This is a genomic window from Inquilinus limosus DSM 16000 (assembly GCF_000423185.1).
Classification (GTDB): Bacteria; Pseudomonadota; Alphaproteobacteria; order DSM-16000; family Inquilinaceae; genus Inquilinus; species Inquilinus limosus.
On record NZ_AUHM01000014.1, the window covers coordinates 110,246 to 164,065 of the forward strand.

The window sequence follows — 53,820 nt, forward strand, 5'->3', positions numbered from 1 at the left end:
CGGCGGCACCGGCAAGCTGCCGATGAGCGACCTGAAGGCCCTGTGCGAGGCGGCGGGGCTCGCCGACATCCGCACCTATATCGCCAGCGGCAATGTCGTCTGCCGCAGCGACCGGACGGAGGCCGAGATCAAGGCCGCGGTGGAGGCCTCGCTCGAGGCCTATGCCGGCAAGCCGGTCGGCGTGCTGGTGCGCAGCGCCGCGGAGATGGCTGAGGTCCTGGCGGCGAACCCGTTCCCCGGGGCCGCGCCGAACCGGACCGTGGCGATCTTCCTCGACGCTCCGCCGCCGGCCGATGCGCTGGAAAAGGCGACCGGCCGGCAGGGCGAGGGGATGCGGCTCGGCAGGCGCGAGATCTATGTCCATTACAGCGACGGCATGGCCCGTTCCAAGCTGTCGATCCCGGCGGCCAAGGCCGGCACCGCCCGCAACATGAACACGGTGGCGAAGCTGGCCGAGATGGCCCGGGGTTAGCGTCCGCCGAGGAAAGCCGCAATCTCGGCGATCAACGCATCCCGGCCGCGCTCGGGGCGGTCGAGATGCACGAAATGGGTGGCGCCGGGCAGGGTGACGCTGCGCACGCCCGCGGACCGCATTGCGTCATGGGCGAAGGCGTCGACGTCCTCCGGCCGGCTCCAGAAATCGTGTTCGGAGCGGACCAGCAGGATCGGCGCGGTGATCGAGCCGGCATCGAACAGCCTGCGGCCACCGGCCTGATGGAAGCTGTCCTCCATCGCTCCGGCCGGGGCGCGGAAGGCGGGGGGATCGCGCGTGTCCGAGGCCGGGTCGCTGGCCAGCGCTTCCCGGGCATAGGCCTCGGCCACCGCCGGGTCGCGCCAGCTCGCCTTGTCCTCGGCCGGGATCGACTCGTCCCAGGCCGGGAACAGCGCCGCGGCCGTGGTCGGCCGATAGCCGCCGAGCTTCGGGCTCGGCCGGTCCGGATGCTCGGGATCAGCCGACTGCGTGCCGGGGCCCAGCGTCGGATGCCGGTCGGCGCCGCCATAGAGCGCGTTCAGAACCACTAGATGGCCGACCCGCTCGGGCCAGAGCGAGGCGTACCAGGCCGACCACATGCCACCGGTGGCCCAGCCGATCAGGGCGACCGTGTCCGATCCGGCGCGCCCCGCCGCCATGCGGGCCACGGCGTCGATGTCGCGCACCACCTCGTGGCCGCGTGACAGCGGCCGGCTCTCGGCCGCCGGCCGGTCCATCGCCGCCGGCCGGTCCGACCCGCCATAGCCGCGGACGTCCATGATGAAGACCCTGCGGCCCAGCCGCTCGGCCAGATCCCCGGCCAGCGATCCGCCCGGCACGTCGAGGTCGAAGGACCCGATCCCCGGCACCCGGGCGCCATGGACCAGGATGATCGGCTCGCCCGTGCCGCCGGCCCGGGGCCGGACTTCGCGGATATGGATGCCGACCTTGTCCGCAGTCGTCACCCGCAGCTCCTCGCGGACGAGATCGGGCCCGGCCGCGGCCGGGCCCGCGGCGAGGGCGGCGGCCAGAAGAGCGGCCCGGGAAGCGCGCAGCACAGGCATCGATCCCTCCGGATTGGTGCTCCGGCTTCTTTGGGGCAGCCCGTCTGATCGATCAAATATCGCTTCTGCTCGCTTTGATATGTCTTCGGTATCAGCGGGTGCTGTCCGGCTGCACCGTCAGCAGGTTGGCGTCACGGGTCAGCAGCCAGCGGCCGTCCGGCTGCTTGCGCAGGATGGTCAGGGTCCAGCCGGCGCGCCGCACCGGCTGGCCGACCGGCGGCGTGACGGTGATGTCGATATGGGCGCGCAGATACGCCCAATCTCCCAGCACCTGCAGCTCGCGGATCTCGCTGCGGCCGTCGATGCTCATCTCCGATTGCCCGGCGGAGGCGGCGGCGAAGGCCTCCTTGCCGAAGGGTTCATGGCCGGGGACCATGAAGACCACGTCGTCCGACATCAGGCTCAGCACCGTCGCCACGTCGCCGGCCTTGCTGGCCTTCATCCAGGTCTCGACCAGGTCGTGGATCGCGCGCTCATCCTCCGTCATCGCAGGCCTCTCCGGTTGCGGGACGGAGTCAGTCTAGCCGGAACCGGCCGTCGGGCCAGACCCGACCCGCCGGGCCCGGAACTCGGCCAGGAGGCGCCAGTCGCCTTCGCCGTCGGGCGACCGATCGGCCCGCCAGACGAAGCTGTCCGGGGTGATCTCGCGGAAGCTCCAGCGAATGACGGCGCCGCTTTCGTCCTTGCCCAGCTGGACGATGTCGCGGCCCTCGGCCCGGCCGATCTGCCGGGTGTAGTACTGCTTCAGCGGGTCGTTCCACAGGATGTGCCACGCATCGAGGCCGGGGTCGTAGATCCTGAGCGTGGTGCCGAAGAAGACGCCGGGCAGGATCCAGACATCCTGGATGGCGCGGCCGTCCAGGGCCCAGCCGAAATGGATCTCGCCGCGGCCGGGCGTCGCGGTGCCGTCCTCGGCGAACAGCCGGGTGTCCATCTCCCAGTCGCCGATCAGCCAGCCATAGAGGCCCATCTTCTCGGCCCGGTCCGGCGCCGGGCCGTCGGCGAACAGGGCGTCTTTCAGGGAAGCGAAGGTGGTCACGAGGGCTCTCCCGATCTGTGGGAAGCCCTGGATAGGACGGGACGGGCGGCCGTCGCTTGGAGAAAATTGCGGTGCCGCCGCTCCCTATTTCAGCCGTACCGTCCGCGGCGATTCCTGCGGTGGGGGCGGGCGGTGCAGCAGGGCCGCGTCGATCCGGGCGCCGAACTCCAGCGCGCCGTCGGCCAGGGCGCCGAGGGCGAACTCGGCATAGGACACCGGAAGCAGCAGGTCGAAGCCGTCGGCGCCGGCGCGCTGCAGATGCACCCGCACATGCTCCAGCCGGGCGGTGGCGACGTCGCCCTCGGCCAGCATGTCCGGATGAAGGTCCACCGCCATCAGCTTGGCCAGGAGGTCGCGCGACCGCGTCCCGTCGAGACGCAGCCCGACATGGCCGCCGGTGCAGGGCACCGCGGCGACGCCGTCCGGCAGGCCGGGCAGCGCCGTGCCGGCCTCGGCGATCAGCAGGCGGCGCCAGGGGGCGACCGGCCACAGCCGCAGCCCGCCCACGACCAGCGCGGCCCCGGCCTCTGCGACGGCGGCACCGAAAACGGCGCGCTCCCAGCCGGCCAGGGCGGCGGCGGAGTCCGTGCTCCAGGCGGCGAGCTGCAGGATCGCCGCCGGACGCCAGGGGCGCAGGGTCAGGCCGTCGGCATCGATGGTCGACAGGGCCTCGAGCGGGTTCTCGGGGACGGAGATGTCAGCCACGGACGCGCTCTCCCTTCGGGTCGTAGAAGCAGGGCTCGGTCACCCGCACCTTGACATGGGTGCCGCGCAGCGGGTCGGTCACGAAGATCGTGCCGCCCATCCGCTCCCGGCTGCGGGCCAGGAGGCCGAGGGCGATCGGCTGCCCGGTCACCGGGCTGGTGCAGGAGGAGGTGATGTGCCCCTGGGTCGGCTCGTTCTCGCGGAACATGCCGCCCTCGACCAGATGCGCCCCGGCCATCAGCGGCTCGCCCGCCTCGGAGACCAGCCCGACCAGCCGCGGCCGGTCCGGATCGGCCAGCCCTTCGCGCTGCGCCAGCGGCTTGCCGACATAGGCGCCGTCGCGCTTGGCGAAGCGCTCATGCGCCAGGTCGGCCAGCGTGGTCTGGCCGTTGATCTCGGCGCCGGTCAGGAAGCCCTTCTCGATCCGCAGCAGGTCCAGCGCCTCCAGGCCGAAGCGCTCCAGCCCCAGCGGTTCACCGGCCGCGACCAGCCTGCGCCAAAGCTCCGGCGCGTGCTGCGCCTCGACATGCAGCTCGTAGCCAAGCTCGCCGGTGAAGCTGACGCGCAGGATGCGGATCGGTAGCCCGTCTGCCGCCACGTTCCGGACCGCCATGAAGGGCAGGGCCTCGTTCGAGACGTCCGCGGCGCCGCCGACCAGGCGCTCCAGCACCGTCCGCGCCTGCGGCCCGGTCAGGGCGACGGCGCCCCAGGCCTCGGTCACCTCGGTCACGGCGACGCGCAGCTCCGGCCAGTCCACCTCGGTCAGCCGCTCCATCGTCCGCACCACGTCATGCGCCTTGGCCGTGGTGGTGGTGACGTAGAAGCGGTCCTCGGCCAGCCGGGTGACGGTGCCGTCGTCCAGCACGATGCCGTCGTCGCGCAGCATGATGCCGTAGCGCGAACGCCCGACCGGCAGCGTCTCGATCCGGTTGACGTAGAGCCGCTCCAGGAAGGCGGCGGCATCGGGGCCCCGGACGTCGACCTTGCCGAGGGTCGATACGTCGAAGATGCCGACCTGCGTCCGGACGTGCCGGGCCTCGCGCAGCGCCGCCTGGCCCAGGCTCTCGCCCGGCCGGGGGTAGTAATGCGGCCGCAACCAGCCGCCGGAGCGCACGAAGACGGCGCCGTCGGCTTGGTGGAATCGATCGAACGGCGTCCGCCGGGTGGGGACGGTGTGCCAGCCGACCGACCGGCCGACGATGGCGCCGAAGGCGACCGGCGTATAAGGCGGCCGGAAGGTCGGGGCGGCCAAGTCGCCGGCGCGCAGATGCCGCGCCTCGGCCAGGACGCCGAGCGCAGGGCCGTTCGCGGTCTTGCCCTGGTCGGTTGCCATGCCGAGGGTGGTGTAGCGCTTCATGTGCTCGGGCGACGAATAGCCCTCGCGCGCGGCCAGCCGGATGTCGGCGGCGGTGACGTCGTTCTGGAAATCGACGAAGGCCTTGCCCGTGACCTGCGGGTCCGCGACGACGGGAGCGGAGGCCGGGGCAGGGGCGGGGCGCTGGAGGAGCGCGGTCTCGCTCGCGTGACCTCTCCCGCGGGGCGGGAGAGGTCGGACATCCGCCAGGATGTCCGGGTGAGGGCTGGCACCGGCGGCGGGAAGGCCCTCACCCGGAGCCGCTGGCGCGGCTCCGGCCTCTCCCGCAAGCGGGAGAGGCAACGCGCCAACACTCTGATGACGACCCCCGGTTAGGCGTGCCGCCCTCTGCCCGACCGCCAAGCCATCGGCGATCGCCGCCTCGGTCGAGGCGCGGCCGGCGCAGGCACCGGCCGCCAGCAGCGGGCCGTCCAACTCCGGCAGCACGAAGCCGCCGAGCCGCGTGTCGAGCCGGGGGCGGACGCCGCGCTGGCTCAGCAGATGGGTGGTCGGCATCCAGCCGCCGGACATGGCGACCGCATCGCAGTCGATCGCGATGGATCTCCCCTCGCCGTCGGCCCGGCCGATCCGGGCGCCCTCGACACCCAGACCGCCCTTGGCGCCGCGCACGGTCGACCCGGCATGGATCGGGATGCCGGCGGCGCGCAGCTCCTCCGTCAGCGGTCCGGCGGGATCGCGGCGCGAATCCACCAGCCCGGCGATCTCGACGCCGTGCCGTTTCAGCGCCAGGGCGGTCCGCGCCGCGCCGTCGTCGATCCCGGCCACCAGCACCCGCCTGCCCGGCGCCACGCCATAGCGATGGGCGTAGCGGCGCGTCGCATTCGCCAGCATCACCCCGGGCCGGTCGTTGTTCGGGAAGACCAACGGCTGCTCGATCGCCCCGGCCGCGACCACCATGGCGGCGGCGCGGATGGTCCAGAAGCGCTGGCGCGGCAGATGCGGCGGCGGTTCGGGCAGGTGATCGGCGACCCGCTCGATCAGCCCGACCGTGCCGTGGTCGTAGATCCCGAAGGCGGTGCCGCGCGGCACCAGGGTGACGCGGTCGCCGAAACCCTGCAGCGCCGCCAGCCGCTCCGCCACCCAGTCCACCGCCGGCCGGCCCTCGACCGGCTGGTCCTCGGCCAGCAGCGCGCCGCCGAAGCGGTCGTTCTCGTCGCACAGGATGACGCGGGCGCCGGCCTCGGCCGCGGCCAGGGCGGCGCTGAGCCCCGCCGGACCGCCGCCCACCACCAGGACGTCGCAGAAGGCATGGCGGCGCTCGTAGCGGTCCGGATCGGGCTCCTGCGGCGCCCGGCCCAGCCCGGCGGCGCGGCGGATGATCCGCTCATAGACCGGCTCCCAGAACGAGGCCGGCCACATGAAGGTCTTGTAGTAGAAGCCGGCCGGGAAGACCGGGGCCAAGAGGCCGTTGACCACGCCCAGCGCGTCGAAGGCCAGCGACGGCCAGCGGTTCTGGCTCTGCGCCATCAGGCCGTCATGGAGCTCGACCATGGTGGCGCGGGTGTTGGGCTCGTGCCGCGCGCCGCCGCGCAGCTCGACCAGCGCGTTCGGCTCCTCCGACCCGGCGGATAGGATGCCGCGCGGCCGGTGGTACTTGAAGCTGCGGCCGACCAGCCGGACGCCGTTGGCGAGAAGGGCGGAAGCCAGCGTGTCGCCCGGATGGCCCTCGTAGCGCTGCCCGTCGAAGATGAAGCCGAGCCGCCGCGACCGGTCGATCAGCCCGCCCTGGGCCAGGCGATGGGAGGTCATCGTCCGGCCTCCATCGCGGGACGGCGAAACGGCTCCGCCGCCGTGATCTCATGGGTCAGCGTGTCGCGCGTGACCAGGATCCAGGACCGGCAGCCGTAATTGTGCTGCCACAGCTCGCGATGCGCGCCACGCGGGTTGTCGTGGCGGTAGACATGGTCGAACCAGGGCCCGACCGCCGTCTCCTCATGGGCCGGTCTTGGGCTTTCGGCATCGCCGCCGTAGAAGAACTCCGACAGGTCGCGCGGGCCGCACCAGGGGCAGGGAATCCGCATTGTGTCCGCTCCTCAGTGCCGGTTCGCGATCGGCCCGACGCCGTTCTCGTCGATGATCCGGCCGCGCTCGAACCGGTCGAGGGCGAAGGGCCGGTTCAGCTCGTGCGGCTCGCCATGGGCGATGGTGTGGGCGCAGACCCAGCCGGAGCCGGGGATGGCTTTGAAGCCGCCGTAGCACCAGCCCATGTTCAGATGGAGCCCGTCGATCGGCGCCAGGCCGATGATCGGGCTGCCGTCCATCGACATGTCCATCACCCCCGCCCAGTGCCGCAGGATGCGCGTGCGCGACAGGCTCGGCATCAGCGCGATGGCGGCGGTGGCGACGTCCTCGACCACCGGCAGGTTGCCGCGCTGGGCGTAGGAGTTGTAGCCGTCCAGGTCGCCGCCGAAGACGAGGCCGCCCTTGTCGGACTGGCTGATGTAGAAATGGCCGCTGCCGGACCAGGAGAAGACCTGGTTCACGACCGGCTTCAGCCCCTCGCCGACGAAGGCCTGCAGCAGATGGCTCTCGATCGGCAGCTTGAGGCCGAGCTTATGCGTGAGGGTGGAGGAGGAGCCGGCGGTGGCGAGGCAGACGTGATCGGCGGAGATCGGGCCCTTGGCCGTCATCACCCCGGTCACCCGCTCGCCCTCGCGCAGGAAGTCCAGCACCTCGCAATCCTCGATGATGTCGACGCCGAGATTGCTGGCGCCCCGGGCGAAGCCCCAGGCCACGGCGTCGTGCCGGGCGGTGCCGGCGCGGCCCTGGCGCATGCCGCCATAGATCGGGAACAGCGCGTTGTCGGAATAGTCGAGATTGGGAGCGATCCGGCGCAGGTCGTCCGGCTCCAGCCATTCGGCGTCGATGCCGGCCAGGCGCATGCCGTTGCCGCGGCGGCGCAGCGCCATCGCCCCGGCCAGCGAGGTGGCCAGGAAGATCGAGCTGCGGGCCGAGAACATGACGTTGTAGTTCAGCTCCTCGCTGAGGCCGTGCCACAGCTTCAGCGACCATTCGTAGAAGTGCTGGTTGTCCGGCAGCAGGTAGTTGGAGCGGACGATGGTGGTGTTGCGGCCGACATTGCCGCCGCCGATCCAGCCGCGCTCGACCAGCGCGACGTTGGTGATGCCGTGGTTGCGGGCCAGGTAGTAAGCCGTGGACAGGCCGTGCCCGCCGCCGCCGACGATGACGACGTCATAGCTCTTCTTCGGCGTCGCCTTGCGCCACGCCGGCTCCCAGCCGCGATGGCCGCCCAGCGCCTGCCGCGCCAGCGAGAAGAAGGAATATCGCTGCATCCGCCCGCCCCGCCTCCGCCGGTTGCCCTGGCGCCTCCCGGTTCCTGCCTGTACAGTACATCACTGTATGTTCTGGGGAAGGGGGGATGTTGGCCGCAATATCGGATCGGCATAGGGAATTATGGCGAGATCGTGGAAGCGGGGCGGCACCAGCCGGCGGCCGACGGCCGCCGGAACGGCTCTGCCCGGCCGTCTCGACGCGGTTGGCCGACATGCGGCGCGGATGGCGGATCAACACAATTTCGCTCTGATTCCGAGTCACCGTCGCCATCGGCCGATCGGGGGGTCGGCAGGAGAGACGAGACGATGACCGGTATCATGGCCGGTGCCCTGAGGCCCGGCCTCTGGCGTGTCGGCGGGATCGGTGCCCTGGCGCTCCTGGTCGCCTGCGGCCCGACGCCGTCGGAGATGCAGCTCAACTACGCGTCGCAGCGCTGCGCCTATGGCGATCCCTACGCCTGCAACTCCCTCGGCCCGCTGTCTTATCAGGCGCAAATCGAACGGCAGCAGCAGGACACCAATACCGCGCTGGCCGTCGGCGCGCTGGCGCTGGGCGGGCTGGCGATCGGCGCGGCCATCGCCGACGACGATGACGACGGCTGGCGCCGCCGCCGGCATTGGCGCCACGACCGCTGGCGCTATCGGCACCGCCGCTGGTGAGCCGGGGCTGATCGCGCGCCGCGATGCCCGCCGTCAGCGCGCTGTGGCTGCGACGGCGTCGAGCGTGCGGTCCAGGGCGCGCTCGAAACCGGCCAGAGTGTCGGCCAGGCAGCTCTCGTCATGTGCCTCGCAGATGAACCAGGGCTCGCGCGAATCCGGCTCGCACAGCACGCCCTCCTCGTGCAACTCGCGGGCCAGCGCGTCGTAGAAGCGGAAGTCCGATCGCCGCCAGTCGCGGAAGTCGCGCGGCGGCGCCGGCGCGAAGAACAGCCCGGCCATCGACGGGTGCCCGGCGAAGCAATGGACCACGCCGCGGGCCTCCAGGATCCGGGTGATCCCGGCCTGCAGCCGGCGGCCATAGGCGGCGATCGTCTCCAGAGCCGGGGTCTCGTCCAGGATCTCCAGCGTCTTCTCGGCCGCGGCCAGCGCCACCGGATGGGCGGTGTAGGTGCCACCATGGGCCACGCCGCGGCCGAACCGGCGCATGACGTCCGCGCGGCCGCCGATGGCGGCGATCGGATAGCCGTTGGCCATCGCCTTGGCCAGGGTGACGATGTCGGCCCGGATGCCCATCAGCTCTTGCGCGCCGCCGCGGGCGACGCGGAAGCCCGACTTCACCTCGTCGACGATCAGCAGCACGCCGTGGCGGTCGCACAGCTCGCGCGCGGCGCGGACATAGTCGGGATCGGCGGTGATGCCGCAGCAATTGCCCATGATCGGCTCGATCAGCATCGCCGCGATCTGGTTCGAGCGGCGACGCAGCAGGTCCTCCAGCCGGTCGGCATCGTTCATCGGCGTCAGGTGCAGGAGCGGCCGCACGGCTTCCGGCACGCCCTCGGAATAGGGCACGACCGGCGGCTCCTCGCCGGGCCGGTCCGGGTCCCACCGGTCCAGCGCCACGCGCCACATCGCGGCGTCGAACAGCCCGTGATAGCTGCCCTCGACCAGCACATACCCTTCCTTGCCGGTCGCGGCGCGGGCCAGGCGCAGCGCCGCCATCACCGCCTCGGTGCCGGAGTTGGAGAAGCGCACCAGCTCCGCCGCCGGCATCATCTTCGCGATGCGCTCGGCGACCGCGAGCTCGCGCTCGGTCGACAGGGCGAAGACGCCGCCGACCGCCATGCCCTGCCGTGCCGCCTCGTCCACCCGCGGATCGGCGTAGCCCAGGATCGCCGGGCCGTAGCCGAGCCGGTAGTCGACATATCCGTTGTCGTCGAGGTCCCAGACCCGGCCGCCGCGGCCCCGCTTCACATAGATGGTCCGGTCGTCGCCCCAGTAGCGGAAGTTCGAGGCGACGCCGAGGGGCAGCCGGGCCGACGCCCGGCGGAAATGCGCGTGGCTGCGCGACAGGTCGCGGGTCATGGCGGAGGCCTCTCGTCGGTCGACGGTACACTGCCGCGGGACGGCCTTCAGCATGAGGCCGCAATGGCGGCGGAGGCAATCGCGGGCTCTACTGCCGCAGAGAGTTGCATAAAGAACACCACAATTTCCATGTGATTGGGCCGAAGGAACGCAGGTCTTCCTGGTCGCGTTGCGTCTCCGTTGCGGCCTCGATTCGGGTCGCTTGATAGATCGGAGGACGTGAGATGCGTTCTTTCTGCGCCGCATTCGCCCTGGCCGGCCTGTCGCTGCTGGCCGCGGGCTGCACGGTGAACAACCCCCCGGCCGAGCGGCCGGCCGCGACCACCGTGGTCACCCAGCCGGCGCCGACGGCCGTCGTCCAGCCGGCGCCGACAGCGGTCGTCACTCAGCCCGGGACGGTCGTCACCACGCCGAACACGACCTATGTCACGCCGCGGCCCAGCACCACGGTGGTGACGCCGGCCTACTGAGGCCGGCTCCGGCACGGCGGCCTGCGGCTGCGGCCGCCGGGGCGTCGACGCCCGCTTCCAGGGCCGCCGTGCCGACCCTCTCCCCACGCTCACCGGGGAACGGGGTGCCGCATCGTCCTGTTGCAGTGTGAGCGTGGCGTGGACACACGCCGTTTCACGGAATGGGAGGATCGGTCATGCGCTCCATGACCCTTATCGTCGCCCTGCTCGGGCTGCCTCTCCTGGCCGCCTGCACGGTGAACAACCCGCCGCCGGAGAGGCCGACCACCGTGGTGACCCAGCCGCAACCGTCGGCAACGGTGGTGACCCCGCCGCCGCGCACCACCGTGGTGACCCCGTCCTACTGACGGTCGCCCGTGGCAAAGGCGCGCCGCCTACAGGTGGCGCGTCTCCGCCGGCGGGGAGTCCCAGCGGTCGGCGCGTCCGTCCTCGTATCGGACCGGCGCCTCGGCCAGCTCCTCATCCGTCGCATCGTCGAGGCAGACGACATTGACGGCGTAAAAAGTGCCGCCCAGTTCCTCCATGAAGCCGCGGCCGAACGGCTTGATGCCGCAGCGGCGGCAGAACAGATGGTGGATGGTGCCGCCGGCGGCGCCGTCGAACTGGTAGTCCGACAGCGCCTCCTCCCCCTGCAGCAGGTGGAAGTCCGGCGCCGGGGCGATCGCCTTCCAGAACCGTCCCTTGCCGCAGATCGAGCAGTTGCAGCGACTGGTGTCGGCGGTCAGATCGAGCTCACATTCGAACCGCACGGCGCCGCAATGGCAGCTGCCGTGATAGGTGCGTTTCATCGCTTCCTCCCCCGATATGTCTAGAGCTGCGCCAGATAGGGCGGCAGCCGGTCGAAGCACTCCTCCCAGCCCTCGCGATGGCTGTCCCGGCTTTCCGTCGAGCGGAAGCCGGCCTGGCGGAAGATCATCTCGGTCCTGCCGCCGCGCTCGGCGAAGGTGAGGGTGATCAGCATCTCCTCGGCCTCGTCCTCCTCCCAGGCGAAGGTGAAGACCAGCCGCTCCGGCGGCGCCACCTCCTGATAGACCCCGGCCATGCCGTAGCTCTTGCCCTCGGGCGAGGTGATGACAGCGCTCCAGGCGCCGCCCGGCCGCACGTCGAGCCGCACCACGGATGCGGTGAAATCCTTCGGCCCCAGCCAGCGCACCAGATGCTCGGGTTCGGTCCAGGCCTTGAAGACGAGGCTGCGCGGCGCGTCGAAAAGACGGGTAATGACCAGCTCCTCCCTCGGGCTGGCGCTGTCACTGGGTCCGGTCATCGTCTTGGGCTTCCTTGCCTTGCAGTTGGCGCAGATAGGCGTCCAGCCGGTCGAAGCCGGCGTCCCAGAAGGGGCGATAGCGCTCGACCCAGTCGGCGATCTCCTTCAGCGGCCCGGCCTGCAGCCGGCAGGGCCGCCACTGCGCCGTGCGGCCGCGCTCCACCAGCCCTGCGCGTTCCAGCACCTTGAGGTGCTTGGAGACGGCGGTGAGGCTCATGGCGAAGGGGGCGCCGAGCTCGGTGACCGAGGCCTCGCCCTCGGCCAGCCGCGCCAGGATGGCCCGGCGGGTCGGGTCGGCGAGGGCCGCGAGGGTCTGGCTGAGAGGATCCGTCGGCACGTTCTGAACCGATTGGTTGATCAACCAATCAGTTCAATACGGCCATCGTGGCGGCGTGTCAAGGCAGGCGCATGGGGCCCGGCGGCGTCAGCCCGCCTGCATCCTGGCGGCCAGGGCCTGATGGCGCCGGATCAGCCCGGGCAGGTCGAGGCCCGGCATCCCGCCGTTCCGCACCCGCCAGGCACCCCCGACCATGACGAAATCGGCTCTGTGGGCGCCGCACAGCACCAGCGCCGCCAGCGGGTCGCCATGGCCGGCGAAGCGCAGCTCGTCCAGCGCGAACAGGGCCAAGTCGGCCTGCCTGCCCGGGCCGATGGTGCCGAGATCCGGCCGGCCGAGGCAGGCGGCGGATCCCGCCGTGGCCCAGCGCAGCGCGTCGCGGTGGCTGATCGTGGTCACACCGTAGTGATGCCGCTGCAGCAGGAAGGCGGCGCGCACCTCCTGCATCAGATTCGAGCCGTCATTGGAGGCGGAGCCGTCGACGCCGAGGCCAACTGCCATCCCGGCCTGCTCCATGCCGTGCACCGGGCAGTGGCCGGACCCCAGCACCTGGTTCGAGCAGGGGCAATGCGTCACCGCCGTGCCGGCCCGGGCCAGGCGGCCGATCTCGGCCGGGTTGAAATGAATGCCGTGCGCCAGCCAGGTGCGGGGCCCGAGCCAGCCGCATTCCTCCAGATAATCCAGCGGCCGGCAGCCGAAGGTCTCCTGGCAAAAGCGGTTCTCGTCCTCGGTCTCGGCCAGATGGGTGTGCAGCCGCACGTCGTGGCGCTCGGCCAGCTCCGCCGTGCGCCGCATCAGCGAGCCGGTGACCGAAAAGGGCGAGCAGGGGGCCAGCGCGATCTGCACCATGGCGCCGTCGCCGGCCTGGTGATGTGACGCGATCAGCCGCTCGCTGTCGGCCAGGATGGTGTCCTCGTCCTGCACCACGCTGTCAGGCGGCAGGCCGCCGTCGCGCACCGACAGGTTCATCGAGCCGCGGGTCAGCACGGCGCGGATGCCGAGCGACCGCGCCACCTCGACCTCGATGTCGATGGCGTGCTCCAGCCCGTCCGGGAAGACGTAGTGGTGGTCGGAGGTGGTGGTGCAGCCGGACAGCAGCAGCTCCGTCATCGCCACGGTGACGGCGCTGCGCAGCGCCTCCGGGTCCAGCCGGGACCAGACGGGATAGAGGGCCTGCAGCCAGGGGAACAGCTCCCGGTCCAGCGCCGCCGGCAGAGCGCGGGTCAGGGTCTGGTAGAAATGATGGTGGGTGTTGATCAGCCCGGGCAGGACGACATGGGCGCCGGCGTCGAACGCGCTGTCGGCCGGAGCCGTCGGCTCCCGCCCCGTCGGCACCAGCTCGGCGATGCGGCCGTCCTCGACCACCACGCCGCGTTCGGCGCCCTCCGCCAGGATCGCCAGCGGGTCCCTGATCCACAGCCGCATCGCAAGTCTCCCATCCCGTCCGAGGGTAACCTAACAGCCGGCGGAAGGGAGGGGAGGGGTAAGCCGGTTTGAAAGAGCTTCAAAGCTGGCCATGCCCCCAGCCGTCATTGCGAGCGTAGCGAAGCAATCCAGGGCGGCTCGCGCTGGCCCTGGATTGCTTCGTCGGCTTCGCCTCCTCGCAATGACGGTTTGGGGTTACGCCGCATCCCTCTGCGCCGCCGGGCGGGCGATCTCGAAATCCGCCTGGCGCTCCAGCACCTTGAGGATGGCGGAATGGTCCCAGGCGGCGCCGCCCTGGGCGATGGCGGCGTGCAGCAGCTGCTGCGTCGCCGCCGTGTTCGGCAGCGGCACGCTCAAGGACCGGGCGCCGTCCAGCGCCAGGGCGAGGTCCTTCTGGTGCAGGGCGATGCGGAAGCCGGGGGCGAAGTTGCGCTGGATCATGCGCTCGCCATGCACCTCGAGGATGCGCGAGGCCGCGAAGCCGCCCATCAGCGCCTGGCGCACCCGGGCCGGGTCGGCCCCGGCCTTGGCGGCGAACAGCAGGGCCTCGGCCACCGCCTCGATGGTCAGGGCGACGATGATCTGGTTGGCGACCTTGGTGGTCTGGCCGTCGCCGTTGCCGCCGACCAGGGTCACGTTCTTGCCCATCGCCTCGAACAGCGGCTTCACGCGATCGAAGGCGGCCTGCGGCCCGCCGACCATGATGGTCAGGCTGGCGGCCTTGGCGCCGACCTCGCCGCCCGAGACCGGGGCGTCGAGATAGTCGCAGCCCAGCGCATTGATCTTCTCGGCGAAGCCCTTGGTTGCGATCGGCGAGATCGAGCTCATGTCGACCACCACCTTGCCGGGCGACAGTCCCTCGGCGACGCCGCCGGGGCCGAACAGCGCCGCCTCCACATGCGGCGTGTCCGGCACCATGGTGATGACGATCTCGGCCCGCCGTGCCGCCTCGGCGGCGGAGGCAACGGCGGTGCCGGCCAGCCCCTCCGGTACGCCGGTGATGTCATGGAGGAAGAGGCTGTGCCCGGCGGCGATCAGGTGGCCGGCCATGGGGCGGCCCATGATGCCGAGGCCGATGAAGGCGACGTTCATGACGAACTCCTGTGAGAAAAACCCCTGCCGTCATTGCGAGGAGGCGAAGCCGACGAAGCAATCCATGCTTCCGCTCGTGCTGCACCATGGATTGCTTCGCTGCGCTCGCAATGACGGTGTTGGGACTTCCGAAAAGGTCTCCCCTGCGGGAGGGCGAGAGGGATGGCTCAGGCGGCGACGGTGGCCTTGGCGCGGTACGGCGCGAACCAGCCGAGGCCGGCTTCGGTGCCGGACTGCGGCACGTATTCGGCGCCGACCCAGCCGGCATAGCCGAGCGCGTCGAGCAGGCGGAACAGGAAGGGGTAGTGGATCTCGCCGGTGCCCGGCTCGTGCCGGCCGGGATTGTCGGCGACCTGGATGTGGCCGATGCGGGACATCAGCGCCTGCAGCGTCGGGCCCAGGTCTCCCTCCATGATCTGCATGTGGTAGATGTCGTATTGCAGCCTGGTGTTCGGCGCCTCGACCGCGTCGAGCAGGTCGAGCGTCTGCTGCGATCCGCTGAGGAAGAAGCCCGGGATGTCGCGGGTGTTGATCGGCTCGACCAGCAGGTCGATTCCGGCCTCGCCCAGCGCCTTGGCGGCGAAGCGGAGGTTGTCGACCAGCGTGTCGCCCAGCACCGTCTCGGCCACACCCTCCGGCCGCTTGCCGGCCAGGCAGTTCAGTTGCCGGCAGCCCAGCGCCCGGGCGTATTCGATGGCCATCCCGACCCCGTCCTGGAACTCGCCCCTGCGGTCGGGCAGGCAGGCGATGCCCCGCTCGCCCTTGGCCCAGTCGCCGGCCGGCAGGTTGTGCAGCACCTGGGTCAGGCCATGGCGCTGCAGTCGCTCGGCCAGCTCCTCCTTCGGATAAGGGTAGGGGAACAGGTACTCGACCCCGGTGAAGCCGGCCTCGGCGGCGCGGGCGAAGCGGTCGAGGAAGGGATGCTCGTTGAAGAGCATGGTGAGGTTGGCGGCGAAGCGCGGCATGGCGGTCTCCCGGCTCAGACGGTTTCCGGCTCGCGGGCCTCGGCGGGGGCGAGGTCGATGACCTCCTCGAACTCGGTGATCCTGTCGATCTCCGGCCCCATGGCGATGTTGGTCACCCGCTCGGTGATGATCTCGACCAGCACCGGCAGGCTGGCCTGGGTGGCGCGGGTCCGCGCCCATTGCAGCGCCGGGGCGATCTCCTCCGGGTCGAACACCCGGCGGGCGATGCAGCCGAAGGCCTCGGCCGCCTTGATGTGGTCGACGCCGTAGTCGCCGATCTCCGGCGCGTTGATGTTCTTGAACGAGAGCTGGACCTCGTAATCCATGTTGTAGCCGCGCTCCGCCTGGCGGATCAGGCCGAGATAGGCGTTGTTCAGCACCACCAGCACGAAGGGGATGCGGTATTGCGCGGCCACCGCCAGCTCCTCGATCAGGAACTGCAGGGAGTAGTCGCCGACGATGCCGACCACCTCGGCCGACGGGTCGGCCAGCTTGGCGCCGGTGCAGGCCGAGACCTCCCAGCCCAGCGGCCCGGCCTGGCCGCAGACGATGTAGTTGCGCGGCTTGTACACCTTCTGGAACTGGCCGGAGGCGATCTGGTACAGGCCGATCGCGGTGACGAAACGGGCGTCGCGGCCGAAGGCGGCGTTGATCTCCTGGAAGGCGCGCTGCGGCTTGATCGGAACATTGTCGAAGTCGGTCCGGCGCAGCATGGTGCGCTTGCGCTCCTGCACCGCGGCGACCCAGGCCTCGCGCTTCGGCAGGCGGCGTCCGCGGGCCTCGGCGATCAGCGCCTGCAGGGCCAGCTTCGCGTCGGAGACGATGCCGAGATCCGGGCAGAACACCCGGCCGATCTGGGTCGGCTCGATGTCGACATGGATGAACTTGCGGCCCTTCGTATAGACATCCGTCGATCCGGTGTGGCGGTTGGCCCAGCGGTTGCCGATGCCCAGCACCAGGTCGCTCTGCAGGAAGGTGGCGTTGCCGTAACGGTGCTGGGTCTGCAGCCCGACCATGCCGGCGTTCAGCGGGTGATCGTCCGGGATCGTGCCCCAGCCCATCAGCGTCGGCACCACCGGCACGCCCGTCAGCTCGGCGAACTCGACCAGCAGGTCGGAGGCCTCGGCGTTGATGATGCCGCCGCCGGCGACGATCAGCGGCTTCTCCGCCGCCAGCAGCATGTCGACGGCGCGCGCGATGGCGGCCGGGCTCGGCGCGGGCCGGGACACCGGCAGCGGCGCGTCGGCCTCGGGGTCGTAGTCGATGATCTCCTTCTGCACGTCGATCGGCAGGTCGATGTGGACCGGGCCCGGCCGGTCGGACCGCATGATCTGGAAGGCGCGGCGGAACACCCAGGGCACCTGGGCGCCTTCCATCACCGTGACCGACCATTTGGTCACCGGCCGGGCGATGGCGGCGATGTCGACCGCCTGGAAATCCTCCTTGTGCAGCTTGGCGCGCGGTGCCTGGCCGGTGATGCACAGGATCGGGATCGAATCCGCGATGGCGGAGTAGAGGCCGGTGATCATGTTGGTGCCGGCGGGGCCGGAGGTGCCGATGCAGACGCCGATCGCCCCGGCGCGGGCCCGGGTGTAGCCCTCGGCAGCATGGGTGCCGCCCTCCTCGTGCCGCACCAGCACATGGCGGATGCCGCTGTCCTTCAGCGCCTCGTAGAAGGGCAGGATCGCCGCGCCGGGCACGCCGAACGCCACCTCCACCCCCTCGCTGCGCAGCACATGCACCGCCGCTTCCATCGCCGTCATCTTGGGCATCATGCCCTCCCGTTCGAAGGTTCTCAGGCGATGGTGGCGAGTGGGGCAGGGCAGGGCCAGCGGCGGGCCGAAACTTTCCAGGGCGCGAAAATCGGCCGACCGGATCGGTCTTTTTCACCTGGTGGAAGCTGCCCTCCCCATGCGGAAAGATTGCGGAGTCAGTTCCTGTACATATATATGTACAGATTATCGGAGATGCTCATGCCCCACGTCACTCTCACCGAGTTGCGGGCCAACATGGCCAAGCACCTGGATCAGATCGAGGCCGACCGGACGGAGCTGGTCGTAACCCGCCAGAACCACGAGCCGGTGGTGATCCTGCCACTGGCCGAGTTCGAGGGGCTGCGGGAAACGCTTCACCTCCTCAGTACCCCTGCCAATGCCGATCATCTGCGCCGTTCGATCGCCGAACTCGATGCGGGCAAGGGGACTGAGCGGACTCTGATCGAGGAATGAAGCTCTTCTTTTCCGAGGCCGCTTGGGCCGACTATCTATTCTGGCAGCAGAACGACAAGGCGGTCTTGGGACGGGTGAACGAACTCATCAAAGACGCATCATGCTCCCCTTTCACAGGTATCGGGAAGCCCGAGCCATTGGGTGGTGATTTCAAGGGCTGGTGGTCGAGGCGCATCACCCGGGAACATCGCCTCGTCTACCGCGTGGCCGGATCGGGCAATGCCCAAATGCTCGAGATCGCCAGCTGCCGCTTCCACTACAGCCGCTGAGCCAATGCGGCCTCAGTGCGCCCGGCCGCCGAGCTGCAGCGTGACCTTCTCGGCCGCCTGGCGGACCAGCGCGCCGATCTGGTGGATGCGCTCGTCGCCCATGCGCTCGCGCGGGGCGGAGATCGACAGGGCGGCCACCGGGCGGCCGGCGCTATCGAGGATCGGGGCGGCGACGCAGCGCACGCCGGCCAGATGCTCCTCGTCGTCGACGGCGTAGCCGGAGCGGCGGGCGCGGGTGATCTGGTCGCGCAGGCTGGGCAGGTCGGCCACCGTCTTCTCGGTCAGCCGGGTCAGGGCCAAAGCGGGCAGGGTGCGCGACAGCACCGGATCCGGCTTGGCCGACAGGAGGGCCTTGCCGACGCCAGAGCCGTGTACCGGCAGCGGCGTCGATCCGGGCAGGCTGGCGCCCGGGTCGCCCAGCTGGTGCAGGTAGAGGATGGTGCCGCGCTCCTCCACCGCCAGGTTCACGGTCTCGTGGCACAGGCCGAACAGGGTGCGCATCGGCGGGTCGGCCAGGCGGCGCAGCCCCATGCCGTCGGCATAGGCGAGGCCGGAGAGGAAGGCCTGCAGTCCGACCATCCAGCGCCGCGTCGCCGGATCGCAGCGGACGTAATGCGCCTCCTCCAGCGTCGTCAGCAGGCGGTGGGCAGTGGGGGCGGAGAGGCCGGTGGCACGGGCAAGCTCGGTCAGGCTCATCCCCTCGGCCCGCCCGGCCACGGTGTCGAGCAGGCGCAGGGCGCGGAGGAGGGAGCGGACCTGCCCGGTCTTCGGCTCGTCGATGGAGAACTCGCTGTCGCGGTCGATCTCGGCCATGGCGCTCCTGACTGGACGCTCAGGCCGGTGACCGGCTGCGCGTTCCCTCCCGTTCGTGCATGCGGCGACCCTGGACATAGGTCGCCTTCACCGAGCGATCATCACCCAAAGTCATGAGGATGAACAGTTCCTCCTCGAGATCGCCCGCCACCGCCTCCATCCGGTGCGCCATGGCGGCGGTGGCGCGGGCATCCAGCACCACCAGGTCGGCGTAGCGGCCGGGGGCGATGCTGCCGATCTCGTCCTGCAGCCCCAGCGCCTCGGCGTTGCCGGCGGTGACCAGATGGAAGGCCTCCAGCGCCGACAGGTTGGTGCCCTGCAACTGCTGCACCTTGTAGCCCTCGCCCAGCGTGCGCAGCATCGAATAGCTGGTGCCGCCGCCGACATCGGTCGCGGCCGCGATCCGGACCGGCGGGTCGCGCCGCGCCAGCTCCCGCATCGGGAACAGGCCGCTGCCGATGAACAGGTTCGAGGTCGGGCAGAACACGGCGACCGATCCGGTCTCGGCCATGCGCTGCCGCTCGCGCTCTTCGAGATGGATGCAGTGGCCGAACAGGGTCTTGGGGCCGAGCAGGCCGTACTTATCGTAGACGTCGAGGTAGTCGCGGCTGTCCGGGAACAGCTCCCGGACCGCCTCGATCTCCTTCCGGTTCTCGGCGATATGGGTCTGGACATAGGCGTCCGGGAATTCGCGGGCCAGCGCGCCCGCCGCCTCCAGCTGCGCCTCGGTCGAGGTGATGGCGAAGCGCGGTGTGAGGGCGTAGCACTGCCGGCCGCGGCCGTGCCAGCGCTGCAGCAGCCGCTTGCTGTCGTCGTAGGAGGACTGGGCGGTGTCCAGCAGGGCCGGCGGCGCATGCCGGTCCATCATCACCTTGCCGGCGATCATGGCGGTGCCGAGGCGCTCGGATTCCGCGAAGAAGGCCTCGGCCGAGCCGGGATGGACCGAGCCGTAGACCGCGGCGGTGGTGGTGCCGTTGGCCAGCAGCTCGGCCAGGAACCACTTCGCCTGGCGCTCCGCGAACTCCGGGTCGCCGTAACGCTGTTCGGCGACGAAGGTGTATTTCTGCAGCCAGTCCAGCAGCTGCGCGCCGTAGGAGGCGATCACCTGGGTCTGCGGGAAGTGCAGATGCGCGTCGATGAAGCCGGGCAGGATCAGATCGTCCGGATAATGGTCGACCGCGGCGCCGGCCGGCAGCGTCGGCAGGATCTCGGCGGCGGGGCCGACCCGGGCAATGCGGCCATCCTCGACCACCACCACCCCGTCGGAGGTATAGCGATAGCTGGCGGCGTCGCCGGCGCCCTCGGGGGCGGCGAGGAAGCTCAGCAGGCGGCCGCGCAGGGCGGTGATGGTCATCGCAAGGCTCCTGTTACTGCACGGCCCGGTCGGGATCGGCCGCCCAGCGCCCGAGGAGGTCGCGCTCCTCCGGGGTGATCTGGCTGACATTGGCCGGCGGCATGGCATGGGTCAGCACCGCCTGCAAGCGGATCAGCTCGGCATGGCGCCGGATCTCCTCCGGCGAGTCCAGCAGCACGCCGCGCGGCGCCTCGTGGATGCCTTCCCAGCCCGGCATGGTGGAATGGCACATGCTGCAGCGGGACACGACGATGTCGGTGACTTTGGCGAAGGAGACGGGGGCGAAGGAGACCGGATTCGGGTCGGCCGCCGCGGCCGTCTGCGCCGGGGCTTCAGGCTGCAGTCCGATCCAGGGCTTGGTCGCGGTCGCCACCTCGTGCTCGCGCGGCGGCGGCAGGGTGGACAGCCAGACGATCGCCGCCATGCAGGCCGCGGCCGCGGCCCAGGTCCACCACGGCGTCGCCTTGCCGGCGTGGCGCGAGTTGAAGAAGTGCCGGATCACCCCGCCCATCACCAGCACCAGCGCCGTCATCACCCAGGCGTAGTGCGACCCGAAGGCCAGCGGATAGTGGTTGCTCAGCATCAGGAACAGGACAGGCAGGGTCAGGTAGTTGTTGTGCAGCGACCGCTGCTTGGCCTGCCGGCCCAGCTTCGGGTCGGGGGCCCGCCCGGCCAGAAGGGCGTCCACCACCTTGCGCTGGTTCGGGATGATGATGAAGAAGACGTTCGCCACCATCATCGTGCCGATCAGGGCGCCCATCTGCAGCATGGCGCCACGGCCGCTGAACACCTGGGCGAACCCGTAAGCCGCCGCGACCAGCACGACGAAGCCGGCGGCGGCCAGCCTGACGTCGCTCTCCCCCAGCGGCGACTTGCACAGAAGGTCGTAGGCCAGCCAGCCGAGAGCCAGGCTGACCACGCTGATCGCGATCGCTTCCTTGGGCGAGAACAGGGACACCTGCGGGTCGATCAGGAACAGGTCGGCGCCGCGGTAGTACAGGACGCAGAGCAGGAAGAAGCCGCTGATCCAGGTGGAGTAGGCCTCCCATTTGAACCAGGTCAGCTCCTTCGGCAGCCGGTCCGGCGCCACCAGGTACTTGACCATGTTGTAGAAGCCGCCGCCGTGGATCTGCCAGGCCTCGCCGCCGGCGCCGGCCGGCAGGTCCTCGCGCTTCTTCAGGCTGAGGTCGAGGGCGACGAAGTAGAAGGACGAGCCGATCCAGGCGATAGCGGTGATCACGTGCACCCAGCGGGCCACGAAGTTGATCCATTCCCAGATGATCGGCTCCATGCCGCCGCCTCCGCCGTCCTGGCTGATTATCCGTTCCGGCCAGCCTAATGAACATCGCCGCGGCTGGGGAAGCGATGCGGCCGCGCAGCACTTTCAAAAGAATCGCTATAATCCCGCCCGGCGGATGCGCCCAGAATCGCTTCAAGGAACAGGGAGTTCACTCGGGATTGGCGCTGCTGGAGAACATGCGGGTCTTCGTGCGCGTGGTCGAGCTCGGCAGCCTGTCGGCCGCCGGCCGGCAGGTGCGCATGTCGCCGGCCGTGGTCAGCCACCGCATCCAGCAGCTGGAGCAGCATCTCGGCGTCCGCCTGCTGAACCGCACCACGCGCCAGGTGCAGACAACCGAGCACGGCCAGACCTTCTACCGCCACTGCCTGGTGGTGCTGGACGCGGTGGAGCGGGCGGAGACCAGCGTCGCCACCACCAGCGGCGTGCCGTCGGGCAGCCTGCGGGTGACGGCGCCGCTCGGCTTCGGCCGCCGGGTCCTGGCGCCGCTGGTGCCGCAGTTCCACGAGCTCTATCCCCGGGTCGAGGTCCGGCTGCGCCTGTCCGACCACCTGCTGGACCTGCTGGGCGAGGCGGTGGACCTCGCCATCCGCATGGCGGAGATGCGGGATTCCAGCTTCGTGCTGCGCAAGATTGCCGATTGCCGGCGGGTGCTGTGCGCAGCGCCGTCCTATCTCGAGGCCCAGGGCACGCCGAAGTCGCCCGAGGAGCTGATGGGCCACAACTGCCTGCTGCTGCGCTTCCCCGGATCGCGACAGTACCAGTGGACGCTGGAGGGCAGGGACGGGCCGTCCAAGGTGCCGGTGCGCGGCAGCTTCGACGCCGATGACGGCGACGTGCTGACGCAATGGGCGCTGGACGGCCGCGGCATCGTCATGAAGCCGGTGTGGGAGGTGGCGGCGCATCTGCGCAGCGGCGCGCTGCAGGTGGTGCTGCCCGACCATCCGCCCGAGCCGGTGGTGCTGGCGGTGCTGTACCCGCATCGCAGCTTCCTGCCGGCCAAGGTGCGGGTGTTCTCGGATTATCTGGTGGAGCGCACGCGGGCGCTGCTCAGCGCCGATCTCGCGCTCTGATCGCCTCGACCAGCCGCGTCGCCGCCCGGTCGACATCCGCCTCGGTGGTGCCGCGGCCCAGGCCGAAGCGCAGGCTGCCGCACGCCGCTTCCGGTGACAGGCCGATGGCGCGCAGCACATGCGACGGCCCTGGGCTGCCGGTGGAGCAGGCGGAGCCGGTGGACAGCGCCAGCTCCGGCAGGTCGAGCAGCAGGTCGGCGGCGTCCAGCCCCGGCAGGCTGACATTGAGGCAGCCGGGCAGGCCGTGCGCGGCGGAGCCGTTGCGGCGCAGATCCGGCAGCTCTCGCTGCAGCGCCTCGAACAGCCGCTCGCGCAGGGCGGTCAACCGCTGGGCATCGGCCGACCGGCGCTGCCGGGCGATGCGGCAGGCGGCGCCGAGCCCGACGCAGAGCGCGGTCGGCAGGGTGCCGGCGCGGCGCCCCTGCTGCTGGCCGCCGCCATGGAGGAGGGGGCGCAAAGCCATGCCCTCACGCACGAATAGGGCACCGATCCCCATCGGGCCGTACAGCTTGTGCCCGGACAGGCTGAGGAAGGCGAGGTCGAGGGCGCGGACGTCGACCGCGCCGGTCGACAGGATCTGCACCGCGTCGCTGTGCAGCAGCGCGCCGGCCTCATTGCAGATCCGCGCCGCCTCCGTCAGCGGCTGGATCGTGCCGATCTCGTTGTTGGCGGCCATCAGCGAGACCAGGGCCGGACGGCCGGCCAGCAGCTTTCGCAAGGCGTCGAGATCGGCGGTGCCGTCCGGCCCGACCGGCAGGGCCGCGGTGCGGTGCCCGCGCGCCGCCAGCTCGGGCAGGCAGGCCAGCACGCTCGGATGCTCGATCGCCGAGGCGATCACGGGCCAGCCCTCGGGCGTGCCGCCCAGCAGCGCCAGATTGTTGGCCTCGGTGGCGCCGCCGGTGAACAGGATCTCGCCCGGGCGCGCGCCGATCAGCGCCGCCACCTCGGCCCGCGCCGCCTCGATCGCCTCGGCGGCCCGCCAGCCGGGCTGGTGCCGGGCGGCATGCGGGTTGCCGACCGCGGCCGGGTCGAGCCAGGGCCGCATCGCGTCGAACACCTCGGGCGCCAGTGGCGTGGAGGCGAGGTGGTCGAGATAGAGGGGGGCGGTCATGGCCGCTCTCTCGTCCGGAACCGGCCCGTTCCGTCACTATCTCTCTTCGCGCTGTGGCCTTTGTGTGCGCCGGTGCCGCACAATGGAGTCCCCCCTCCCCTCGCGGGAGGGGGGTAGGGGGAGGGGGTTTCCGAGGCAACGCGCCGATGGCCGATCAACGCGTCCAGGGTCTGCGGCAGAACCAGACCGAAACCGAGCTGCTGCTGTGGCACCAACTGCGGGACAAGCGCATCGGCGGCCTGCGCTTCCGGCGCCAATACCGCCTCGGCCCCTATATCGTCGATTTCGTCTGCCTCTCGGCGCGGCTGGTGATCGAGGTGGACGGGCCGTCGCACGAACTGACATTCGATGCCGATGCTCGGAGGACGCGCTGGCTGGAAGATCAGGGATTCCGCGTCGTGAGCTTCACCAACGACCAGGTCATGCACGAGCTCGCGGGTGTCGTGCAGACGATCGGGGCGGTGCTCGCTGGGGGAGGTGAATAGTCGAGGAGCCAGCTCTTGCGGCGGGAACCCCCTCCCCCTACCCCCCTCCCGCAAGGGGAGGGGGGACTCAAAAAGGGCCACGTGCGGCCGTCTCTCAGGCCTCCACGCCCTCGACATACCAGTCCATCTTCAGGAGCTGCTCGTCGCTGAGCGTCTCGCCTTCCTTCACCACCAGCTCTCCCTTCTGGTTCTTGATCGGGCCGGCGAAGGGATGGCCGGTGCCGTCGATGATGCCCTGGCGCACCTTCTCGGCCGCCTGCACCACCTCGGCCGGGATCGCCTCGTTGTAGGGGGCCATGCCGACCATGCCCTCCTTCAGCCCTTCCCAGACGCTGGAGGTCTTCCAGGTGCCGTCCATCACCTCCTGCACCCGGCGGATGTAGTATTCGCCCCAGGCATCGACGATCGCGGTCAGGTGCATCTTCGGCGCGAAGTTGCGCATGTCCGAAGCCTGGCCGAAGGCGTAGACGTTGCGGCTCTCCGCCACCTGCAGCGGGGCCGGGCTGTCGGTGTGCTGGCTCAGCACGTCGACGCCGCCGTCGATCAGCGCCTTGGCCGCGTCGCTCTCCTTGCCCGGGTCGTACCAGCTGTTCGCCCAGACCACCTTCACCTTGGCGTCGGGGCGGATCTTGCGGGCGGCGAGGGCGACGGCGTTGATGCCCATCACCACCTCGGGGATCGGGAAGGAGCCGATATAGCCGAGATTGCCGGTCTTGGTCAGATGTCCGGCGATGGTGCCGCAGACGGCGCGGCCCTCGTAGAAGCGGGCATTGTAGGTGCTGACGTTCGGCGCGGTCTGGTAGCCGGTCGCGTGCTCGAACTTCACCTTCGGGAATTGCTTGGCCGCCCGGATGGTGGCGTTCATGTAGCCGAAGGAGGTGGTGAAGATCAGCTCGTTGCCGGCCTGGGCCAGCTGGCGCAGCACCCGCTCCGCATCCGGGCCTTCCGGCACGTTCTCGACGAAGGTGGTCTTCACCTTGTCGCCGAACTTCGCCTCGACCTCGCGGCGCGCCACGTCGTGCCCGTGCGTCCAGCCGTAGTCGCCGACCGGGCCGATATAGATGAAGCCGACCTTCAGCGGGTCGGCGGCCCAGACCCGCCCGGGCAGAGCCGACGCGGCCAGGGCTGCAGCGGAGCCGGCGAGAAGCGTCCGGCGGGAAACCAGCATCGACATGAGACCTCCGGTTGTTGATTGGTCTGAAGATATCAGGCGCATCGTCAGACGGAAGGGCGGAACGGCTTGCCCAGCGCCGCCGGCGCCTGCAGCCGGCCGCGCCAGGGGCCGGCCGCGATGACCACGAGCACGGCGATGGTGGCGAGATAGGGCAGCATGCTGAAGACCTGGGCCGGCAGGTCGATCCCGGCGATGCCCTGGGCGTGCAGTTGCAGGATCGTCACCCCGCCGAACAGATAGGCGCCGAGCAGCACCCGCCAGGGGCGCCAGGAGCCGAACACGACCAGCGCCAGGGCGATCCAGCCGCGCCCGGCCGTCATCCCCTCCATCCACATCGGCGTGTAGGAGAGGGAGAGGAAGGCGCCGGCGAGCCCGGCCATGGCGCCGCCGAACAGGCAGGCGAGATAGCGCACCAGGATCACCGGATGGCCGATGGCATGGGCGGATTCGGCGGATTCCCCGACCGCGCGCAGCACCAGCCCGGGGCGCGTGCGCTTCAGGAACCAGGCGACGCCGAAGGTCATGGCGACGGAGAGGTAGACGAGGGCGTCCTGGCCGAAGATCAGCGGCCCGACGACCGGCAGGTCGGTCAGCACCGGCAGCGACAGCTTCGGCAAAGGCGGGATCGGGTGGCCGACGAAGCCGGCGCCGAGCAGCGCGCTGAGCCCCACGCCGAAGATGGTCAGGGCCAGGCCTGTCGCCACCTGGTTGGCCATCAGGGTCAGGGTCAGCACGGCGAAGACCAGCGCCAGCGCCGCCCCGGCCGCGGCGGCGGCGACGATGCCGAGCGCCGGATGGCCCGTTGTGATGGTCACGGCGAAGCCGGCGACCGCGCCGATCAGCATCATGCCCTCGACCCCGAGGTTGAGGACGCCGGAACGCTCCACCACCAGCTCGCCCAGCGCGGCGAAGAGGAGGGGGGTGGCCGCAGTGATGACCGTCGCGGCGACGAGGACCAGGAACTCCATCACGGCACCGTGGCAGGCTTGGGGGCGGGCGCCGCCTGGGCGGAGGTCCAGCGCAGGCGGTAGCGGACCAGGACGTCGGCGGCCAGCAGGTAGAACAGCAGCATGCCCTGGAACACGCCGGTCGCCGCCTGCGGCAGGCCGGCCGAGACCTGGGCGTTCTCGCCGCCGATATAGGACAGGGCCATGACCAGCCCGGCGGCGACGATGCCGAGCGGGTGCAGCCGGCCGAGGAAGGCGACGATGATGGCGGTGAAGCCGTAGCCGGGCGTCAGCTGCGGGATCAGCTGCCCGATCGGCCCCGCCGCCTCGAAGGTGCCGGCCAGGCCGGCCAGCGCGCCCGACAGCAGCAGGCAGAACCAGACCACGCGCTTGCCGCTGAAGCCGGCGAAGCGGGCCGCGGCCGGGGCCTGGCCGACCACCTGGATCTGGAAGCCGACGACGGTGCGGCCGACCAGGAACCAGGCGCCGATCGCGGCGAGCAGGGCGACCAGCGCGCCGAGATGCAGCCGCGTCCCCTCGATCAGCACCGGCAGCAGCGCCGCGTCGGTGAACATCCGGGTCTGCGGGAAGTTGAAGCCGTCGGGGTCCTTCCACGGGCCGAACACCAGGATGCTCAGGGCCAGCGAGGCGACATAGGTCAGCATCAGGCTGGTCAGGATCTCGCTGACGTCGAAGCGGGTCTTCAGGAAGGCCGGGATCGCGGCGTAGGCCAGGCCGCCCAGGGCTCCGGCGACGCACATGGCGGGCAGGATCCACCAGCCCTCCTCGCCCCAGAAGCCCAGCGCGACGGCGCCGGCCGCGACCGCGCCCATGATCAGCTGGCCCTCGGCGCCGATGTTCCAGACATTGGCGCGGAAGCCGATGGCGAGGCCGGTGGCGATCAGGATCAGCGGCGCCGCCTTCACCCCGAGCTCGGTCCAGCCGTAGAAGGTCTCGATCGGGGCGACCAGGAACTGGTACAGCGTCTCCGCCGGATCCAGGCCGAGCACGAGGAACAGTAGCCAGCCGCTGGCGATGGTCAGGGCGACCGCGAGGATCGGGGTCAGCCAGACCATGGCGCGGGACGGTTCCCGCCGGGGCTCGATCCTAAGCGACATGGACGGCGTGCTCCTTCTCTTCGGCCGCGCCCGGCTCGGCCCCGTGCAGGCCGCCCATCAGCAGGCCGATCTCGGCGACCGAGATGTCGTGCGTCGGCCGGGCCTCGGACAGCCGGCCGAGATTGATCACCGCGAGGCGGTCGGTGATCTGCAGCAGCTCGTCGAGGTCCTGCGAGATCACGATCACCGCGGCGCCGTTCTGGGCCAGGGTCATCAGCGCCTGGTGGATCGCGGTGGCGGCGCCGGCGTCGACGCCCCAGGTCGGCTGCGACACGATGAAGACCTCCGGCGTCTGCAGCACCTCGCGGCCGACCACGAATTTCTGCAGGTTGCCGCCGGACAGGCTTCCGGCCGGGGCCTCGGAGCCGCGGGTCTTGACCCCGAACTCATGGATCACCCGCTCGGCATAGCGGCGCGCCAGTCCGGCGCGGATCAGCCCGCCGGGGGCCAGCTTCATGCGGTTGCGGGCGCTCAGCAGGGCGTTGGCGGCCAGGCTCATCTCCGGCACCGCGGCATGGCCGTTGCGCTCCTCCGGCACGGTGCACAGGCCGAGAAGCCGGCGTTGCTCCGCGCCCAGATGGCCGACCGGCCGGTCGCCGATGCGGATCGCCCCGGCCGGCCGCACCCGGCGCTCGCCGGACAGCGCCTGCAGCAGCTCGGTCTGGCCGTTGCCGGCGATGCCGGCGATGCCAAGGATCTCGCCGGCGCCGACGGTGAAGCCGATCTGCTTCAGCGCGGTGCCGAATGGACCGTCGGCGGGCAGGTTGAGATCCTCGACCGCCAGCCGCGGTTCGGATGTGTCGCGGGCGCAGCGGCGGGACAGGGTGCGCAGCTCGGCCCCGATCATCATCTGCGCCATGCTGCGCGCGGTCTCGACCGCCGGGTCGCAGGAGCCGACGACCTTGCCGGCGCGCATGATCGTGGCCCGGCTGCACAGCGCCTTGATCTCGTGCAGCTTGTGGCTGATGTAGAGGATCGAGCAGCCTTCCGACGCCAGGCGGCGCAGCGTCTCGAACAGCCGCTCCACCTCCTGCGGGGTCAGGACCGAGGTCGGCTCGTCCATGATCAAGAGCTTCGGGTCCTGCAGCAGGCAGCGCACGATCTCGACCCGCTGGCGCTCGCCGACCGACAGGGAGTGGATCTCGCGATGCGGGTCCAGCGGCAGGCCGTAGGCCTGCGACACCTCGCGGATCCGCCTGGCCAGGATGCGCCGGTCGGGCGGGCTATCGAGGCCGAGGGCGATGTTCTCGGCCACGGTCAGCGCCTCGAACAGCGAGAAGTGCTGGAACACCATGCCGATGCCGAGGCGGCGGGCCTCGTGCGGGCTGGCGGGACGGACCGGCTGCCCGTTCCACAGGATCTCGCCGGCATCGGGCTGCAGCAGCCCGTAGATGGATTTGACCAGCGTCGATTTGCCGGCGCCGTTTTCACCGAGCAGCGCGTGGATCTCGCCGGGCTGGACGGAAAAGCTTACGCCGTCGTTCGCGACGAGGCTCGCGAAGCTCTTGGTGATGCCGCGGAGTTCGATCCGCGCGGGGCCGGCCCCCGGGTTGCGGTCCATGCAGCCTCCTGTTCTGGAGCCGCCCCCGCCGCCGGTTTGTCGGCGGGGGCGGGCCTGTCCTTAGCCTTGGCGAAGGCGACGAGCAATTCCGCCGCGACCATGGCGGCGATGACGGACGGGCGCTTGTCCCGCCCGAGGCCCGCCCCGATCGGGCAGGTCAGGAATCCGGCGCGGCGAGGGTCGTTGCCGCGGGCCCGGAACCAGCGCTCGAAGCGCTCGCGCTTGGTGGCCGATCCGATCAGCCCGACATAGGCGGCGTCGCCGCGGCGCAAGGCCGCCTCGGTCACGTCGAAATCCATGGCGTGGCTGTGGGTCATGACGAGGTAGGCGGCGCCGGGCGGCGCCTCGGCGATCACGTCGGTGGGCGTCGGGGTCAGCCGCCGGGTGATGGTCTCCGGGATCTCGGCCGGGAACTCGTCGGCGCGGCCGTCGATCCACTGGATCTTCAGGGGCAGCGGGGCCAAAGCGCGGACCAGCGCCTTGCCGACATGGCCGGCGCCGAAGATCAGGACGCTCGGGCAGGTCGCCGCCTCGTTGGCCTCCTCGGCCTCGATCCGGGCCAGGATGGCGCCGTCGGCCAGCTCCAGGTCGATCGCCACGAAACCGCCGCAGCACTGGCCGATAGCGGGGCCGAGCGGGATCTCGACCCGCCGCGACCGCTCCTTGGCGATGATCAGCGCCCGGGCAGCGGCGATCGCGTCCCACTCCATCCGTCCGCCGCCGATGGTGCCGCGGCTGGCGCCGGCAGTGACCAGCATGTGCACTCCGGCCTCGCGCGGGGTGGAGCCGCGAGCCTCGGCCAGCGTCACCAGCACCGTCGGCTCGCCGTCGCCGAGCCACAGCCGCAGGGTGGGGGCGAGGGGGGTCATGCGAACCTCCCGGCATCGCATCCGCGATGGCTTTCCCGCAGGTGCTCATCGCACAATTGAGTCCCCCCTCCCCTCGCGGGAGGGGGGTAGGGGGAGGGGGTTTTCGAGGCAACGCACCGATGGCCGATGCACGCGTCCAGTTCCTGCGGCAGAACCAGACCGACGCCGAAGTGCTGCTGTGGCATCAACTGCGCGACAAGCGTGTCGGCGGCGTTCGCTTCCGGCGCCAGTATCGCCTCGGCCCGTACATCGTCGATTTTGTCTGTCTCTCGGCGCGGCTGGTGATCGAGGTCGACGGGCCGTCGCACGAGTTGACCGTCGATGCCGATGCCCGAAGGACTCGTTGGCTGGAAGACCAGAGTTTCCGCGTCGTCCGCTTTTCGAACGAGCAGGTCATGCATGAATTGGCGGGCGTGGTGCAGACGATCGGGGCGGTGCTGGCGGGAGAAAGCAAGGCCTAGAGAGGCCGGCTCTCGCGTTGAGAACCCCCTCCCCCTACCCCCCTCCCGCAAGGGGAGGGGGGACCCAAAAAGGGCTGATACGCGCGAGAGCGGCATCATTCCGTCCCTCCTCCAGCCGCCCGCAGGCGCTCCACCGCCTCCAGCACCTTCTCCGGCGTGGCCGGCGGGTCGAGGCGGGGGCAGATCTTGTGGTCGGCGACGCTGGCGACCGCGTCGGAAATCGCGTGCAGCACCGAGACGCCGAGCATCAGCGGCGGCTCGCCCACCGCCTTGGAACGGTAGATCGTCTCCTCATGGTTCCGCGTGTCGGCCAGCCGGACGTTGAAGATCTTCGGCCGGTCGCTGGCCACCGGGATCTTGTAGGTGGATGGGGCATGGGTCCGCAGCCGGCCCTTGTCGTCCCACCACAGCTCCTCCATGGTCAGCCAGCCGGCGCCCTGGATGAAGCCGCCCTCGACCTGGCCGCGGTCGATCGCCGGGTTCAGGGAATTGCCGGCGTCGTGCAGGATGTCGACCCGGTCCAGCCGGTATTCGCCGGTCAGGGTGTCGACCGTGACCTCGCTGACCGCGGCGCCGTAGGCGAAGTAGTAGAAGGGACGGCCGCGGCCGGCGGCGCGGTCCCAGTGGATCTTCGGCGTCTTGTAGAAGCCGGCGGCGGACAGCTGCACCCGGCCGAAATAGGCGGCGCGCACCAGCTCCGCGAACGGCACCTCCTGGTCACCGATCCGCACCGCGTTGCGGCGGAACACGACCTGGTCCGGCTTCACCTGCCAGCGTTCAGCGGCGAAGGCGATCAGCCGGTCCTTGATGGTGCGGGCCGCGGCCTGCGCCGCCATGCCGTTCAGGTCGGCGCCGGAGGAGGCGGCGGTGGCCGAGGTGTTCGGCACCTTACCGGTGGTGGTGGCGGTGATGTGGATGCGGTCGATATCGACCTGGAACTCCTCCGCCACGACCTGGGCGACCTTGACGTACAGGCCCTGGCCCATCTCGGTGCCGCCGTGGTTCAGATGGATCGACCCGTCCTTGTAGACATGCACCAGCGCGCCGGCCTGGTTGTAGGCCGTGAGGGTGAAGGAGATGCCGAATTTCACCGGCGTCAGCGCCAGGCCGCGCCTGAGGAAGCGGCTGGTCTTGTTCCAGGCGCGGATCTCCTCGCGCCGGGCCCAGTAGTCGCTGTCGCGCTCCAGCTCCGCCACCAGCCCATGGACGATGTTGTCCTCGACCGTCTGGTGGTACGGCGTGACGTTGCGGTCCTCGGTGCCGTAGAAGTTCAGCTTCCGGATCTCGAGCGGGTCGCGGCCAACGGCGAAGGCGATCTCCTCGATCAGGCGCTCACCCGCCACCAGCCCCTGCGGCCCGCCGAAGCCGCGGAAGGCGGTGTTCGACTGGGTGTTGGTCTTCAAGGGCAGCGAGGACAGCTGCACCGCCGGGTAGTAGTAGGCGTTGTCGGCGTGGAACAGGGCGCGGTCGGTGACCGGCCCGGACAGGTCGGCGGACCAGCCGCAGCGCGCCGCCAGCAGCATCTCGACGCCCTCGATCCGGCCCTCCTCGTCGAAGCCGACGCTGTAGTCGACCTCGAAATCGTGGCGCTTGCCGGTGATGATCATGTCGTCGTCGCGGTCCGGGCGCAGCTTGGCGGCCCGGCCGGTCGCCTTGGCCACCAGGGCAGCCACGGCGGCGAACAGGTTGGCCTGGGTCTCCTTGCCGCCGAAGCCGCCGCCCATGCGCCGCACCTCGACCGTCACCGCCCCGTCGGGCACGCCGAGGACTCCGGCGACGATGTGCTGCACCTCGCTCGGGTGCTGGGTGGATGAGTGGACGGTGACGTCGCCATCCTCGCCCGGCAGGGCCAGGGCCGCCTGGCTCTCCAGGTAGAAATGCTCCTGCCCGCCGATCCGCATGCGACCGTCGATGCGCCGCGGCGCGGCCGCGATCGCCGAAGCGGCATCGCCACGCTTCAGCGTCATCGGCTTGGTCACCAGCGTGCCGGCGGCCTTCGCCGCCTCGTAGTCCAGCACCGGCGCCAGCTCCTCATAGTCGATCACGGCCAGGCGGGCGGCGCGGCGGGCCTGGTCGCGGGTCTCGGCGGCCACGGCGAAGATCGGCTGGCCGACATGCTGCACCAGCTCGGTCGCGAACAGCGGCTCGTCGCCCAGATGGCTGCAGCCGATGTCGTTCTCGCCCGGGACGTCCGCGGCGCTGAAGGCGCGGACCACGCCTGGCGCGGCGCGGACCGGGGCCAGGTCGATCGACCGGATCCGGGCATGGGCCTTCTCGCTCAGCCCCAGGCAGACATGCAGCAGGCCCGCCGGCTCCGGGATGTCGTCGATATAGACGGCCTCGCCGCTGACATGCTTGTGGGCGCTGTCGTGCCGGCGCGGGTCGTGCACCGCGCCGTCGATGCGGTCGGCCGCCGGCTGGGCGTTGGCCTGCAGGGAAACGGTGGTGTCAGGCATGGGCCAGGCTCCGCTCGCCGACCAGGCGGGTTTCCGCAGCGGGATCGGCGGTTTCGGCATGCAGCTTCAGCAGCAGGTTGGCGGCCACCCGGGCACGGTAGCCGGCGCTGGCGCGCCAGTCGGTCAGCGGCGTGAAGTCCCGGGCCAAAGCGGGCAGGGCGGCGCGCACCGTGTCCTCGGTCCAGGGCTGCCCCAGCAGCGCCGCCTCGGTCTCGGCCGCGCGCTTCGGGGTGCCGGCCATGCCGCCATAGGCGATCCGGATCTCGGCGACCTTGCCGTCCTCGACCCGCAGCCGGAAGCCGGCGCAGACGGCGGAGATGTCCTGGTCGAAGCGCTTGCTGATCTTGTAGATGCGGAAGCGGTCGCCGGGCCGCAGCCTCGGCAGCAGGATGCTCTCGACGAACTCGCCCGGCCGCCGGTCCTGCTGGCCGTAGGCGATGAAGAAGTCCTCCAGCGGCAGCGATCGGCGCTCCTCGCCGCGGCGCAGCACCAGCGTGGCGCCGGCGGCGATCAGGGCCGGCGGCGTGTCGCCGATCGGCGAGCCGTTGGCGATGTTGCCGCCGATGGTGCCGACCGCGCGCACCTGCTCCGCCCCGATGCGGCGGATCAGTTCGCCGAGATCGGGATAGGCGCGGCCGAGCGGCCCGATCGCCTCGGCATAGGTGACGGCGGCGCCGATCTCGAAGCCGTCCGCGGTCTCGCGGATGGCGCGCAGGTCGCGCACCCGGCCGGTGTAGATGACGGCCGGCAACACCCGCATCTGCTTGGTGACCCACAGCCCGACATCGGTGGCGCCGGAGACGATAGTGGCGTCCGGATGCTCCAGCAGCAGCGCCGCCATCGCGTCGGCTGTGGCCGGGGCGTAGAAGCGGCGGGCGCCGTCGCCGACCGCGACCGTCTCCTCGTCCTCCAGCGCCTTGAGCCGCTTCATCGTCTCCGTCTCCGCCGCGGCGAAGCGGTCGGCCTCCGGCGCGCCCAGCTCGTACATGCGCTGCCCGGCGGCGACGATCGGGGCATAACCGGTGCAGCGGCACAGATTGCCGGCCAGGGCGTCGTCGATCCGGTCCTCGGTCGGCGCCGGGTCGTTGCGGTAGAGCGCGAACAGCGCCATGACGAAGCCGGGGGTGCAGAAGCCGCATTGCGAGCCGTGGCAGTCGACCATGGCCTGCTGCACCGGGTGCAGCGCGCCGTCGGCGGCCTTCAGATGCTCGACCGTCAGCAGCTGGCAGCCGTCCAGCGTCGCCAGGAAGCGGATGCAGGCATTGACCGGCTCGTAGCGCATGCGGTCGCCGTCGCGCCGGCCGACCACGACGGTGCAGGCACCGCAATCGCCCTCGGCGCAGCCCTCCTTGGTGCCGGTCCTGCGCTCCTGGATCCGCAGCCAGTCCAGGACCGTCAGGGTCGGGTCGACCGTGCGGATCTCGCGCAGCTCGTCGCCGAAGAGGAAACGGACGGTGTCCCGCATGATGGCCTCAACTGCCGCGATAGGTGGAATAGGACCAGGGCGAGATCAGCAGCGGCACGTGGTAGTGCTGGTCGGCATGGGCGATGCCGAAGCGGATCGGCACCTGGTCCAGGAAGGGCGGGTCGGCGGGGGCCACCCCGGCGGTGCGGAAATAGGCGCCGACGGCGAAGACCAGCTCATAGGTGCCGGCGCGGAAGTCGTCGCCGGCCAGCAGCGGCGCCTCGCAGCGGCCATCGGCATTGGTGCGGGTCTCGGTCAGCAGCGTGCGGTGGTCGCCGTCGAGGCGGTAGAGCGCCACCCCGATGCCCATGCCCGGCCGGCCATGTGCGGTGTCGAGCACATGGGTGGTCAGTCGCCCCCGGTGGGATGCCATGTCTGTGGCCATCCTGCCTCTCCGTGTCTGCCGCCGGTCCCTGGCGGTCCGGCGCGCCTCCGGGCATTATCGCCCTGTTTCGGCTGTGGCGCGCTTGTTGTTTGCGTCATGTTTCACGCCGGGACCCGCGATGCTCAACGGCTGTTCGGCGGAAAGACTTTCAACGCAATCGCAAAAGTGGATGCCGGCGGGGCCGGTATCCTCTATCCGGGATCACGCGTGCGAGAGGGAGGCAAGGGCCGGTGTCCGTCTATCCGAGAAATCTCGTCGGCTACGGCCCGAACCCGCCGAAGGCCGACTGGCCGGGCGGGGCGCGGCTGGCGCTGCAGTTCGTCCTCAACTACGAGGAGGGCGGCGAGAACTCGATCCTGCACGGCGACGCGGCCTCCGAGAGCTTCCTGTCCGAGATCGTCAACGCCCAGCCGCTGCCGGGCGTGCGCCACATCTCGATGGAATCCCTCTACGACTACGGCGCCCGGGTCGGCGTCTGGCGGATCCTCCGGCTGTTCGAGCGCAAGCAGATCCCGCTGACCATCTACGCCGTCGCCATGGCGGCGGAGCGCAACCCGCAGGTGATCCGCGCCATGGTCGAGGCCGGGCACGAGATCGCCAGCCACGGCTATCGCTGGATCAACTACCAGTATGTCGGCGAGGACACCGAGCGCGAGCACATCCGCAAGGCCGTCGAGATCCTGGAGCAGGTGTCGGGCCAGAAGCCGCTCGGCTGGTACACCGGCCGCACCAGCCCGAACACGCGGCGGCTGGTGGCCGAGCACGGCGGCTTCCTCTACGACGCCGACGCCTATGACGACGATCTGCCCTACTGGGAGGTGGTCGAAGGCAAGCCGCAGCTGATCGTGCCCTACACCCTGGACGCCAACGACATGCGCTTCGCCGCGGTCCAGGGCTTCAACTCCGGCGAGCAGTTCTACGCCTATCTCAAGGACAGCTTCGACGCGCTGTACCAGGAGTGGGCGGAGACGCCGCGGATGATGTCGGTCGGCCTGCATTGCCGCCTGGTCGGCCGGCCGGGCCGGATCATGGCGCTGGAGCGGTTCCTGGACTACGCCCGGCAGCATGACGGCGTCTGGTTCTGCCGCCGCATCGAGATCGCCCGGCACTGGCGGGAGAAGCATCCCTATGGCGGAGACGGGTCATGACCTCGCCGCGCCCCAGCACCATGGACCGCGACCTGTTCGTCGTCCGCTTCGGCGGCGTGTTCGAGCATTCGCCCTGGATCGCCGAGGCTGCCTGGGAGGCCGGGCTGAGCCATGAGCAGGACACCGCCGAAGGGCTGCATGCCGCGCTCTGCGCCGTGTTCCGCGCCGCCGACCACGACCGGCAGCTTCAGGTGCTCTGCGCCCATCCCGACCTGGCCGGCCGGCTGGCCGTGGCGGGGGAGCTGACCGCCAGCTCCAGCGCCGAGCAGGCCAGCGCCGGGCTCGACCGCTGCACGCCGGAGGAGTTCGCCCGGTTCCAGGAGCTCAACGCCCGCTATGTCGAGCGCTTCGGCTTCCCCTTCATCATGGCGGTGAAGGGCCGCAGCCGGGCCGAGATCCTGGCCGCCTTCGAGCGCCGCATCGGCAACCCGCGCGACGTCGAGTTCACCACCGCCCTGGCCGAGGTGGAGACCATCGCCCTCCTGCGACTGAAGGACCTGCTGCCGTGAGCTTGGGCCCAGCGCCAATGCAGAACACTCATCTCTATGGCCCCGCGCTGATGGAGCGGCTGGATGCCCTGGCCCGCTTCAGCGAGGAGCCGGACCGGCTGACCCGCACCTTCCTGTCGCCGGCGCACCGGCAGGCGGCCGACCAAGTGCTGGCCTGGATGCGCGAGGCCGGCATGGCGGCCCGGATCGACGCCGCCGGCAACGTCGTCGGCCGCTACGAGGGCGACCGGCCGGGCCTGCCCGCGCTGCTGCTGGGCTCGCACATCGACACGGTGCGCGACGCCGGGAAATACGATGGCAATCTCGGCGTGCTGGCCGCCATCGCCGTGGTCGGGGAACTGCACCGGCGCGGCGAGCGGCTGCCCTTCGCCGTCGAGGTGCTGGGCTTCGGCGACGAGGAGGGCGTGCGCTTCCCGGTCACCCTGACCGGCAGCCAGACCGTCGCCGGCACCGTCGACCCGGCGGTGGCCGACGCGCTGGACGACAACGGGCTGCGCCTGGGCGACCTGCTGCGCGGCTTCGGCGGCGACCCGGACCGGCTGCAGGCCGAAGCCCGGCGGCGCGAGGACGTGCTGGGCTATGTCGAGCTGCATATCGAGCAGGGGCCGGTGCTGGAGGCCGAGGGCCTGCCGCTCGGCGTGGTCACCGCGATCAACGGCGCCGCCCGCTACAACGCCGTGGTCCGCGGCATGGCCGGCCACGCCGGCACCGTGCCGATGGACCTGCGCCGCGACGCGCTGGCCGCCGCCGCCTCGATGATCCTGGCGGTCGAGCGTTGCGCCCAGACGCGGCGCGACGTGGTGGCGACCGTCGGGCAGCTCGACGTGCAGCCCGGCGCGGTCAACGTCATCCCCGGCGCGGTGCGCTTCACCATCGACATCCGCGCGCCGGACGACGCCGACCGGCTGGCCGCGATGGCCGAGTTGACCGCGGCGCTGGAGGGCATCGCCCGCGGCCGCGGCGTCGAGCTGACGCTCGACCGCTACCACGATGGCGGCGCCGTGCGCTGCGACCCGGCGCTGATGGAGAAGCTGGAGACCGCAATCCGCCGCCACGGCCTGCCGGCGCGGCGGCTGCCCAGCGGCGCCGGCCACGACGCCATGGCGATGGCGGCGCTGACCCCGGTCGGCATGCTGTTCCTGCGCTGCCGCGGCGGCATCAGCCACAACCCGGCCGAATCCATCACCGTGGAGGATGCGGACCTCGCCGTCCGCGTCCTGCTCGACCTCCTCCGCCAGTACGACCCTGCCTAAGACGAAAGCTCTCCTGATGACCGACAGCATCGACACCGCCATCCGCGCCTGGCTCCACGGCGCGCGCGAGCAGCAGGCCCGGTTCCTGGCGGAGCTGGTCAAGGTCCCGTCCGACAACCCGCCGGGCGACTGCGAGCCGCATGCCAGGCGGACGACGGAGCTGCTGCGCGAGCTGGGCTTCGAGGTCGAGGTCCATCCGGTGCCGGCGGAGCTGGCGAAGGCGCATGGCATGATCAGCGCCAGCAACCTGATCGTCCGCCGCCGCTTCGGCGACGGGCCGGTGATCGCGCTGAACGCGCATGGCGACGTGGTCGCGCCGGGCGAGGGCTGGACCCACGATCCCTACGGTGCCGAGGTGGTCGACGGCTGGATGTACGGCCGCGGCGCCGCCGTCTCGAAATCCGACATCGCCACCTACGCCTTCGCCCTGAAGGCGCTGGAACTGGCGGGGCAGCTGACCCGCGGCATGGTCGAGCTGCACGTGACCTATGACGAGGAATCGGGCGGCGAGATCGGGCCGAAGCTGATCCTGGAGCAGGGGCTGTCGAAGCCGGACTTCGCCATCGCTGCCGCCTTCAGCTATGCGGTGGTGACGGCGCATAATGGCTGCCTGCATCTCGAGGTCGAAGTGCGCGGCAAGTCGGCCCATGCCGCGCTGCCTTCGACCGGCATCGATGCGCTGGAGGCGGCGACGCCGATCCTGGCGCGGTTGTACGAGCACCGGCGCCTGTATCCGACCACGGTGTCGAAGGTGACCGGCATCGGCTCGCCGCAGCTCACGGTCGGGCTGATCGAGGGCGGCATCAACACCAACGTCGTGCCCGACCGGGTGGCCTTCCGCCTCGACCGCCGCCTGATCCCGGAGGAGAACGGCGCGGCGGTGGAGGCGGAGCTGCGCGGCGTGATCGAGGACGCGGCCAAGGCCTTCCCGAAGGCGACCGTCACGGTTCGCCGCATCCTGCTGGCCGAGCCGCTGTCGCCGCTGCCGGGCACCGACCGGCTGGCCGAGGCGATCCGCCGCCGCGCCGCGCCGGTGCTGGGCGAGGAGATCCCGGTCAAGGGCGTGCCGCTCTACACCGACGCCCGGCACTATGCCGCCGCCGGGGTGCCGATCGCCCTCTACGGCGCCGGCCCCCGCACCATCGAGGACGCCAACGCCCACCGCGCCGACGAGCGGCTGAAGCTGGACGACCTCTACAAGGCGACCGAGATCGTCGCGCTGGCGGTCCGGGACGTGCTGGCGGAGTAACACATCAACTCTCCCCCTCCCCCTGCGGGAGGGGGCAGGGGGAGGGGGCTGTCGCAGCCGGAAGGGTATCGATCTGGTGATTGATCCTCGCGTCCGCGCACTCCGCCAAAATCAGACCGAGGCCGAGCGTCTGCTGTGGCGTCAGCTCCGCAGCAAGCGCGTCGGTGGCCTTCGCTTCCGACGGCAATATCCGCTCGGAGCCTTTATCGTCGATTTCGTCTGGCTCGCGGCCCGTCTGGTCATCGAGGTCGACGGACCGTCACACGACCTGACCGTGGATGCGGATGAACGCCGCACGCAGTGGCTTGAGGGCCAGGGATTCCGCGTGCTGCGCTTCACCAGCGATCAGGTCAGATACCATCTGCCGGACGTTGTCGATGCCATCGCCGCGGCATTGCCGGGTGAAGAGATTATTGCAAACTGGAGTGATGCCGGCTCGGTCGGCGGCACCCCCTCCCCCTAACCCCCTCCCGCGAGGGGAGGGGGAGAGTTCAGAGGCAAGCTTGGCTTTAAAGTAACCGTCCTTACATCGCGCCCTGCAGGTGCGGCCACACCTCCAACGCGCCGCGCCAGATCATGTCGATCGACACGTAGAGGATCACGGCCAGGCCGACATAGGCGATCCAGCGGTGGCGGTTCAGCAGCTTGGCGATGAAGGAGGCGGCGAAGCCCATCAGCGCGATCGACAGCGCCAGGCCGAAGATCAGGATCACCGGGTGCTCGCGCGCAGCACCGGCCACGGCCAGCACGTTGTCGAGCGACATCGACACGTCGGCGATCACGATCTGCCAGGCGGCCTGGGCGAAGGTCTTGCGCGGCGCGCCGTTGCCGTTCACCTCGTGACCTTCCAGCGCCTCCTCGGCCTGGTGCTCCTCCTTGGCGGTATGGCGCAGCTCGCGCCACATCTTCCAGCACACCCACAGCAGCAGCACGCCGCCGGCCAGCAACAGGCCGACGATGGCCAGCAGCTGCGTCGTGATCAGGGCGAAGCCGATGCGCAGCAGCGTGGCGGCGCCGATGCCGATCAGGATCGCCTTGCCGCGCTGTTCCTTGGGCAGCCCGGCCGCGGCCAGGCCGATGACGATGGCGTTGTCGCCGGCCAGAACCAGGTCGATCATGATGACCTGGGCCAGGGCCGCCAGCGCTTCGCCTGTCAGCAGATGTTCCATGCGAAAACCGTCCTCTTCGTCGCGAGGAGCGGCCTGCATGCCATCCCGGGGGAGCGTGTCAGGGTCGGCAGGCGGGCCACTCGATGGAGTCTCCAGTCCGACATCGCAGATCCCGGAGGATCTGCCAGAGGGGCCCGGCCTGGTCGCCGCCCATATAGCGGGGAGGCCTCGCCGGCTCAAGCGCCGGGTCGTAGACTGCGGCGCGGACGCCGCAGGTCGGCCCGGAGGTGTGGCGAAATGGATACACATGAACCGGTGATCCGGTCCGGCGCGATCGTGCCGGAGAAGGCCGGGCAATGGTCCGGCTTCGCCGCCGGGCTGTTCGCCGCCACCGGCCATGCGGTCGAGGCCGTGCCCTCGGCCGACCTGCGGCTCAGCCTGCATGTCGGGCCGCCGGTCATGGCCCATTGCCGGGCCGAGGGGCTGGTGCAGGACCGGCTGCAGCGCGAGGGCGACATCGACCTGCTGCCGGCCGGCGCGTCGGGCGCCTGGGAGGATGAGGGGCCGGCCCGCTTCCTGCTGCTGCGCCTGGCCCCAGCACTGATGCGCAGCGCGGCGGAGGGGCTGGGGCTGGCCTCCGGCCGGCTGGAGATCGCGCCGCGGCTGCAGCTGCGCGACCCACGGATCGAGCATCTCGGCTGGGCCCTGAAGGCCGAGCTGGAGGCGGGGGCGGAATCGGATCCGCTCTATGCCGACAGCATCGGCCTGGCGCTGGCGGCCCATCTGCTGCGGCGCTACGCGGCGCCGGTGCCGGCGGCCGCGGCGGGCCAGGCGCTGTCGCGGCGGCAGCTGGCCCGGGTGCTGGAGCTGATCGAGTCGCGGCTGGACCAGCGCCTGGCCCTGGCCGAGCTGGCGGCCGCCGCCGGGCTCAGCCCGTCGCATTTCAAGCCGCTGTTCAAGGCCTCGACCGGGCTGGCGCCGCACCAGTTCGTGATCCGCCGCCGGGTCGAGCGGGCACGGGCGCTGCTGCTGGACGGAAGCCTGCCGATGGCCCAGGTGGCGCTCGACGCCGGCTTCGCGCATCAGAGCCACATGGCCCGGGCGATGCGCCGGGTCCTCGGCATCACCCCCGGCGCGCTGCGGCGCGAGCGGGGCTGAACGCCGCCGTCCGAACCTGCTCCCGCCCGTCCGTTCCGGCGCGACCCGCCGGGCGCCGGCACGGCAGGCTCCTCCCGTCTTGGCTCCGATCCGGGGCGCAGCGGGAGAGAGATCATGTTCGCCATCATCGGGGCCACGGGCCGGGTCGGCGGGGCCGCGGCGCGGGAGCTGCGGCGGCGGGGCAGGGCGGTGCGGGCCGTGGTCCGCGACCCCGGCCGGGCCGGCGCGCTGGCCGAGGCCGGCTGTGAGGTCGCCGTCGCCGACATCGCCGACGCGCCGGCGCTGACGGCGGCGCTGCGCGGCGCCGAGGGCGTGCTGGCGATCGTGCCGCTGCCCCCGTCGCGCGGCGACGCCGCGGCCGAGGTCCGCGGCCTGGTCGGCAGCCTGGCCCGGTCGCTGGAGGCGGCGCGGCCGCCGCGCACCGTCGCGATCTCCGACTACGGCGCCCAGCATGCGGCCGGCACCGGCATCACGCTGCTGTTCCACCACCTGGAGCAGCGGCTCGGCGGCCTGCCGGGCATCGCCTTCCTGCGCTCGGCCGAGCATATGGAGAACTGGGCCCGGTCGCTGCGCGCCGTCATGGCCACCGGCGTCCTGGCCAGCCTGCACCACCCGCTGGACAAGCGCTTCCCCACCGTCTCCGCCCCCGATGTCGGGCTGATCGCGGCCGATCTCCTGGACGCGGCCGAGGCGCCGCCGCGCATCCTCCATGCCGAAGGCCCGCAGCGCTACACCGCGCTGGACGTGGCCGCGGCGCTGGCTGCGCCGCTCGGCCGGCCGGTCCAGGCGGTGGCCCTGCCGCGCGGCCAGTGGGACCAGGCGCTGTCGGCCGGCGGGCTGGGCGAGGGCTATGTCCGGCTGATCACCGACCTCTACGACGCCCACAATGCCGGGCGGATCGAGGCCGAGGGCGGCGAGGTCCGCCGGGGCGCCACGCCCCTGGCCGAGGTGCTGGCGGCCCTGGTGCGCCAGGCGGCCGGTGCAACTCAGCAAGCGTCGTGAGTCTGCGCCCTAAGCCGACGTCTCCTGGCGGCGCACCATCTCGGCGATCCAGACGGGAGCATAGGGCGGCGTGCAGCCCGGCGACGCCGGATAGTCGATGAGGACCTGGAGCTTTTCGCCGATGCCGATGGCGCGGGCGCGGTGCGTGGGGTGACGGATGCCGATTTCGGCAAGGCAGTGGTTCATCGACCACTGCTTGGGTGCGGGCGCATCCCTCATCTCCCTCTCGATCTGGTCCGGCAGGCCGTCCAGGTCCAGCCCGGCCGCATCCTTGACCACGCGATCGGTCGTCAGGCTCCAGCCGGCCCGTCCGACCAGATCCGTATCGTCCTTCCAGCGCAGACGCAGCTCTTCGGCGTGCCTCCCGGGCTTGACGATGTTGGTGACGAACCAGTCCAGGAGCTTCGGCGCGCGAATGTCGCGGATCATCGCGTCGAGCTCGTCGGCGGAGAAGGCTTCCGGCTTGGCGATCAGGGTCGCCAGCAGCCGTGCGGCCGTGTCGCCGGTGGCCCAGAGCTCTCTCGCCAGCTCATGCCGGGCTTTCAGGCGCTTGGCGACCGCGCGCAGAGCAGACAGATTGACGCCGTGATCGTCGCCGCGTTCTGCATTGGCTGCCCGGAGCTTCGGGTCTTCCAGCGCGGCCAGTTCGGCCATGACGTCGGTCGCCGCGGACATGCAGTCCTCCATCTGAGTGCAAAGGCTAGCCCGGGAACTCCTCATATTGCGGCAGGTCGTCGGTAATGGTGTACCAGGGCGCCTTGGAGCCGACGAAGATGTGCTCGGTCGGCCGGATGGTCGGGTCGTCGACCAGCGTGCCCATGGCGACATGGACATAGGCGCCGTCGCGGACGACCGAGAACAGCAGCGACCCGCAGACCCGGCAATGCGTATTGTTGAGATCCTCCTCGCCATAGATCATCAGCGCGTCATGGCCTTGCGTCACCGCCAGCTTGGCGCGCTCGATCCCGGCGAAGGGCTTGAACGCCGACCCCGTCGTCCGCCGGCAGTTCGAGCAGTGGCAGTTGGCGGCATAGAGGAACTGGTCCGCCACCTCGTAGTGGACGGCGCCGCAATAGCATCGGCCGGTCAGCATGCGCGCGCTCTCGGTCATGGGTTCCCTCCGACATTGTTTCGGCCAGCGTATCGCTCCGCGCTGCGCCTTGACAGCCCGGTGCCGGCGGCGCTCTGTTCCCGCAGATTTCAAGGGAGACGTCCATGCCCGACCATCGTCGAGACGGCACCGGTGAGGCCGTGGCCCGCATCATGCCGGCCGCCAACACCCACCGCAACCCGGGCATGGCGCTGGAGCTGGACTGGGTCGAGGCCGCGCGGGTCAATCTCAGCGCCGCCGAGCGCCGGGCCGCGACCCTGACCACCCGGCGCACGGTGAAGAAGGAATACCAGGCCGCCTGGCTGGTGAAGGCGATCACCTGCATGGACCTGACCACGCTCGCCGGCGACGACACGCCGGGCCGGGTGCAGCGCCTCTGCGCCAAGGCCCGCCACCCGCTGCGCGACGACCTGGTCGAGGCGCTGGGCCTCACCGACCGGCCGCCGACCGTCGGCGCCGTCTGCGTCTACCCGACCATGGTCGGCGCCGCGGTGAAGGCGCTGGCCGGCAGCGGCATCCCGGTCGCCTCGGTCGCCACCGGCTTCCCGGCGGGGCTGACGCCGCTGCCGCAGCGCCTGGCCGAGATCCGCTATGCGGTGGAGGAGGGAGCGGCCGAGATCGACATCGTCATCCACCGCGCCCAGGTGCTGAACCGCGAATGGTCCGCCCTCTATGACGAGGTCCGGGCGATGCGCGAAGCCTGCGGCGACGCGCATCTGAAGACCATCCTGGCCACCGGCGACCTCAGGACCCTGCGCAATGTCGAGGCCGCCAGCCTGGTCTGCATGATGGCCGGCGCCGACTTCATCAAGACCTCGACCGGCAAGGAGGATGTCAACGCCACCCTGCCGGTCAGCCTGGTGATGGTCCGCGCCATCCGCGACTACCAGGCCCGCACCGGCGAGCGGGTCGGCTTCAAGCCGGCCGGGGGGCTGCGCACCGCCAAGGACGCGATCGCCTGGCTGATCCTGATGAAGGAGGAGCTGGGCCGGCCTTGGCTGGAGCCGGAGCTGTTCCGCATCGGCGCCTCCTCGCTGCTCGCCGATGTCGAGCGCCAGATCGAGCATTTCGTCACCGGCCGCTATTCGGCCGGCTTCCGCCACGCCGCCGCCTGAGGAGCCCGACCATGCCCCGGATCGCGGAGATTCTCGACACCATGGAGTACGGCCCGGCGCCCGAGGACAGCGGCATCGCCCGCGACTGGCTGGCGCGGCACGAGGCGGGCTTCGGCCATTTCATCGACGGAAAGTTCGTCGCCCCGGCCGAGGGCGGCCGCTTCGAGGTGCTGAACCCGGCCACCGGCAAGCCGCTGGCGCAGGTGGCGCAGGGCACCGCGAAGGATATCGACGCCGCGGTCAAGGCCGCGCGCCGGGCGCAGAAGGGCTGGGCGGCGCTGCCGGGCCATGAGCGCGCCCGCCACCTCTACGCCCTGGCCCGCCACGTCCAGCGCCGCGAGCGGCTGCTCTCCGTGGTCGAGACCATGGACAACGGCAAGCCGATCCGCGAGAGCCGCGACATCGACATCCCGCTGGTCGCCCGGCACTTCTACCACCACGCCGGCTGGGCCTCTCTGGTCGAGACCGAGTTCCCCGGCTATCGCCCGGTCGGGGTCTGCGGCCAGATCATCCCGTGGAACTTCCCGCTGCTGATGCTGGCCTGGAAGGTGGCGCCGGCGCTGGCGGCCGGGAATACGGTGGTGCTGAAGCCGGCCGAGTTCACGCCGCTGACCGCGCTGCTCTTCGCCGAGATCGCGCAGGAGGCCGGGCTGCCGCCGGGGGTCCTGAACATCGTCACCGGCGACGGCGCCACCGGCGCCCTGATCGTCGAGCATGCCGATGTCGACAAGATCGCCTTCACCGGCTCGACCGAGGTCGGGCGGAAGATCCGCGAGGCGACCGCCGGCAGCGGCAAGAAGCTGTCGCTGGAGCTGGGCGGCAAGTCGCCCTTCATCGTCTTCGACGACGCCGACCTCGACGCCGCGGTCGAGGGCGTGGTGGATTCGATCTGGTTCAACCAGGGCCAGGTCTGCTGCGCCGGCTCGCGCCTGCTGGTGCAGGAGAGCGTGGCCGACCGGATGTACGACAAGCTGAAGCGCCGGATGGCGACGCTCCGGGTCGGCGACCCGCTCGACAAGTCGACCGACATGGGCCCGATCGTGGCCCAGGTGCAGCTCGACCGGATCAGGCATTACGTCGAACTGGGCAAGAAGGAGGGTGCCGCCTGCTGGCAGGATTCGGCGACGCTGCCCAAGGGCGGCCTCTACTTCCCGCCGACCTTGTTCACGGAGGCCGAGCCGGCCTCGACCATCGCGCAGGAGGAGATCTTCGGCCCGGTGCTGTCGGCTTCGACCTTCCGCACCCCGGACGAGGCGGTGGCCCTGGCCAACAACTCCCGCTACGGCCTCGCCGCCTCGGTGTGGTCGGAGACAGTGAACCAGGCGCTGCACGTCGCGGCGCGGCTGAAGGCCGGCGTGGTCTGGATCAACTGCGCCAACAGCTTCGACGCCGCGGTCGGCTTCGGCGGCTATCGCGAGAGCGGCTTCGGCCGCGAGGGCGGCCGCGAAGGCATGTTCGAATACCTCGTGCCGGGCTGGGAGAAGGACGCGCCGGCGCTGAAGCCCGTGGCCGCGGCGCCGCTGGCGGCGGTGCCGCTGGGCGGTGACCACGACCTGCCCTCGATCGACCGCACCGCCAAGCTCTATGTCGGCGGCAAGCAGGCCCGGCCGGATGGCGGCTACAGCTACACCGTCACCGATCCGAAGGGGCGGGCGCTGGGCCAGGTGGGCCTCGGCAACCGCAAGGACATCCGCAACGCGGTCGAGGCCGCGCACAAGGCCTCTGGCTGGGGCGCCCTGGCCGGGCACAACCGCGCCCAGGTGCTGTATTACCTGGCCGAGAACCTGGCCGCCCGGTCCGAGGAGTTCGCCCGCCGGATCGCCGCCATGACCGGCGCCTCGGCCAAGGCCGCGGCGGCCGAGGTCGAAGCCGCGGTGCGGCGGATCTTCTTCTACGCCGGCTTCGCCGACAAGTACGACGGCCAGGTGCACGATGCCCGCGCCCGCCAGGTGACGCTGGCGATGAACGAGCCCTGGGGCGTGATGGGCATCCTCTGCCCGGACGAGGCGCCGCTGCTCGGCTTCGTCTCGCTGGTGGTGCCGGCGATCGCCATGGGCAACCGCGTGGTCGCGGTGCCGTCGCCGCGCCACCCGCTGGCGGCGACCGATCTCTACCAGGTGCTCGACACCTCCGACGTGCCGGGCGGCGTGGTCAACATCGTCACCGGCGAGCGCGATGTTCTGGCCAAGACCCTGGCCGAGCACGACGACGTCGCCGCCCTCTGGTATGTCGGCCCGGCCGAAGGCGGGGCGGCGGTGGAGAAGGCCAGCGCCGGCAATCTCAAGGCCACCTGGACCAACCAGGGCCGCCGCCGCGACTGGCTGTCCGACACCGAAGGGCAGGGGCGGGAATACCTGCGCCGCGCCACCCAGGTGAAGAACATCTGGCTGCCTTACGGGGAATGAGGCGGCGTCCGCTCGTGCGGGGCAGGATGTCAGCGGCCTGAAACATCAACCCGTCATGGCGAGCCCCGAAGGGGCGTGGCCATCCAGGGCCGCTCGCACCGGCTCTTGGATGGCCACGGCGCTGCGCGCCTCGCCATGACGGAGAAGAACCGAAGAGCCGATCCCAAAGGCCACTGGTATAACAGCGAGGGGTGCGCAAGGAGGGGCGATGTCCGACATCTGGGCGATGCCGTCGGGCTTTCCCGACCTCCTGCCGGGTGAGGTCCATGTCTGGCGCGTTCGGACCGAGCGTGACCCGCAGGCTGGGCTCGTCCTGCTGTCGGCGGAGGAGCGGGCGCGCGCCGACCGGTTCCGGACCGACCTGCTGCGGGCCCGCTACGTCGCCGCCCATGCGGCGCTGCGGCTGCTGCTCGGCCGCGCCCTCGGCAGGCCGGCGCAGACGCTGCGCTTCGGCCAGAACGCCTGGGGCAAGCCCGAGCTGGCGGAGGGCGACCTGCGCTTCAATCTCTCGCACAGCGGCCCCTGGGCCGTGGTGGCGCTGGCCCGCGGCATCGAGGTCGGCGTCGATGTCGAGGCCGTGTCGCAGCCGCCGCCGCTCGAGGTCGCCGGCATCGCCTACTCGGCGGCGGAGCGGGCGGCCCTCGCCGGCCTGGCCGGCGAGGCGCTGACCGCGGCCTTCTACGCGATCTGGACCCGCAAGGAAGCGCTGTCCAAGGGCATCGGCCGCGGCTTCTCCTTCGACTTCACCGGCTTCACCGTCAGCGCCGACCCGGCCGAGCGGACCAGCCGTCCTGTGCTGCCGCCGGACCTCGCCGGCGCCGACTGGCATCTGCACGACCTGCCGCCGCTCGAGGGTGCGGCGGCGGCCGTCGCCGTCCCGACCGATGGAATCGGCATCGCCGCCTGGCGGTTCGAGCCGGGGCTGTGGGGGCTGTAGCCGACGCTATCCCCGGTCGCCGGCGAAGCGCTCGGCCAGGCGCTCGCGGCGGAAGGCTTCGGTGACGAAGTCGACGAAGGCGCGGGTCTTGGCCGGCAGCAGAGTGCGGCTGGCGTAGTAGATCGAGATCGGGCCGGCATCGGCGTGCCACTGCGGCAGCAGGCGCACCAGGGCGCCGCTGTCCAGATGCGGCAGCGCATCCGCCACCGTCACCATGGCGACGCCGAGTCCCAGCACCGCGGCCCGGCACATCGCCGCGGGATCGTTCAGCACCACGGTCTCGGCGGGCGTCGCCGCCATCTCCAGCCCGGCGGCGTTGCGCATCATCCAGTGCCGCACCCGCCCGGTGCGAGGCGAGCGCATGACGATCCCGTCCAGGCCGGCCAGCCCCGCCGGGTCGGCCGGCGTGGCCCGGCCCTGCAGCCAGGACGGCGCCGCCACCGCGACCACATGCGCCGGGGCCAGGATGCGGGACACCGTGCCCGGCGTCAGCTCGAAGCCGGCGCCGATGGCCGCGTCGAAGCCCTCGGCCACCAGGTCCACCTGACGGTTCTCGAACCGCCAGTCCGGGCGGATGCGGGGATAGCGCTCCAGGAAGGCGGGCAGCAGCGGCAGGATGTGGTCGACGCCGATGGTCACCGCCAGGCTGACCTTCAGCACGCCGGCCGGCTCGCCGCTTCCGGTCGACACCGCCGCGATCGCCGCCTGCAGGCTGTCGAGGCTGCCCTCGATGGAGGCCAGGAAGCCTTCGCCGGCCTCGGTCAGGGTCAGCTTGCGGGTGCTGCGGTGGAACAGCCGCACGCCCAGGTTCCGCTCCAGCATCGCCACGTTGCGGCTGACCGCGGCCGGGGTCAGCGCCAGCCGGCGCGCCGCGGCGGAGAAGCTGCCGGCCTCGGCGCTGCGGGCGAAGGATTCCAGGTTGGCGAGGGTCTCCATCGCGTCACATCTTCAACGGATACTTGTGACTGATTCCAGTCATTCCATACTAATCATGCAGCAATTGCGGTGCGATATCCACTCCATCAAACCGTTGGAGTGTCCTCAGATGACCACCACCCATTCCCCGCTCTCCGGCAAGGTCGCCCTGGTCACCGGCGGCTCACGCTCGATCGGCGCCGCCATCGCCGGGCGCCTGGCCGCGGACGGCGCCGCCGTCGCCATCACCTACAGCGCCTCGCCGGACAAGGCCGAGGGCGTCGTCCGCGCCATCCAGGCGGCGGGCGGCCGGGCCGTCGCGATCCGGGCCGATGCCGGCGACCCCGAGGCGGTGCGCGCCGCCGTGGCCCGCACCGTCGAAGTCCTCGGCGGCCTCGACATCCTGGTCAACAACGCCGGCATCGCGCTCGGCGGCCCGATCGACGAGGTCTCCTTCGCCGACTACCAGCGCATGATCGCGGTGAACGTCACCGGCGTGTTCGTGGCGACGCAGGAGGCGGTGCGGCACATGACGGCAGGCGGCCGCGTCATCCATATCGGCAGCTCGATGGCGCGCTACGCGGCCTTCGGCGGCGCCTCGGTCTACACCCTGACCAAGGGGGCGGTGGCCGGCTTCAACCGCAGCCTGGTGCGCGACCTCGGCCCGCGCGGCATCACCGTCAACACCGTGCATCCGGGCCCGACCGACACCGACATGAACCCGGACGGCGGCCCGGTGTCGAAGATCGTCGGCCCCGGTATCGCAGTCGGCCGCTACGGCCGGGCCGAGGAGATCGCCGGCGCGGTCGCCTATCTCGCCGGCCCGGACGCAGCCTTCGTCACCGGCGCCGAGCTGGTGGCCGATGGCGGCTTCACGGCCTGAGCCGGCTATCCGCCGGGCGCCCGATCGGCGATGATCGGGCGGGGCAGGGGAGGGGCTCATGCTGGACCACGTCACCATCCGGGTCGGCGACTTCGAACGGTCGAAGGCCTTCTACGACCAGTTGCTGGCGCCGCTCGGCATCGCCCGCCTCTATGCCGATGGCGAGACCTTCGCCGGCTACGGCGTCGGCCGCCGGGCGTTCTTCTGGATCGGCCTGCATGACGGGGCGATCACCGGCACCCATGTCGCCTTCGCCGCGCCGGACCGGGGTATCGTCGACCTCTTCCATGCGGCGGGCCTCGCCGCCGGCGGCCGGGACAACGGCGCGCCCGGGGTGCGGCCGCACTACCATCCCGACTATTACGGCGCCTTCCTGCTCGACCCCGACGGTCACAATGTCGAGGCAGTGTGCCGCGAGGCGCCCTGACCGGTCAGGTTGCCAGGAAACCGCCGTCGACCGGCACGATGGCGCCGTTCATCATCGCCGAGGCGTCGCTCAGCAGGTACAGGATCACCTCGGCGACGTCGTCCGGCTGGGCGAAGCGGCCGAGCGGGATGCGGCCCAGCATCGGGCCGGACTTGGCCGGGTCGCTCCACGCCTTCACCGCCATCGGCGTCAGCGTCACCACCGGGTTGACGCTGTTGGTGCGGATACCGTGCGGCCCCAGCTCCACCGCCATCACCCGGGTGATCTCGTCGAGCGCGCCCTTGGAGGCGCAATAGGCGGTGTGGTCCGGCAGGCCGATCATCGAGGACACGCTCGACACGTTGACGATGGCGCCCTTCTGCCCGCGGCGGATCAGGTCGCGCGCCACCACCTGGGCCGCGATCATTGGCGCCCGGGCGTTCACTGCCATGATCTGGTCGAAGCTCTCGACCGAGGTGTCGAGGAAGGATTCCAGCGTGGTGGTGCCGGCGCAGTTCACCAGGGCGTCGACCGGCAGAGCCTCCTCGGCAGCCCGGCGCGTCGCCTCGGCATCGGCCAGGTCGACCGCGATGCTGCGGCAGCCGGTCTCCTGCTCCAGGCTCGCCAGGTCCTCGGGGCTGCGGGTGGCGGCGACCACCTCGGCGCCGCGCCGGTGCAGCAGCACCGCCGTCGCTCGGCCGATGCCCTTGCCGGCGCCGGTCACCAGCACCCGCCGCCCGGCGAAATCCTGCCCGCCCATGACGTCCTCCCTGTCTCGACTCGCGATGCCTCCCTATATCAGGCTCGGAGCGCCGGCGTCTCTCCGGACCGGCCCAGGAGATCGAGCATGCCCGAACCTTATCCCGTGACCCGCAGCGACGAGGAATGGCGCCGCATCCTGACGCCGGAGCAGTACCGGGTCATGCGCCAGCACGGCACCGAGCGGCCGGGCAGCTGCGGCCTGCTGAGCGAGCACCGGCCGGGCGCCTTCTGCTGCGCCGGCTGCGGCAGCAGGCTGTTCGAATCGAAGTGGAAGTTCGAGAGCGGCACCGGCTGGCCCAGCTTCAACGACCCGGTGCCGGATTCGGTCGAGACCACGGTCGACCGCAGCTTCGGCATGACCCGCATCGAGGTGCATTGCGCCACCTGCGGCAGCCATCTCGGCCACGTCTTCGAGGACGGCCCGCCGCCCAGCGGGCTGCGCTATTGCATCAACGGCGTGGCGCTGGATTTCCAGCCGGAGTGAGCCGGGGCCGGGCTACATTCGAAAACGGTCTCGCGGGTGCCAAAATCGCACAATCCGGAAAGGAACTGAGTGTTCGTCTCCTCCCGTTATACGTGCAATCGGGACGCAAGGAGACGGTTATGGAGCATCGAGAGGAGACGACCACGCTCATCTCCGGCGACAAGGTCGCCGGGACGGAGGTCTACAACACGGCGGGCGAGCATCTCGGCGAGATCCACGACGTGATGATCGACAAGGTGTCCGGGCGCGTCGCCTATGCGGTGATGTCGTTCGGCGGCTTTCTCGGCATCGGCGAGAAGTACCACCCGCTGCCCTGGTCGGCGCTGGAGTACGACACCAATCAGGGCGGCTACGTCGTGAACCTGTCGCGCGAGCAGCTGGAAGGGGCTCCGGTCTACGCCGAGGAGACCCCGCCGCGCTGGAACCGCGAATACGAGCAGGACATACACGACTATTACGGCATCAGCCCGTATTGGACCGGTTCGCTGCCGCGCTGACGGAGACCGGCGTCGGGAGGCCGCCATGTCGGAGCGGGTCGTCGACGTGTTCGACGAGAACGGTGCCTTGGTGACGAGCTATACCGTCATCCTGGCTGGTTCCGGCGATGCGCCGGATGAGGCGTATGAGTCCGAAGCTCTGCGCATGGCGGCCTTCGACGCGGCCATTCCCGCCGATCGGCTTGCCGGATTGACGGCGAAAGTCCGGTCGTAGTCGGGCGGTCGTGCGGCATCGCGGCCTTGGTCCAAGGTCTAATCCGCCAGCCGCGGGATGACCGATCCCGATGCCCCGTTGATCCGGCAACCAACTTCACAGGAGGAACCGCCATGAAGTGGGTCTTGATCGCCTCCGCAGCGGGTTTCCTGGCGCTGAGCCCTGCGGCCCTGGCCGATTGCCGCCAGGACATCGACCAGCTCGACGCGCAGTTCAAGCAGGCGGAGGCGCAAAGCGGACAGCCTGCGGCCACGCCCCATCAAACCCAGACGATGCAGGGCGCCCAGACGGGGGCCGCCGGTACCATGCCGAGCACCGGAAGCGCCCCCGACGCCGCTTCCAGCGAACATCAGCGGGAGGCGCTCAAAGGCGCGGGCGAGCAGTCCCAGCAGGAGCAGTTCGCCGCCCACCTGAAGGAAGCCCGCCAGCTGGCGCAGACCGGCGACGAGGCCGGATGCATGACGAAGGTCGAGGCCGCGCGCAAGCTGCTCGGCACTCGCTGACGGACTGCCTCTCCAAAGTACGGAGCAGACAAGGTTCGGGCCTGCGCAGCGATGCTCCGCAGGCCCGAACCGATCGTTGACCGACCTCTAGGTCAGCAGCGTCCGACGGCGTGGCAGTTCGTCAGACCGCCGACGGCAGCGCCGCCGACACCGCCGATGATCGCGCCGGTCCCGACATTGCCGCCGGTGACCGCCGCCGTGCCGGCGCCGAGGCCCGCGCCGATCGCGCCACCCGAGAGCGCCCGGGTGCCGGGGTCGCGGCCGCACGCCGCCAGGGACAGCGCCGCCGCCAGGATAAGCATAGCCGGCTTCAGCATCCTCATCTCCGTGCCAGTAACCATTTCAGACACGGAAACGATGCGGATCGCGAGATCGTTCCCATCCGCGGCGGCGACGGGAAGGAGTGTGGCATAGACGCCTCACTCGCCGGCCGCCGCCTTGACCCTGGCCGCGGTCAGCGGCAGATCGCGCAGCCGCCGGCCGATGGCGTCGGCGATGGCGTTGGCCAGCGCGGCGCTGGCCGGGCCCTGGCCGGTCTCGCCGCAGCCCAGGAAGGGCTCGCCCGGCCGGTCGATGATGCGCACCTCGACGCTGTCCGGCACGGCGCTGAAGCGCAGGATCGGATAGGTCGACCAGTCGACCGAGGTGATCCGGCTGCGGTCGAAGCCGACGCTCTCGTACAGGGTCCAGCTCATCGACTGCAGCACCGCGCCCTCGATCTGGTTGCGCACGCCGTCGGGGTTGACCACCTGGCCGGTGTCGACCGCGGCGACGACGCGCGGTACGCGGACTGCCCCGGTCTCGCGCTCGACCGCGACCTCGGCAGCGACGGCGCAATAGGCGGCCAGGTTCTTGTAGCGGGCGAAGCCGAAGCCGCGGCCGTGCCCGGCGCCGGCCGGGCGGCCCCGGTCCCAGCCGAAGGTCTCGGCGGCGGCGGCGATCACGTCGCGGGCGCGCGGATCCTGCAGATGCGCCAGCCGGAAGGCGACCGGATCGGCCCCGGCGGCCAGCGCCAGCTCGTCCATGAAGCTCTCGATCGCGAACACGTTCATCTGCGCGCCCAGCGAGCGCAGGGCGGAGATCCGGAGCGGCATGTCCGGCAGGAAATGGTGCACCACCTGGGCGCTGGCGAAACCGTACAGCGGGATGGCATTGCGGTCGCCGCCGCCCTCCGGCTGCGGCAGCGGCCTCGGGGCCGGAGCCGGGAACGCCTTCGCCATGTGCCGGGCCGCCAGCAGGCTGCCGGCAGGGCCGGGGCGCGTGGAATGGGTGTTGCTCCAGACCTCGTAAGCCCAGTCGGCGACTCGGCCGGACGCATCCAGCGTGCCGCGGACCTTGGCCACCATCGCCGGGCCGAAGGGCTCCCAGGCATGCTCCTGCTCGCGCATCCACTGCACCCGCACCGGGCGGCCAGGCAGGGCGACGGCCAGCAGGGCGGCGTCGGCCGCGGCGTCGTCGGCACCATTGTGGCCGTAGCAGCCGGACCCTTCGACCTGGATGCAGCGCACCGTCTCCGGCGGTCGGCCCAGCATCTCGGCAATCGCTCTGCGGTCCGGATAGACGCCCTGGGT

Annotated in this window: 59 protein-coding genes (2 of these 59 only partly in view); 25 read left to right on the forward strand and 34 right to left on the reverse strand. The window is 70.9% G+C overall.

The window, feature by feature from the left end; genetic code table 11:
• Positions 1–472: the 3' portion of a DUF1697 domain-containing protein gene (locus G537_RS0114900; protein ID WP_026870801.1), read on the forward strand. It extends 38 nt beyond the left edge of the window; 472 of the gene's 510 nt are visible here — the last part of the coding sequence; its start codon lies off the left edge, out of view; the stop codon is at positions 470–472.
• Here the strand turns inward: G537_RS0114900 and G537_RS0114905 are convergent.
• The 7 genes from G537_RS0114905 to G537_RS0114935 form a co-directional block, all read right to left on the reverse strand.
• A complete protein-coding gene (locus tag G537_RS0114905; RefSeq protein WP_051248434.1) occupies positions 469–1,536 on the reverse strand; it encodes an alpha/beta fold hydrolase in 1,068 nt (355 codons plus the stop codon). The two genes, G537_RS0114900 and G537_RS0114905, sit on opposite strands and share 4 nt — an antisense overlap.
• A 91-nt stretch (positions 1,537–1,627) precedes the next feature.
• Positions 1,628–2,023, reverse strand: a complete 396-nt coding sequence (locus G537_RS0114910; RefSeq protein WP_026870803.1) for a YybH family protein — start codon at positions 2,021–2,023, stop codon at positions 1,628–1,630.
• 33 nt (positions 2,024–2,056) lie between these two features.
• The gene (locus G537_RS0114915) at positions 2,057–2,575 is read right to left on the reverse strand and encodes a hypothetical protein (protein WP_026870804.1); all 519 of its coding nucleotides are present in this window, start codon (positions 2,573–2,575) and stop codon (positions 2,057–2,059) included.
• A gap of 84 nt (positions 2,576–2,659) precedes the next feature.
• The gene (locus G537_RS42075) at positions 2,660–3,280 is read right to left on the reverse strand and encodes a sarcosine oxidase subunit gamma family protein (protein WP_026870805.1); all 621 of its coding nucleotides are present in this window, start codon (positions 3,278–3,280) and stop codon (positions 2,660–2,662) included.
• Positions 3,273–6,404, reverse strand: coding sequence for an FAD-dependent oxidoreductase (locus G537_RS0114925; protein ID WP_026870806.1), 3,132 nt, complete (start codon positions 6,402–6,404; stop codon positions 3,273–3,275). The genes G537_RS42075 and G537_RS0114925 overlap by 8 nt, the downstream gene beginning before the upstream one ends.
• A complete protein-coding gene (locus tag G537_RS38090; protein WP_034851773.1) occupies positions 6,401–6,676 on the reverse strand; it encodes a sarcosine oxidase subunit delta in 276 nt (91 codons plus the stop codon). Before G537_RS38090 ends, G537_RS0114925 begins: the two co-directional genes overlap by 4 nt.
• 12 nt (positions 6,677–6,688) lie before the next feature.
• Positions 6,689–7,948, reverse strand: coding sequence for a sarcosine oxidase subunit beta family protein (locus G537_RS0114935; protein ID WP_026870807.1), 1,260 nt, complete (start codon positions 7,946–7,948; stop codon positions 6,689–6,691).
• 306 nt (positions 7,949–8,254) lie between these two features.
• Here G537_RS0114935 and G537_RS0114940 point away from each other — a divergent pair, with 306 nt between their 5' ends.
• Positions 8,255–8,608, forward strand: a complete 354-nt coding sequence (locus G537_RS0114940; RefSeq protein WP_026870808.1) for a hypothetical protein — start codon at positions 8,255–8,257, stop codon at positions 8,606–8,608.
• Positions 8,609–8,641: 33 nt separating this feature from the next.
• On the opposite strand, the gene G537_RS38095 is transcribed toward G537_RS0114940, so the two are convergent.
• Entirely contained in the window at positions 8,642–9,970 is a 1,329-nt protein-coding gene (locus G537_RS38095) for an aspartate aminotransferase family protein (protein ID WP_051248435.1), read from the reverse strand.
• Positions 9,971–10,194: 224 nt separating this feature from the next.
• Between G537_RS38095 and G537_RS0114950 the strand changes: the two genes are divergently transcribed.
• Together G537_RS0114950 and G537_RS43655 are read left to right on the forward strand one after the other, a co-directional pair.
• Positions 10,195–10,440 (forward strand): hypothetical protein, encoded by a 246-nt coding sequence (locus G537_RS0114950; protein ID WP_026870809.1) that lies wholly within the window; start codon positions 10,195–10,197, stop codon positions 10,438–10,440.
• A gap of 176 nt (positions 10,441–10,616) precedes the next feature.
• The gene (locus G537_RS43655) at positions 10,617–10,787 is read left to right on the forward strand and encodes a hypothetical protein (RefSeq protein ID WP_155888619.1); all 171 of its coding nucleotides are present in this window, start codon (positions 10,617–10,619) and stop codon (positions 10,785–10,787) included.
• Positions 10,788–10,814: 27 nt separating this feature from the next.
• On the opposite strand, the gene G537_RS0114960 is transcribed toward G537_RS43655, so the two are convergent.
• The 7 genes from G537_RS0114960 to gcl all read right to left on the reverse strand — a co-directional run bounded on the left by G537_RS0114960 (position 10,815) and on the right by gcl (position 17,295).
• Positions 10,815–11,228, reverse strand: a complete 414-nt coding sequence (locus G537_RS0114960; protein WP_026870810.1) for a GFA family protein — start codon at positions 11,226–11,228, stop codon at positions 10,815–10,817.
• A gap of 20 nt (positions 11,229–11,248) precedes the next feature.
• On the reverse strand, positions 11,249–11,704 hold the full coding sequence (locus tag G537_RS0114965) for an SRPBCC domain-containing protein (protein ID WP_051248436.1): 456 nt from the start codon (positions 11,702–11,704) through the stop codon (positions 11,249–11,251).
• A complete protein-coding gene (locus G537_RS0114970; protein ID WP_026870812.1) occupies positions 11,688–12,041 on the reverse strand; it encodes an ArsR/SmtB family transcription factor in 354 nt (117 codons plus the stop codon). Before G537_RS0114970 ends, G537_RS0114965 begins: the two co-directional genes overlap by 17 nt.
• Before the next feature lie 87 nt (positions 12,042–12,128).
• The gene (locus G537_RS0114975; RefSeq protein ID WP_026870813.1) at positions 12,129–13,466 is read right to left on the reverse strand and encodes an 8-oxoguanine deaminase; all 1,338 of its coding nucleotides are present in this window, start codon (positions 13,464–13,466) and stop codon (positions 12,129–12,131) included.
• Positions 13,467–13,661: 195 nt separating this feature from the next.
• Complete coding sequence (locus tag G537_RS0114980; protein ID WP_026870814.1) at positions 13,662–14,558, reverse strand: 2-hydroxy-3-oxopropionate reductase; 897 nt, start codon at positions 14,556–14,558, stop codon at positions 13,662–13,664.
• A 167-nt stretch (positions 14,559–14,725) separates the two neighbouring features.
• Positions 14,726–15,523: a hydroxypyruvate isomerase gene (gene hyi, locus G537_RS0114985; protein WP_026870815.1), complete on the reverse strand. Its 798-nt coding sequence runs from the start codon at positions 15,521–15,523 to the stop codon at positions 14,726–14,728.
• Positions 15,524–15,537: 14 nt separating this feature from the next.
• On the reverse strand, positions 15,538–17,295 hold the full coding sequence (gcl, locus tag G537_RS0114990; RefSeq protein ID WP_026870816.1) for a glyoxylate carboligase: 1,758 nt from the start codon (positions 17,293–17,295) through the stop codon (positions 15,538–15,540).
• A gap of 201 nt (positions 17,296–17,496) precedes the next feature.
• Between gcl and G537_RS0114995 the strand changes: the two genes are divergently transcribed.
• Both G537_RS0114995 and G537_RS0115000 read left to right on the forward strand, forming a co-directional pair.
• Positions 17,497–17,751 (forward strand): type II toxin-antitoxin system Phd/YefM family antitoxin, encoded by a 255-nt coding sequence (locus tag G537_RS0114995; protein WP_026870817.1) that lies wholly within the window; start codon positions 17,497–17,499, stop codon positions 17,749–17,751.
• Positions 17,748–18,020 (forward strand): Txe/YoeB family addiction module toxin, encoded by a 273-nt coding sequence (locus tag G537_RS0115000; protein ID WP_026870818.1) that lies wholly within the window; start codon positions 17,748–17,750, stop codon positions 18,018–18,020. Before G537_RS0114995 ends, G537_RS0115000 begins: the two co-directional genes overlap by 4 nt.
• A 12-nt stretch (positions 18,021–18,032) precedes the next feature.
• Here G537_RS0115000 and G537_RS38100 read toward each other — a convergent pair whose 3' ends face one another.
• Genes G537_RS38100 through G537_RS0115015 form a run of 3 tightly spaced genes read right to left on the reverse strand, consistent with a single transcriptional unit; the run spans position 18,033 to position 21,478 of the window.
• Positions 18,033–18,833, reverse strand: a complete 801-nt coding sequence (locus G537_RS38100) for an IclR family transcriptional regulator (RefSeq protein WP_051248437.1) — start codon at positions 18,831–18,833, stop codon at positions 18,033–18,035.
• Between the two features lie 19 nt (positions 18,834–18,852).
• Positions 18,853–20,187 carry a guanine deaminase gene (gene guaD, locus G537_RS0115010; protein WP_026870819.1) on the reverse strand — a complete coding sequence of 445 codons (1,335 nt, stop codon included), beginning with the start codon at positions 20,185–20,187 and terminating at the stop codon, positions 18,853–18,855.
• Positions 20,188–20,200: 13 nt separating this feature from the next.
• The gene (locus G537_RS0115015; protein WP_026870820.1) at positions 20,201–21,478 is read right to left on the reverse strand and encodes a urate hydroxylase PuuD; all 1,278 of its coding nucleotides are present in this window, start codon (positions 21,476–21,478) and stop codon (positions 20,201–20,203) included.
• Between the two features lie 167 nt (positions 21,479–21,645).
• Between G537_RS0115015 and G537_RS0115020 the strand changes: the two genes are divergently transcribed.
• Positions 21,646–22,557: a LysR family transcriptional regulator gene (locus G537_RS0115020; protein ID WP_026870821.1), complete on the forward strand. Its 912-nt coding sequence runs from the start codon at positions 21,646–21,648 to the stop codon at positions 22,555–22,557.
• On the opposite strand, the gene G537_RS38105 is transcribed toward G537_RS0115020, so the two are convergent.
• Positions 22,535–23,668: a cysteine desulfurase family protein gene (locus tag G537_RS38105; RefSeq protein WP_034851777.1), complete on the reverse strand. Its 1,134-nt coding sequence runs from the start codon at positions 23,666–23,668 to the stop codon at positions 22,535–22,537. The two genes, G537_RS0115020 and G537_RS38105, sit on opposite strands and share 23 nt — an antisense overlap.
• Positions 23,669–23,814: 146 nt before the next feature.
• On the opposite strand from G537_RS38105, the gene G537_RS0115030 reads away from it, so the two are divergent.
• Positions 23,815–24,153, forward strand: a complete 339-nt coding sequence (locus tag G537_RS0115030) for an endonuclease domain-containing protein (RefSeq protein WP_026870822.1) — start codon at positions 23,815–23,817, stop codon at positions 24,151–24,153.
• A gap of 94 nt (positions 24,154–24,247) precedes the next feature.
• On the opposite strand, the gene G537_RS0115035 is transcribed toward G537_RS0115030, so the two are convergent.
• Genes G537_RS0115035 through xdhC form a run of 5 tightly spaced genes read right to left on the reverse strand, consistent with a single transcriptional unit; the run spans position 24,248 to position 29,822 of the window.
• The gene (locus tag G537_RS0115035; RefSeq protein ID WP_342665210.1) at positions 24,248–25,327 is read right to left on the reverse strand and encodes a BMP family ABC transporter substrate-binding protein; all 1,080 of its coding nucleotides are present in this window, start codon (positions 25,325–25,327) and stop codon (positions 24,248–24,250) included.
• A gap of 44 nt (positions 25,328–25,371) precedes the next feature.
• Positions 25,372–26,295, reverse strand: coding sequence for an ABC transporter permease (locus G537_RS0115040; RefSeq protein WP_026870824.1), 924 nt, complete (start codon positions 26,293–26,295; stop codon positions 25,372–25,374).
• Positions 26,295–27,392, reverse strand: coding sequence for an ABC transporter permease (locus tag G537_RS0115045; RefSeq protein WP_026870825.1), 1,098 nt, complete (start codon positions 27,390–27,392; stop codon positions 26,295–26,297). Before G537_RS0115045 ends, G537_RS0115040 begins: the two co-directional genes overlap by 1 nt.
• Complete coding sequence (locus tag G537_RS0115050) at positions 27,382–28,953, reverse strand: ABC transporter ATP-binding protein (RefSeq protein WP_026870826.1); 1,572 nt, start codon at positions 28,951–28,953, stop codon at positions 27,382–27,384. Before G537_RS0115050 ends, G537_RS0115045 begins: the two co-directional genes overlap by 11 nt.
• Entirely contained in the window at positions 28,863–29,822 is a 960-nt protein-coding gene (gene xdhC / locus G537_RS38110; RefSeq protein WP_064742140.1) for a xanthine dehydrogenase accessory protein XdhC, read from the reverse strand. Before xdhC ends, G537_RS0115050 begins: the two co-directional genes overlap by 91 nt.
• A gap of 119 nt (positions 29,823–29,941) precedes the next feature.
• On the opposite strand from xdhC, the gene G537_RS0115060 reads away from it, so the two are divergent.
• On the forward strand, positions 29,942–30,283 hold the full coding sequence (locus G537_RS0115060; protein ID WP_026870827.1) for an endonuclease domain-containing protein: 342 nt from the start codon (positions 29,942–29,944) through the stop codon (positions 30,281–30,283).
• Positions 30,284–30,378: 95 nt separating this feature from the next.
• Here G537_RS0115060 and xdhB read toward each other — a convergent pair whose 3' ends face one another.
• The 3 genes from xdhB to uraH are packed head-to-tail and all read right to left on the reverse strand — an operon-like array spanning position 30,379 to position 34,577.
• Positions 30,379–32,739 carry a xanthine dehydrogenase molybdopterin binding subunit gene (xdhB, locus tag G537_RS0115065; protein WP_026870828.1) on the reverse strand — a complete coding sequence of 787 codons (2,361 nt, stop codon included), beginning with the start codon at positions 32,737–32,739 and terminating at the stop codon, positions 30,379–30,381.
• Positions 32,732–34,204, reverse strand: coding sequence for a xanthine dehydrogenase small subunit (xdhA, locus tag G537_RS0115070; RefSeq protein WP_026870829.1), 1,473 nt, complete (start codon positions 34,202–34,204; stop codon positions 32,732–32,734). Before xdhA ends, xdhB begins: the two co-directional genes overlap by 8 nt.
• Before the next feature lie 7 nt (positions 34,205–34,211).
• On the reverse strand, positions 34,212–34,577 hold the full coding sequence (uraH, locus tag G537_RS0115075) for a hydroxyisourate hydrolase (protein WP_034851825.1): 366 nt from the start codon (positions 34,575–34,577) through the stop codon (positions 34,212–34,214).
• Between the two features lie 242 nt (positions 34,578–34,819).
• Here uraH and puuE point away from each other — a divergent pair, with 242 nt between their 5' ends.
• The 5 genes from puuE to G537_RS38115 all read left to right on the forward strand — a co-directional run bounded on the left by puuE (position 34,820) and on the right by G537_RS38115 (position 39,211).
• Positions 34,820–35,737 carry an allantoinase PuuE gene (gene puuE, locus G537_RS0115080; RefSeq protein ID WP_026870831.1) on the forward strand — a complete coding sequence of 306 codons (918 nt, stop codon included), beginning with the start codon at positions 34,820–34,822 and terminating at the stop codon, positions 35,735–35,737.
• Complete coding sequence (uraD, locus tag G537_RS0115085; RefSeq protein WP_026870832.1) at positions 35,734–36,246, forward strand: 2-oxo-4-hydroxy-4-carboxy-5-ureidoimidazoline decarboxylase; 513 nt, start codon at positions 35,734–35,736, stop codon at positions 36,244–36,246. The genes puuE and uraD overlap by 4 nt, the downstream gene beginning before the upstream one ends.
• A gap of 17 nt (positions 36,247–36,263) precedes the next feature.
• Positions 36,264–37,499: an allantoate amidohydrolase gene (locus G537_RS0115090; RefSeq protein WP_026870833.1), complete on the forward strand. Its 1,236-nt coding sequence runs from the start codon at positions 36,264–36,266 to the stop codon at positions 37,497–37,499.
• Positions 37,500–37,515: 16 nt separating this feature from the next.
• A complete protein-coding gene (locus G537_RS0115095) occupies positions 37,516–38,748 on the forward strand; it encodes an ArgE/DapE family deacylase (RefSeq protein ID WP_026870834.1) in 1,233 nt (410 codons plus the stop codon).
• Positions 38,749–38,824: 76 nt separating this feature from the next.
• Entirely contained in the window at positions 38,825–39,211 is a 387-nt protein-coding gene (locus G537_RS38115; protein ID WP_064742141.1) for an endonuclease domain-containing protein, read from the forward strand.
• Between the two features lie 61 nt (positions 39,212–39,272).
• On the opposite strand, the gene G537_RS0115105 is transcribed toward G537_RS38115, so the two are convergent.
• Complete coding sequence (locus tag G537_RS0115105) at positions 39,273–39,917, reverse strand: TerC family protein (RefSeq protein WP_026870835.1); 645 nt, start codon at positions 39,915–39,917, stop codon at positions 39,273–39,275.
• A gap of 237 nt (positions 39,918–40,154) precedes the next feature.
• Between G537_RS0115105 and G537_RS0115110 the strand changes: the two genes are divergently transcribed.
• Together G537_RS0115110 and G537_RS0115115 are read left to right on the forward strand one after the other, a co-directional pair.
• A complete protein-coding gene (locus G537_RS0115110) occupies positions 40,155–41,015 on the forward strand; it encodes a helix-turn-helix transcriptional regulator (protein ID WP_064742142.1) in 861 nt (286 codons plus the stop codon).
• 114 nt (positions 41,016–41,129) lie between these two features.
• On the forward strand, positions 41,130–42,017 hold the full coding sequence (locus G537_RS0115115; RefSeq protein ID WP_026870837.1) for an NmrA family NAD(P)-binding protein: 888 nt from the start codon (positions 41,130–41,132) through the stop codon (positions 42,015–42,017).
• Positions 42,018–42,026: 9 nt separating this feature from the next.
• Here the strand turns inward: G537_RS0115115 and G537_RS0115120 are convergent, their stop codons facing one another.
• Together G537_RS0115120 and G537_RS0115125 are read right to left on the reverse strand one after the other, a co-directional pair.
• The gene (locus tag G537_RS0115120; RefSeq protein WP_051248438.1) at positions 42,027–42,692 is read right to left on the reverse strand and encodes a DNA alkylation repair protein; all 666 of its coding nucleotides are present in this window, start codon (positions 42,690–42,692) and stop codon (positions 42,027–42,029) included.
• 25 nt (positions 42,693–42,717) lie between these two features.
• On the reverse strand, positions 42,718–43,128 hold the full coding sequence (locus G537_RS0115125) for a GFA family protein (RefSeq protein ID WP_026870839.1): 411 nt from the start codon (positions 43,126–43,128) through the stop codon (positions 42,718–42,720).
• 104 nt (positions 43,129–43,232) lie between these two features.
• Here G537_RS0115125 and deoC point away from each other — a divergent pair, with 104 nt between their 5' ends.
• The 3 genes from deoC (at position 43,233) to G537_RS38120 (ending at position 47,585) form a co-directional block, all read left to right on the forward strand.
• On the forward strand, positions 43,233–44,243 hold the full coding sequence (gene deoC, locus G537_RS0115130; protein ID WP_081688823.1) for a deoxyribose-phosphate aldolase: 1,011 nt from the start codon (positions 43,233–43,235) through the stop codon (positions 44,241–44,243).
• Positions 44,244–44,254: 11 nt separating this feature from the next.
• Positions 44,255–46,648: an aldehyde dehydrogenase family protein gene (locus tag G537_RS0115135; protein WP_026870841.1), complete on the forward strand. Its 2,394-nt coding sequence runs from the start codon at positions 44,255–44,257 to the stop codon at positions 46,646–46,648.
• A gap of 208 nt (positions 46,649–46,856) precedes the next feature.
• Positions 46,857–47,585, forward strand: a complete 729-nt coding sequence (locus G537_RS38120) for a 4'-phosphopantetheinyl transferase family protein (RefSeq protein WP_051248439.1) — start codon at positions 46,857–46,859, stop codon at positions 47,583–47,585.
• A gap of 6 nt (positions 47,586–47,591) precedes the next feature.
• Here G537_RS38120 and G537_RS0115145 read toward each other — a convergent pair whose 3' ends face one another.
• The gene (locus G537_RS0115145; protein ID WP_026870842.1) at positions 47,592–48,521 is read right to left on the reverse strand and encodes a LysR family transcriptional regulator; all 930 of its coding nucleotides are present in this window, start codon (positions 48,519–48,521) and stop codon (positions 47,592–47,594) included.
• 109 nt (positions 48,522–48,630) lie between these two features.
• On the opposite strand from G537_RS0115145, the gene G537_RS0115150 reads away from it, so the two are divergent.
• Positions 48,631–49,383, forward strand: a complete 753-nt coding sequence (locus G537_RS0115150; protein ID WP_026870843.1) for a 3-oxoacyl-ACP reductase family protein — start codon at positions 48,631–48,633, stop codon at positions 49,381–49,383.
• Positions 49,384–49,441: 58 nt separating this feature from the next.
• A complete protein-coding gene (locus G537_RS0115155; protein ID WP_026870844.1) occupies positions 49,442–49,810 on the forward strand; it encodes a VOC family protein in 369 nt (122 codons plus the stop codon).
• A gap of 4 nt (positions 49,811–49,814) precedes the next feature.
• On the opposite strand, the gene G537_RS0115160 is transcribed toward G537_RS0115155, so the two are convergent.
• Positions 49,815–50,549, reverse strand: coding sequence for an SDR family oxidoreductase (locus G537_RS0115160; RefSeq protein ID WP_026870845.1), 735 nt, complete (start codon positions 50,547–50,549; stop codon positions 49,815–49,817).
• A gap of 87 nt (positions 50,550–50,636) precedes the next feature.
• Here G537_RS0115160 and msrB point away from each other — a divergent pair, with 87 nt between their 5' ends.
• From msrB to G537_RS38125, 4 genes are all read left to right on the forward strand, one after another.
• Entirely contained in the window at positions 50,637–51,035 is a 399-nt protein-coding gene (gene msrB / locus G537_RS0115165) for a peptide-methionine (R)-S-oxide reductase MsrB (protein ID WP_026870846.1), read from the forward strand.
• A 119-nt stretch (positions 51,036–51,154) separates the two neighbouring features.
• A complete protein-coding gene (locus tag G537_RS0115170; protein ID WP_026870847.1) occupies positions 51,155–51,532 on the forward strand; it encodes a PRC-barrel domain-containing protein in 378 nt (125 codons plus the stop codon).
• A gap of 25 nt (positions 51,533–51,557) precedes the next feature.
• Entirely contained in the window at positions 51,558–51,746 is a 189-nt protein-coding gene (locus G537_RS0115175; protein WP_026870848.1) for a hypothetical protein, read from the forward strand.
• Positions 51,747–51,859: 113 nt separating this feature from the next.
• Complete coding sequence (locus tag G537_RS38125) at positions 51,860–52,249, forward strand: hypothetical protein (RefSeq protein ID WP_051248440.1); 390 nt, start codon at positions 51,860–51,862, stop codon at positions 52,247–52,249.
• Between the two features lie 92 nt (positions 52,250–52,341).
• Here the strand turns inward: G537_RS38125 and G537_RS0115185 are convergent, their stop codons facing one another.
• Together G537_RS0115185 and G537_RS0115190 are read right to left on the reverse strand one after the other, a co-directional pair.
• Positions 52,342–52,566, reverse strand: coding sequence for a hypothetical protein (locus G537_RS0115185; protein ID WP_026870849.1), 225 nt, complete (start codon positions 52,564–52,566; stop codon positions 52,342–52,344).
• 102 nt (positions 52,567–52,668) lie between these two features.
• On the reverse strand, positions 52,669–53,820 hold the 3' portion of the coding sequence (locus G537_RS0115190; protein ID WP_026870850.1) for a xanthine dehydrogenase family protein molybdopterin-binding subunit. The gene runs 1,098 nt beyond the window's last position; 1,152 of the gene's 2,250 nt are visible here — the last part of the coding sequence; its start codon lies off the right edge, out of view; its stop codon occupies positions 52,669–52,671.

Bases quoted from the DNA above. Each gene is read 5' to 3' on its own strand.
- G537_RS0115185 (WP_026870849.1), bottom strand. From the start codon at position 52,566: ATGCTGAAGCCGGCTATGCTTATCCTGGCGGCGGCGCTGTCCCTGGCG.
- G537_RS0115115 (WP_026870837.1), top strand. From the start codon at position 41,130: ATGTTCGCCATCATCGGGGCCACGGGCCGGGTCGGCGGGGCCGCGGCG.
- G537_RS0115035 (WP_342665210.1), bottom strand. From the start codon at position 25,327: ATGTCGATGCTGGTTTCCCGCCGGACGCTTCTCGCCGGCTCCGCTGCA.
- G537_RS0115050 (WP_026870826.1), bottom strand. From the start codon at position 28,953: ATGGACCGCAACCCGGGGGCCGGCCCCGCGCGGATCGAACTCCGCGGC.
- G537_RS38095 (WP_051248435.1), bottom strand. From the start codon at position 9,970: ATGACCCGCGACCTGTCGCGCAGCCACGCGCATTTCCGCCGGGCGTCG.
- xdhB (WP_026870828.1), bottom strand. From the start codon at position 32,739: ATGCCTGACACCACCGTTTCCCTGCAGGCCAACGCCCAGCCGGCGGCC.
- G537_RS0114960 (WP_026870810.1), bottom strand. From the start codon at position 11,228: ATGAAACGCACCTATCACGGCAGCTGCCATTGCGGCGCCGTGCGGTTC.
- G537_RS0114905 (WP_051248434.1), bottom strand. From the start codon at position 1,536: ATGCCTGTGCTGCGCGCTTCCCGGGCCGCTCTTCTGGCCGCCGCCCTC.
- G537_RS0115125 (WP_026870839.1), bottom strand. From the start codon at position 43,128: ATGACCGAGAGCGCGCGCATGCTGACCGGCCGATGCTATTGCGGCGCC.
- G537_RS0115160 (WP_026870845.1), bottom strand. From the start codon at position 50,549: ATGGGCGGGCAGGATTTCGCCGGGCGGCGGGTGCTGGTGACCGGCGCC.
- G537_RS0115170 (WP_026870847.1), top strand. From the start codon at position 51,155: ATGGAGCATCGAGAGGAGACGACCACGCTCATCTCCGGCGACAAGGTC.
- G537_RS38120 (WP_051248439.1), top strand. From the start codon at position 46,857: ATGTCCGACATCTGGGCGATGCCGTCGGGCTTTCCCGACCTCCTGCCG.
- G537_RS0115150 (WP_026870843.1), top strand. From the start codon at position 48,631: ATGACCACCACCCATTCCCCGCTCTCCGGCAAGGTCGCCCTGGTCACC.
- G537_RS0115175 (WP_026870848.1), top strand. From the start codon at position 51,558: ATGTCGGAGCGGGTCGTCGACGTGTTCGACGAGAACGGTGCCTTGGTG.
- hyi (WP_026870815.1), bottom strand. From the start codon at position 15,523: ATGCCGCGCTTCGCCGCCAACCTCACCATGCTCTTCAACGAGCATCCC.
- uraD (WP_026870832.1), top strand. From the start codon at position 35,734: ATGACCTCGCCGCGCCCCAGCACCATGGACCGCGACCTGTTCGTCGTC.
- G537_RS0115105 (WP_026870835.1), bottom strand. From the start codon at position 39,917: ATGGAACATCTGCTGACAGGCGAAGCGCTGGCGGCCCTGGCCCAGGTC.
- G537_RS0115095 (WP_026870834.1), top strand. From the start codon at position 37,516: ATGACCGACAGCATCGACACCGCCATCCGCGCCTGGCTCCACGGCGCG.
- xdhC (WP_064742140.1), bottom strand. From the start codon at position 29,822: ATGACCCCCCTCGCCCCCACCCTGCGGCTGTGGCTCGGCGACGGCGAG.
- deoC (WP_081688823.1), top strand. From the start codon at position 43,233: ATGCCCGACCATCGTCGAGACGGCACCGGTGAGGCCGTGGCCCGCATC.
- G537_RS0115145 (WP_026870842.1), bottom strand. From the start codon at position 48,521: ATGGAGACCCTCGCCAACCTGGAATCCTTCGCCCGCAGCGCCGAGGCC.
- G537_RS0114910 (WP_026870803.1), bottom strand. From the start codon at position 2,023: ATGACGGAGGATGAGCGCGCGATCCACGACCTGGTCGAGACCTGGATG.
- G537_RS0115155 (WP_026870844.1), top strand. From the start codon at position 49,442: ATGCTGGACCACGTCACCATCCGGGTCGGCGACTTCGAACGGTCGAAG.
- G537_RS38090 (WP_034851773.1), bottom strand. From the start codon at position 6,676: ATGCGGATTCCCTGCCCCTGGTGCGGCCCGCGCGACCTGTCGGAGTTC.
- gcl (WP_026870816.1), bottom strand. From the start codon at position 17,295: ATGCCCAAGATGACGGCGATGGAAGCGGCGGTGCATGTGCTGCGCAGC.
- xdhA (WP_026870829.1), bottom strand. From the start codon at position 34,204: ATGCGGGACACCGTCCGTTTCCTCTTCGGCGACGAGCTGCGCGAGATC.
- G537_RS38100 (WP_051248437.1), bottom strand. From the start codon at position 18,833: ATGGCCGAGATCGACCGCGACAGCGAGTTCTCCATCGACGAGCCGAAG.
- G537_RS0115040 (WP_026870824.1), bottom strand. From the start codon at position 26,295: ATGGAGTTCCTGGTCCTCGTCGCCGCGACGGTCATCACTGCGGCCACC.
- G537_RS0115045 (WP_026870825.1), bottom strand. From the start codon at position 27,392: ATGTCGCTTAGGATCGAGCCCCGGCGGGAACCGTCCCGCGCCATGGTC.
- G537_RS0114950 (WP_026870809.1), top strand. From the start codon at position 10,195: ATGCGTTCTTTCTGCGCCGCATTCGCCCTGGCCGGCCTGTCGCTGCTG.
- G537_RS0115000 (WP_026870818.1), top strand. From the start codon at position 17,748: ATGAAGCTCTTCTTTTCCGAGGCCGCTTGGGCCGACTATCTATTCTGG.
- G537_RS0114975 (WP_026870813.1), bottom strand. From the start codon at position 13,466: ATGCGGCTGTGGATCAGGGACCCGCTGGCGATCCTGGCGGAGGGCGCC.
- G537_RS0115135 (WP_026870841.1), top strand. From the start codon at position 44,255: ATGCCCCGGATCGCGGAGATTCTCGACACCATGGAGTACGGCCCGGCG.
- G537_RS0115090 (WP_026870833.1), top strand. From the start codon at position 36,264: ATGCAGAACACTCATCTCTATGGCCCCGCGCTGATGGAGCGGCTGGAT.
- G537_RS0115110 (WP_064742142.1), top strand. From the start codon at position 40,155: ATGGATACACATGAACCGGTGATCCGGTCCGGCGCGATCGTGCCGGAG.
- G537_RS0115120 (WP_051248438.1), bottom strand. From the start codon at position 42,692: ATGTCCGCGGCGACCGACGTCATGGCCGAACTGGCCGCGCTGGAAGAC.
- uraH (WP_034851825.1), bottom strand. From the start codon at position 34,577: ATGGCATCCCACCGGGGGCGACTGACCACCCATGTGCTCGACACCGCA.
- G537_RS0114965 (WP_051248436.1), bottom strand. From the start codon at position 11,704: ATGACCGGACCCAGTGACAGCGCCAGCCCGAGGGAGGAGCTGGTCATT.
- G537_RS43655 (WP_155888619.1), top strand. From the start codon at position 10,617: ATGCGCTCCATGACCCTTATCGTCGCCCTGCTCGGGCTGCCTCTCCTG.
- G537_RS0114980 (WP_026870814.1), bottom strand. From the start codon at position 14,558: ATGAACGTCGCCTTCATCGGCCTCGGCATCATGGGCCGCCCCATGGCC.
- G537_RS38105 (WP_034851777.1), bottom strand. From the start codon at position 23,668: ATGACCGCCCCCCTCTATCTCGACCACCTCGCCTCCACGCCACTGGCG.
- G537_RS0114940 (WP_026870808.1), top strand. From the start codon at position 8,255: ATGACCGGTATCATGGCCGGTGCCCTGAGGCCCGGCCTCTGGCGTGTC.
- G537_RS0115030 (WP_026870822.1), top strand. From the start codon at position 23,815: ATGGCCGATCAACGCGTCCAGGGTCTGCGGCAGAACCAGACCGAAACC.
- G537_RS0114925 (WP_026870806.1), bottom strand. From the start codon at position 6,404: ATGACCTCCCATCGCCTGGCCCAGGGCGGGCTGATCGACCGGTCGCGG.
- G537_RS0114935 (WP_026870807.1), bottom strand. From the start codon at position 7,948: ATGCAGCGATATTCCTTCTTCTCGCTGGCGCGGCAGGCGCTGGGCGGC.
- G537_RS0115060 (WP_026870827.1), top strand. From the start codon at position 29,942: ATGGCCGATGCACGCGTCCAGTTCCTGCGGCAGAACCAGACCGACGCC.
- G537_RS38125 (WP_051248440.1), top strand. From the start codon at position 51,860: ATGAAGTGGGTCTTGATCGCCTCCGCAGCGGGTTTCCTGGCGCTGAGC.
- guaD (WP_026870819.1), bottom strand. From the start codon at position 20,187: ATGACCATCACCGCCCTGCGCGGCCGCCTGCTGAGCTTCCTCGCCGCC.
- G537_RS0115015 (WP_026870820.1), bottom strand. From the start codon at position 21,478: ATGGAGCCGATCATCTGGGAATGGATCAACTTCGTGGCCCGCTGGGTG.
- msrB (WP_026870846.1), top strand. From the start codon at position 50,637: ATGCCCGAACCTTATCCCGTGACCCGCAGCGACGAGGAATGGCGCCGC.
- G537_RS0114995 (WP_026870817.1), top strand. From the start codon at position 17,497: ATGCCCCACGTCACTCTCACCGAGTTGCGGGCCAACATGGCCAAGCAC.